This is a genomic window from Kitasatospora sp. NPDC001225, from assembly GCF_053597855.1.
In genome coordinates, this window is sequence record NZ_JBSFJC010000030.1 from 1 (window position 1) to 54,571 (window position 54,571).

General features: G+C 73.1%; 56 protein-coding genes (1 of these 56 cut by a window edge). 22 read left to right on the forward strand and 34 right to left on the reverse strand.

From position 1 onward, the window contains the following. The 3 genes from ACWDCZ_RS13030 to ACWDCZ_RS13040 all read right to left on the reverse strand — a co-directional run. A partial coding sequence (locus ACWDCZ_RS13030; protein ID WP_449815984.1) for an NADH-quinone oxidoreductase subunit C occupies positions 1-614 on the reverse strand: 614 nt, incomplete at its 3' end. Then, complete coding sequence (locus ACWDCZ_RS13035; protein WP_449815985.1) at positions 611-1,303, reverse strand: NADH-quinone oxidoreductase subunit B; 693 nt, start codon at positions 1,301-1,303, stop codon at positions 611-613. The genes ACWDCZ_RS13030 and ACWDCZ_RS13035, both read right to left, overlap by 4 nt. Then, positions 1,294-1,710, reverse strand: a complete 417-nt coding sequence (locus ACWDCZ_RS13040; RefSeq protein ID WP_049657666.1) for an NADH-quinone oxidoreductase subunit A — start codon at positions 1,708-1,710, stop codon at positions 1,294-1,296. Before ACWDCZ_RS13040 ends, ACWDCZ_RS13035 begins: the two co-directional genes overlap by 10 nt. Before the next feature lie 341 nt (positions 1,711-2,051). Between ACWDCZ_RS13040 and ACWDCZ_RS13045 the strand changes: the two genes are divergently transcribed. Then, a complete protein-coding gene (locus ACWDCZ_RS13045; protein WP_449815996.1) occupies positions 2,052-3,221 on the forward strand; it encodes a sensor histidine kinase in 1,170 nt (389 codons plus the stop codon). A 135-nt stretch (positions 3,222-3,356) separates the two neighbouring features. On the opposite strand, the gene ACWDCZ_RS13050 is transcribed toward ACWDCZ_RS13045, so the two are convergent. After that, positions 3,357-4,472 (reverse strand): S1C family serine protease, encoded by a 1,116-nt coding sequence (locus ACWDCZ_RS13050; RefSeq protein ID WP_449815997.1) that lies wholly within the window; start codon positions 4,470-4,472, stop codon positions 3,357-3,359. A 204-nt stretch (positions 4,473-4,676) separates the two neighbouring features. On the opposite strand from ACWDCZ_RS13050, the gene galE reads away from it, so the two are divergent. Next, positions 4,677-5,663, forward strand: a complete 987-nt coding sequence (galE, locus tag ACWDCZ_RS13055) for a UDP-glucose 4-epimerase GalE (protein ID WP_074003997.1) — start codon at positions 4,677-4,679, stop codon at positions 5,661-5,663. A gap of 37 nt (positions 5,664-5,700) precedes the next feature. On the opposite strand, the gene ACWDCZ_RS13060 is transcribed toward galE, so the two are convergent. After that, positions 5,701-8,073, reverse strand: coding sequence for an outer membrane protein assembly factor BamB family protein (locus tag ACWDCZ_RS13060; protein ID WP_449815986.1), 2,373 nt, complete (start codon positions 8,071-8,073; stop codon positions 5,701-5,703). Between the two features lie 449 nt (positions 8,074-8,522). On the opposite strand from ACWDCZ_RS13060, the gene ACWDCZ_RS13065 reads away from it, so the two are divergent. After that, positions 8,523-9,170 carry a TetR family transcriptional regulator gene (locus tag ACWDCZ_RS13065; protein ID WP_049651546.1) on the forward strand — a complete coding sequence of 216 codons (648 nt, stop codon included), beginning with the start codon at positions 8,523-8,525 and terminating at the stop codon, positions 9,168-9,170. 248 nt (positions 9,171-9,418) lie between these two features. Here ACWDCZ_RS13065 and ACWDCZ_RS13070 read toward each other — a convergent pair whose 3' ends face one another. The 6 genes from ACWDCZ_RS13070 to ACWDCZ_RS13095 all read right to left on the reverse strand — a co-directional run bounded on the left by ACWDCZ_RS13070 (position 9,419) and on the right by ACWDCZ_RS13095 (position 15,267). Beyond that, a complete protein-coding gene (locus ACWDCZ_RS13070) occupies positions 9,419-10,366 on the reverse strand; it encodes a beta-ketoacyl-ACP synthase III (protein WP_049651545.1) in 948 nt (315 codons plus the stop codon). 135 nt (positions 10,367-10,501) lie between these two features. Beyond that, entirely contained in the window at positions 10,502-11,716 is a 1,215-nt protein-coding gene (locus ACWDCZ_RS13075; protein ID WP_338016324.1) for a L,D-transpeptidase family protein, read from the reverse strand. Between the two features lie 116 nt (positions 11,717-11,832). After that, positions 11,833-12,996, reverse strand: a complete 1,164-nt coding sequence (gene mqnE, locus ACWDCZ_RS13080; protein ID WP_049651548.1) for an aminofutalosine synthase MqnE — start codon at positions 12,994-12,996, stop codon at positions 11,833-11,835. Positions 12,997-13,048: 52 nt separating this feature from the next. Next, positions 13,049-14,011, reverse strand: coding sequence for a threonine ammonia-lyase (locus tag ACWDCZ_RS13085; RefSeq protein WP_049651544.1), 963 nt, complete (start codon positions 14,009-14,011; stop codon positions 13,049-13,051). Positions 14,012-14,014: 3 nt separating this feature from the next. Continuing rightward, a complete protein-coding gene (locus ACWDCZ_RS13090; RefSeq protein WP_049651543.1) occupies positions 14,015-14,473 on the reverse strand; it encodes an Lrp/AsnC family transcriptional regulator in 459 nt (152 codons plus the stop codon). A gap of 119 nt (positions 14,474-14,592) precedes the next feature. Beyond that, complete coding sequence (locus ACWDCZ_RS13095; RefSeq protein WP_049651542.1) at positions 14,593-15,267, reverse strand: UbiX family flavin prenyltransferase; 675 nt, start codon at positions 15,265-15,267, stop codon at positions 14,593-14,595. Between the two features lie 89 nt (positions 15,268-15,356). On the opposite strand from ACWDCZ_RS13095, the gene ACWDCZ_RS13100 reads away from it, so the two are divergent. Both ACWDCZ_RS13100 and ACWDCZ_RS13105 read left to right on the forward strand, forming a co-directional pair. Next, positions 15,357-16,109, forward strand: coding sequence for a cyclase family protein (locus ACWDCZ_RS13100; protein WP_388044904.1), 753 nt, complete (start codon positions 15,357-15,359; stop codon positions 16,107-16,109). A 71-nt stretch (positions 16,110-16,180) separates the two neighbouring features. Beyond that, on the forward strand, positions 16,181-16,897 hold the full coding sequence (locus ACWDCZ_RS13105; protein ID WP_449815987.1) for an MOSC domain-containing protein: 717 nt from the start codon (positions 16,181-16,183) through the stop codon (positions 16,895-16,897). A gap of 105 nt (positions 16,898-17,002) precedes the next feature. Here the strand turns inward: ACWDCZ_RS13105 and ACWDCZ_RS13110 are convergent, their stop codons facing one another. Beyond that, on the reverse strand, positions 17,003-17,809 hold the full coding sequence (locus tag ACWDCZ_RS13110) for a TetR/AcrR family transcriptional regulator (protein WP_049651539.1): 807 nt from the start codon (positions 17,807-17,809) through the stop codon (positions 17,003-17,005). Positions 17,810-17,910: 101 nt separating this feature from the next. On the opposite strand from ACWDCZ_RS13110, the gene ACWDCZ_RS13115 reads away from it, so the two are divergent. The 4 genes from ACWDCZ_RS13115 to ACWDCZ_RS13130 all read left to right on the forward strand — a co-directional run bounded on the left by ACWDCZ_RS13115 (position 17,911) and on the right by ACWDCZ_RS13130 (position 21,621). Next, on the forward strand, positions 17,911-19,134 hold the full coding sequence (locus tag ACWDCZ_RS13115) for an FAD-dependent oxidoreductase (RefSeq protein WP_387967167.1): 1,224 nt from the start codon (positions 17,911-17,913) through the stop codon (positions 19,132-19,134). A gap of 79 nt (positions 19,135-19,213) precedes the next feature. Further along, entirely contained in the window at positions 19,214-19,969 is a 756-nt protein-coding gene (locus ACWDCZ_RS13120) for an alpha/beta fold hydrolase (RefSeq protein ID WP_449815988.1), read from the forward strand. Positions 19,970-20,007: 38 nt separating this feature from the next. After that, positions 20,008-20,646: a hypothetical protein gene (locus ACWDCZ_RS13125; protein WP_074004004.1), complete on the forward strand. Its 639-nt coding sequence runs from the start codon at positions 20,008-20,010 to the stop codon at positions 20,644-20,646. A gap of 180 nt (positions 20,647-20,826) precedes the next feature. After that, entirely contained in the window at positions 20,827-21,621 is a 795-nt protein-coding gene (locus ACWDCZ_RS13130; RefSeq protein ID WP_449815989.1) for a hypothetical protein, read from the forward strand. Positions 21,622-21,696: 75 nt separating this feature from the next. Here the strand turns inward: ACWDCZ_RS13130 and mqnP are convergent, their stop codons facing one another. Beyond that, complete coding sequence (gene mqnP / locus ACWDCZ_RS13135) at positions 21,697-22,593, reverse strand: menaquinone biosynthesis prenyltransferase MqnP (RefSeq protein ID WP_369808292.1); 897 nt, start codon at positions 22,591-22,593, stop codon at positions 21,697-21,699. Beyond that, complete coding sequence (locus tag ACWDCZ_RS13140) at positions 22,590-24,047, reverse strand: menaquinone biosynthesis decarboxylase (RefSeq protein WP_049651533.1); 1,458 nt, start codon at positions 24,045-24,047, stop codon at positions 22,590-22,592. The genes mqnP and ACWDCZ_RS13140 overlap by 4 nt, the downstream gene beginning before the upstream one ends. Positions 24,048-24,139: 92 nt before the next feature. On the opposite strand from ACWDCZ_RS13140, the gene ACWDCZ_RS13145 reads away from it, so the two are divergent. The 4 genes from ACWDCZ_RS13145 (at position 24,140) to ACWDCZ_RS13160 (ending at position 27,796) form a co-directional block, all read left to right on the forward strand. After that, positions 24,140-24,562 carry a PLD nuclease N-terminal domain-containing protein gene (locus ACWDCZ_RS13145; protein WP_375876948.1) on the forward strand — a complete coding sequence of 141 codons (423 nt, stop codon included), beginning with the start codon at positions 24,140-24,142 and terminating at the stop codon, positions 24,560-24,562. Between the two features lie 452 nt (positions 24,563-25,014). Further along, positions 25,015-26,616 (forward strand): acyl-CoA carboxylase subunit beta, encoded by a 1,602-nt coding sequence (locus ACWDCZ_RS13150; protein ID WP_049651531.1) that lies wholly within the window; start codon positions 25,015-25,017, stop codon positions 26,614-26,616. Positions 26,617-26,711: 95 nt separating this feature from the next. Next, the gene (locus tag ACWDCZ_RS13155; protein ID WP_049651530.1) at positions 26,712-26,921 is read left to right on the forward strand and encodes an acyl-CoA carboxylase epsilon subunit; all 210 of its coding nucleotides are present in this window, start codon (positions 26,712-26,714) and stop codon (positions 26,919-26,921) included. Between the two features lie 263 nt (positions 26,922-27,184). Further along, entirely contained in the window at positions 27,185-27,796 is a 612-nt protein-coding gene (locus ACWDCZ_RS13160; RefSeq protein WP_049661418.1) for a ScbR family autoregulator-binding transcription factor, read from the forward strand. Between the two features lie 34 nt (positions 27,797-27,830). Here the strand turns inward: ACWDCZ_RS13160 and ACWDCZ_RS13165 are convergent, their stop codons facing one another. Then, positions 27,831-28,469, reverse strand: coding sequence for a ScbR family autoregulator-binding transcription factor (locus tag ACWDCZ_RS13165; protein WP_181970610.1), 639 nt, complete (start codon positions 28,467-28,469; stop codon positions 27,831-27,833). Positions 28,470-28,817: 348 nt separating this feature from the next. Here ACWDCZ_RS13165 and ACWDCZ_RS13170 point away from each other — a divergent pair, with 348 nt between their 5' ends. Beyond that, the gene (locus tag ACWDCZ_RS13170; protein ID WP_449815990.1) at positions 28,818-29,999 is read left to right on the forward strand and encodes a ScbA/BarX family gamma-butyrolactone biosynthesis protein; all 1,182 of its coding nucleotides are present in this window, start codon (positions 28,818-28,820) and stop codon (positions 29,997-29,999) included. A gap of 16 nt (positions 30,000-30,015) precedes the next feature. Here the strand turns inward: ACWDCZ_RS13170 and ACWDCZ_RS13175 are convergent, their stop codons facing one another. The 7 genes from ACWDCZ_RS13175 to hemL form a co-directional block, all read right to left on the reverse strand. Continuing rightward, the gene (locus ACWDCZ_RS13175) at positions 30,016-30,402 is read right to left on the reverse strand and encodes a hypothetical protein (protein ID WP_143204614.1); all 387 of its coding nucleotides are present in this window, start codon (positions 30,400-30,402) and stop codon (positions 30,016-30,018) included. A gap of 142 nt (positions 30,403-30,544) precedes the next feature. Then, positions 30,545-31,675 carry a c-type cytochrome biogenesis protein CcsB gene (ccsB, locus tag ACWDCZ_RS13180; protein ID WP_049650493.1) on the reverse strand — a complete coding sequence of 377 codons (1,131 nt, stop codon included), beginning with the start codon at positions 31,673-31,675 and terminating at the stop codon, positions 30,545-30,547. Between the two features lie 3 nt (positions 31,676-31,678). Next, complete coding sequence (locus tag ACWDCZ_RS13185) at positions 31,679-33,520, reverse strand: cytochrome c biogenesis protein ResB (RefSeq protein WP_074004011.1); 1,842 nt, start codon at positions 33,518-33,520, stop codon at positions 31,679-31,681. Positions 33,521-33,522: 2 nt separating this feature from the next. Next, on the reverse strand, positions 33,523-34,296 hold the full coding sequence (locus tag ACWDCZ_RS13190) for a cytochrome c biogenesis CcdA family protein (protein WP_234348286.1): 774 nt from the start codon (positions 34,294-34,296) through the stop codon (positions 33,523-33,525). Next, positions 34,293-34,910 (reverse strand): TlpA family protein disulfide reductase, encoded by a 618-nt coding sequence (locus tag ACWDCZ_RS13195; protein ID WP_049650491.1) that lies wholly within the window; start codon positions 34,908-34,910, stop codon positions 34,293-34,295. Before ACWDCZ_RS13195 ends, ACWDCZ_RS13190 begins: the two co-directional genes overlap by 4 nt. A 143-nt stretch (positions 34,911-35,053) precedes the next feature. After that, the gene (locus tag ACWDCZ_RS13200; RefSeq protein WP_049650499.1) at positions 35,054-35,704 is read right to left on the reverse strand and encodes a histidine phosphatase family protein; all 651 of its coding nucleotides are present in this window, start codon (positions 35,702-35,704) and stop codon (positions 35,054-35,056) included. A gap of 74 nt (positions 35,705-35,778) precedes the next feature. Continuing rightward, complete coding sequence (gene hemL, locus ACWDCZ_RS13205) at positions 35,779-37,107, reverse strand: glutamate-1-semialdehyde 2,1-aminomutase (protein ID WP_375876951.1); 1,329 nt, start codon at positions 37,105-37,107, stop codon at positions 35,779-35,781. A 439-nt stretch (positions 37,108-37,546) separates the two neighbouring features. Here hemL and ACWDCZ_RS13210 point away from each other — a divergent pair, with 439 nt between their 5' ends. Then, positions 37,547-38,029, forward strand: coding sequence for a hypothetical protein (locus ACWDCZ_RS13210; RefSeq protein WP_074004012.1), 483 nt, complete (start codon positions 37,547-37,549; stop codon positions 38,027-38,029). A 166-nt stretch (positions 38,030-38,195) separates the two neighbouring features. Here ACWDCZ_RS13210 and ACWDCZ_RS13215 read toward each other — a convergent pair whose 3' ends face one another. The 4 genes from ACWDCZ_RS13215 to ACWDCZ_RS13230 form a co-directional block, all read right to left on the reverse strand. Further along, on the reverse strand, positions 38,196-38,687 hold the full coding sequence (locus ACWDCZ_RS13215; RefSeq protein WP_049650488.1) for a MarR family winged helix-turn-helix transcriptional regulator: 492 nt from the start codon (positions 38,685-38,687) through the stop codon (positions 38,196-38,198). Positions 38,688-38,750: 63 nt separating this feature from the next. After that, positions 38,751-40,031: a glycosyltransferase family 39 protein gene (locus ACWDCZ_RS13220; RefSeq protein ID WP_049650487.1), complete on the reverse strand. Its 1,281-nt coding sequence runs from the start codon at positions 40,029-40,031 to the stop codon at positions 38,751-38,753. Between the two features lie 227 nt (positions 40,032-40,258). Then, positions 40,259-41,932: an RICIN domain-containing protein gene (locus ACWDCZ_RS13225; RefSeq protein ID WP_449815991.1), complete on the reverse strand. Its 1,674-nt coding sequence runs from the start codon at positions 41,930-41,932 to the stop codon at positions 40,259-40,261. A 243-nt stretch (positions 41,933-42,175) separates the two neighbouring features. Beyond that, on the reverse strand, positions 42,176-42,415 hold the full coding sequence (locus ACWDCZ_RS13230; protein ID WP_049650486.1) for a chaplin: 240 nt from the start codon (positions 42,413-42,415) through the stop codon (positions 42,176-42,178). 571 nt (positions 42,416-42,986) lie between these two features. On the opposite strand from ACWDCZ_RS13230, the gene ACWDCZ_RS13235 reads away from it, so the two are divergent. The 3 genes from ACWDCZ_RS13235 to ACWDCZ_RS13245 all read left to right on the forward strand — a co-directional run bounded on the left by ACWDCZ_RS13235 (position 42,987) and on the right by ACWDCZ_RS13245 (position 44,099). After that, complete coding sequence (locus ACWDCZ_RS13235; protein WP_049650485.1) at positions 42,987-43,229, forward strand: chaplin; 243 nt, start codon at positions 42,987-42,989, stop codon at positions 43,227-43,229. 110 nt (positions 43,230-43,339) lie between these two features. Continuing rightward, complete coding sequence (locus tag ACWDCZ_RS13240) at positions 43,340-43,609, forward strand: chaplin (protein WP_049650484.1); 270 nt, start codon at positions 43,340-43,342, stop codon at positions 43,607-43,609. A 112-nt stretch (positions 43,610-43,721) separates the two neighbouring features. Continuing rightward, a complete protein-coding gene (locus ACWDCZ_RS13245) occupies positions 43,722-44,099 on the forward strand; it encodes a hypothetical protein (RefSeq protein WP_147409124.1) in 378 nt (125 codons plus the stop codon). An 82-nt stretch (positions 44,100-44,181) separates the two neighbouring features. Here ACWDCZ_RS13245 and ACWDCZ_RS13250 read toward each other — a convergent pair whose 3' ends face one another. Continuing rightward, a complete protein-coding gene (locus ACWDCZ_RS13250; protein ID WP_049650482.1) occupies positions 44,182-44,847 on the reverse strand; it encodes a hypothetical protein in 666 nt (221 codons plus the stop codon). A gap of 298 nt (positions 44,848-45,145) precedes the next feature. On the opposite strand from ACWDCZ_RS13250, the gene ACWDCZ_RS13255 reads away from it, so the two are divergent. The 3 genes from ACWDCZ_RS13255 (at position 45,146) to ACWDCZ_RS13265 (ending at position 46,380) form a co-directional block, all read left to right on the forward strand. After that, positions 45,146-45,490: a hypothetical protein gene (locus ACWDCZ_RS13255; protein WP_049650481.1), complete on the forward strand. Its 345-nt coding sequence runs from the start codon at positions 45,146-45,148 to the stop codon at positions 45,488-45,490. 84 nt (positions 45,491-45,574) lie between these two features. Beyond that, positions 45,575-45,919, forward strand: a complete 345-nt coding sequence (locus tag ACWDCZ_RS13260) for a rodlet layer protein (protein ID WP_074004017.1) — start codon at positions 45,575-45,577, stop codon at positions 45,917-45,919. A gap of 191 nt (positions 45,920-46,110) precedes the next feature. Then, complete coding sequence (locus ACWDCZ_RS13265) at positions 46,111-46,380, forward strand: hypothetical protein (protein ID WP_049650479.1); 270 nt, start codon at positions 46,111-46,113, stop codon at positions 46,378-46,380. A gap of 87 nt (positions 46,381-46,467) precedes the next feature. Here ACWDCZ_RS13265 and hemB read toward each other — a convergent pair whose 3' ends face one another. The 7 genes from hemB to ACWDCZ_RS13300 form a co-directional block, all read right to left on the reverse strand. After that, positions 46,468-47,448, reverse strand: coding sequence for a porphobilinogen synthase (gene hemB / locus ACWDCZ_RS13270; RefSeq protein ID WP_117488311.1), 981 nt, complete (start codon positions 47,446-47,448; stop codon positions 46,468-46,470). A 74-nt stretch (positions 47,449-47,522) separates the two neighbouring features. Then, the gene (locus tag ACWDCZ_RS13275) at positions 47,523-49,175 is read right to left on the reverse strand and encodes a bifunctional uroporphyrinogen-III C-methyltransferase/uroporphyrinogen-III synthase (protein ID WP_049650477.1); all 1,653 of its coding nucleotides are present in this window, start codon (positions 49,173-49,175) and stop codon (positions 47,523-47,525) included. Further along, entirely contained in the window at positions 49,172-50,179 is a 1,008-nt protein-coding gene (gene hemC / locus ACWDCZ_RS13280) for a hydroxymethylbilane synthase (protein WP_049650476.1), read from the reverse strand. The genes ACWDCZ_RS13275 and hemC overlap by 4 nt, the downstream gene beginning before the upstream one ends. Positions 50,180-50,220: 41 nt before the next feature. Further along, a complete protein-coding gene (locus ACWDCZ_RS13285) occupies positions 50,221-51,561 on the reverse strand; it encodes a glutamyl-tRNA reductase (RefSeq protein WP_375877607.1) in 1,341 nt (446 codons plus the stop codon). Positions 51,562-51,586: 25 nt separating this feature from the next. Next, positions 51,587-52,483: a redox-sensing transcriptional repressor Rex gene (locus tag ACWDCZ_RS13290; RefSeq protein WP_049650497.1), complete on the reverse strand. Its 897-nt coding sequence runs from the start codon at positions 52,481-52,483 to the stop codon at positions 51,587-51,589. 107 nt (positions 52,484-52,590) lie between these two features. Further along, entirely contained in the window at positions 52,591-53,346 is a 756-nt protein-coding gene (locus tag ACWDCZ_RS13295; RefSeq protein ID WP_380777102.1) for a 3'-5' exonuclease, read from the reverse strand. A gap of 205 nt (positions 53,347-53,551) precedes the next feature. Next, entirely contained in the window at positions 53,552-53,845 is a 294-nt protein-coding gene (locus ACWDCZ_RS13300) for a glutaredoxin family protein (RefSeq protein WP_049650473.1), read from the reverse strand. A gap of 102 nt (positions 53,846-53,947) precedes the next feature. Here ACWDCZ_RS13300 and ACWDCZ_RS13305 point away from each other — a divergent pair, with 102 nt between their 5' ends. Beyond that, positions 53,948-54,571 carry the 5' portion of an HAD family hydrolase gene (locus ACWDCZ_RS13305; RefSeq protein ID WP_449815992.1) on the forward strand. Its footprint extends 408 nt past the window's final position, so the window shows 624 of its 1,032 coding nt (coding positions 1-624); it begins with the start codon at positions 53,948-53,950; the stop codon falls past the right edge of the window.

The window sequence follows — 54,571 nt, forward strand, 5'->3', positions numbered from 1 at the left end:
GCCCCCGCCGCCCGCGCACCGCGCGCGGGCCGCTCGGCGACCGGCGGCAGGGTGCCCTTGAGCGGCCCCCACTCGTTCGGGTCCGGCACACCGGCTGGCTGCATCTTGCGCCGGGCCGGCCCGCCGCCGTGGTCGGACTCGCCGGGCTCCTTGGCGCCCGGCCAGTCCTTGGCGACCCGGGCGGCGAGCACGAACTCCTTGCGCAGCGGGTTCCCCTCGAAGCCGTCCGGCAGCAGCAGGGTGGCCAGGTGGGGGTGCCCGGGGAAGTCGATGCCGAACATCTCGTGGGTCTCGCGCTCGTGCCAGGCGGCACCGGCGTACACCGGGACGGCGGTCGGCAGCGCGGCCCGGTCGCGCGGCACCCGGGTGCGCAGCGCGAGGTGCCGGACGCCGGGCGCCTCGACGGCGGCCAGGTGGGCGACCACGGAGAAGCCCTCGGCGAGCTCGTCGACGGCGCTCAGCCAGTCGAAGAAGCCCAGGCCCAGGACGTCCCGGGCGTTGGTGAGCGCCTCGGTCCAGTGCTCGGCGGGGACGTCGACGGTGACCAGCCCGTACGCCTCGGCGCCGGTCGCCCACTCCCCGACCGACGCCGCGTACTGCTCGGCGGATGTCACGAGACCCCTCCCTCGGTCGAAGCGCCGGCCGCGGAACCGGCCGCGGTCCCGGGTGCGGAAGCCCCCGAAGGCCCGGCCACCAGCGGCCGGCGCAGCGCCGCCGCGGGCGCGGGCACGGTGTAGCGGTCCGGCAGGGACTCGGCGGCGATCTTCTCCTGGAGCTTGAGGATGCCCTGGAGCAGCGCCTCCGGCCGCGGCGGGCAGCCGGGCACGTAGACGTCCACCGGGATAATCTGGTCCACGCCCTTGGTGACCGAGTAGGAGTCCCAGTAGGGGCCGCCGGAGTTGGAGCAGGCGCCGAAGGAGATGACGTACTTCGGCTCGGGCATCTGCTCGTAGAGCCGCTTGACGGCGGGCGCCATCTTGTCGGTGACCGTCCCGGAGACGATCATCAGATCAGCCTGACGGGGTCCGGGCGCGAACGGGATGACACCCATCCGGATGAAGTCGTGTTTGGCCATCGAGGCGGCGATGAACTCGATCGCGCAGCAGGCCAGCCCGAAGTTGAAGCACCAGAGGCTGTAGCGGCGCCCCCAGTTGAGCACCACCTTGACCGGGTCCGGCGCGAGCCGGGCCAGCGGGCCGAGGCCGCGGCGCTCGACGGCGCCGGGGCGCGCGGGGTCCGGCAGGCCGAGCGGGACGGGACCGCCCTGTGCGCCGCCGTGCGAGTGGGAGTGCGTCACGTCCATTCCAGAACGCCCTTCTTCCAGGCGTAGAGCAGCCCGACCGCGAGGAAGCCGATGAACAGGAACATCTCGATCAGCGTCCCGGCGCCGTACCCGGCGGTGGCGAAGACGGTCGCCCAGGGGAACAGGTAGATCGCGTCCACCGCGAAGATCACGTACAGGAAGGCGTACACGTAGTAGCGGATCTGGGTGTGCGCCCAGTCCTCGCCCACCGGGTCCACCCCGCACTCGTAGGCGAGGAGTTTCTCGGGCGAGTACACCACGGGCCGCAGCAGCCGGTTGGCGGTGAACGCCACGGCGACGAAGAGCACCCCGACGACGGCCATCAGGCCCATCGCGGCGTACGCGTCGAAGTAGCCGCTGCCGACCGCCGGGTCGGCCGCGACGGCAGCCGCGTGCTTCCCCTCCATGCCTTCGCCTCCACCTCGGCCGTGAACCCGCCCTCAAGACAGTTCTACGACGTTTGCTCTCACCGGCCCAACCATGGCCAAAGCGTGAGTCTAAGGGGACCGCTCCGCTCCGCCCGAACCCTGCCCGCTCCGCAAGACGGCCGGTGGACACCCGGGCGGGCGTCCGGTGACCGGGCGCGGGGGTGGGGTTAACCCCCGGCCGGGAAGATGTATCACCCCCATGGCCCCCACCGCTCCCGGTTCGGGAAGCTTGGTCCAGCCGCACGACGAAGTAGGGACGGTAGATCCGCATGAAGCCGCTGCACCGCGCCGTGGACGCCATCAAGGAGCAGGACGCCCGGATGGAGCGCCCACCGCTGTACGGCACGAGGATGTGGCACCAGGTCGGCCAGTTGCTGCTGAACCTGCCGCTCGGCATCTTCGGCTTCGTGCTGGCCATGACCGCGCTGTCGGTCGGCCTGGGCCTGTCGGTCACCGTGCTCGGCCTGCCGATGCTGGCCGGCGGCCTGGCCGTCTCGCGCTCCCTGGGCACGCTGGGCCGGCGGCGGGCGCGCGCCGCGTACGGCTCCGCGATCGACGAGCCGGAGCCGGTGAAGCCGCGCCGCCCGGGGGTGGTCGGCTACACCATCGCCCAGCTCACCGACCTGCTGAACTGGCGCTCGGCGCTCTACAACGTGCTGATGCTGCCCTGGGGCGTGCTCAGCTTCGCCCTGACCCTGGTCTCGGTGATCGTGCTCTGGCCGGTGCTGCCCTGGGTGATCCGCGGGCTGGCCTCGGTCGACCGCATCCTGATCGAGTCGCTGCTCTTCCCGGGCGCCCTGGCCGAGCGGGTGCGCGAGCTGGAGGACGACCGCGGCACCGTGGTCGACACCGCCGCCGCCGACCTGCGCCGGATCGAGCGCGACCTGCACGACGGCGCCCAGGCCCGGCTGGTCGCGCTGGCGATGGACCTCGGCATGGCCAAGGAGCGGCTGCGCGAGGTGGAGTCCGAGGACGACATGGCGGCCGCCACGAAGATGGTCGACAACGCCCACGGCGAGGTGAAGCTGGCCCTCCAGGAGCTGCGCGACCTGGCCCGCGGCATCCACCCGGCGGTGCTCACCGACCGAGGCCTGGACGCCGCGCTGTCCTCGGTCGCCGCCCGCTGCACCGTCCCCGGCGGCGTCCGGGTGAGCGTCGACCTGAGCGGCCCGGACGGGCAGCCCGAGCGCCCGGACTCGGCGGTCGAGGGCATCGCCTACTTCACCGTCAGCGAGCTGCTGACCAACGTCTCCAAGCACGCCGGCGCCCGCTCCGCCACGGTCGAGGTCTGGCGCTCGGACAACCAGCTGATGGTGCTGGTCCAGGACGACGGCAAGGGCGGCGCGGCCCCGTACCCGGGCAGCGGCCTGGCCGGGCTGGCCGAGCGGATCCGCGCGGTGGACGGGGTCTTCCTGGTGGACAGCCCCGACGGCGGCCCGACCACCGTCACCGTCGAGCTGCCCTGGCGCACCCGCACCGCCCGCCGCTGACCACGGGAACAGCACGGCACAGTAGGGCGCCGGGACCTCGTCGAGGCGAAGACGAGGTCCCGGCGCCGTTCCGGTACGGCACCCGGCCCGCTGAACCCTTGCGCGGCGTGCGGCCCGGCGTCCCCGTACCGGGGCTCAGGGGGAGGAGGTCTGGGCGCCTTCCAGTTCGCCGAGGGTGACGTCGGCGGTCTTGCTGCCGCCGTCCCGGGTGTAGGTGACGGTGACCTTGCTGCCCGGGGTGAGCGAGGCGAGCGCGGTGGTGAGCGCGTTCAGCGAGTCGACCTGGGTGTCGCCGATCCTGGTGATGACGTCGCCGGCCCGGAGCCCCGCCGAGGCCGCCGCCCCGCCCGGGGTGACCGCCACGATGACCGCGCCGGCCGGCTGGAACTGCTGGTTGAAGCTGGTCCGGGCGGTGATGCCGAGCGCGGCCCGGCCGGAGTTGGTGACCTTGCCCTGCTTGATCAGCTGGTCGGCGATGTTGGTGATGGTGCTCGCCGGGATGGCGAAGCCGATGCCGGGGGCGGCCGCGCCGTTGCTCTGCGGCTCGGTCGCGGCGAGCGTGTTGATGCCGATCACCTTGCTGTCCAGGTTCACCAGCGCGCCGCCGCTGTTGCCCGGGTTGATCGCCGCCGAGGTCTGCACCATGTTGCCGATGGTGGCGCCCGGCGAGCCGGGGCCCTGGGGTTCGGAGACGGTCCGCCCGGTGGCCGAGACGATGCCCTGGGTGACGCTGCTGGAGAGCCCCAGCGGGCTGCCCATGGCGAGGGTGATCTGGCCGAGCTGGACCTTGCCCGAGTCGCCGAAGCTGGCCGGCCGGAGACCGCTCGGCGGGTTGTTCAGCCGGATCACCGCGAGGTCGGAGTCGGGGTAGCTGGCGACCAGGCCGGCGTCCAGCGTCGTGGTGCTGTTGGCGAGGGTCACCGTGAAGGTCTTCGCGGAGCCGACCACGTGGGCGTTGGTGACGATGTCGCCCTTGTCGTCGTAGACGATCCCGGAGCCGAGGCTGTCGCCGGTGGTGATCTGCACCACGGAGGGCAGCACGTTGGCGATCACCGCCTGGTAGGCGTCCTGCAGCTGGGTCCCGCCGTTCGACTGGCCGGACGCCGCGGAGGCCTGGGTGGAGCCGGGGGACGAGGGCGAGCCGGTGGCGGCGACGGTGGCGGAGGAGGACGTGCCGCTGCTGCAGCCGGCCAGCGCCAGCGCGGCCGCCAGGGCGACCACGGCCGCGGCCGGCAGCCGCCCGCCGGGCAGGGGGCTGGTGTGTTCCTTGCGACGGTGCACCTGGCTGCCTCCGATTCGTCACCACGCCGGGGGGCGCGGGCATGAGCGCACGGAAATCCTTGTCAGCTTTTCACCGTTTTGTCCGCTTTGTGGCCCCGACTCGCCCGAACGTGGCGGTCGGATCCGAACGCGGGTGCGCCGGAGATCCCCGAGGCGCGCCCCTAGGATCGGCACATGACTTGGTTGATCACCGGCGGTGCCGGATACATCGGCGGACACGTCGTCCGACAGCTGCTCGACGCCGGGGAGCGCGTCGCCGTCCTGGACGACCTCAGCACCGGCGACGCCTCCCGGCTGCCGGCCGGCGTCCCCCTGATCGAGGGCTCCACCCTGGACCGCGCCGCCCTGGACGCCGCGATCCGCGAGCACGGCGTCGAGGGCATCCTGCACTTCGCCGCCAAGAAGCAGGTCGGCGAGTCCGTCGAGCAGCCGTTCCTGTACTACCGCGAGAACATGATCGGCCTCCAGACCGTCCTGGAGGCCGCCGCCGAGGGCGGGGTGAAGCGCTTCCTCTTCTCCTCCTCCGCCGCGGTCTACGGCATGCCGGACGTCGACCTGGTCACCGAGTCCACGCCCTGCGCCCCGATGAGCCCGTACGGCGAGACCAAGCTGGCCGGCGAGTGGCTGGTCGCCGCGGCCGGCAAGGCCCACGGCATGTCCACCGTGGCCCTGCGCTACTTCAACGTGGCCGGCGCCGCCTCCCCCGAGCTCTCCGACGCCGGGGTGTTCAACCTGATCCCGATGGTCTTCGAGCGGCTCACCGCCGGCGAGGCCCCGCGGGTCTTCGGCGACGACTACCAGACCCCGGACGGCACCTGCGTCCGCGACTTCATCCACGTCTCCGACATCGCCTCGGCGCACGTGGCGGCCGCCAAGCGGATGGCCGCCGACCCGGCCGGCGCGACCTCCCTGGTGCTGAACATCGGCCGCGGCGAGGGCGTCAGCGTCAAGGAGATGCTGGCGGTGATCGGCAAGGTCACCGGCTACGACACCGCCGCCGAGGTGACCCCGCGCCGCCCCGGCGACCCGGCCCGGGTGGTGGCCTCCGCCGACCTGATCCACCGCGAGCTGGGCTGGACCGCCCGCCACGACGTGACCGAGATGGTCTCCTCCGCGTGGGACGGCTGGTGCAGCCGCCACCCCGGGGCCCGCAGGGCCTGATCCGACGGCGCCCGTCCGGCGGTGTCCGCCCCGCGGTTCAGCGGGCGGGCACCGCCGTGCCGTAGAAGGCGTCCAGCGCGTACACGCAGCGGTCCTTGGAGCCGACGAAGACCCGGCCGCCGACCGCCACCGGCGAGCCGGTGAGCTCGCCCTTGGTGCCGAGCTCCCAGCGCAGCTGACCGCTGGCCAGGTCCAGGGTGTGCAGCGAGTGGTCCCGGCTGCCCAGGTGCACCAGGCCGTCGGCCACCGCCGGGGAGCCGACGATCTCGCCGCGGGCGGTGTAGCGCCAGCGCTCCCGGCCGGTGGCCGCCTCGAAGGCGTACAGCACCTCGCCGTTGCCGACCAGCACCATGCCGTCCGAGACCACCACCGGGTCGGCCCCCTGGCGGCGGCCGGTGACCCCGCGCCAGCGGTCCCGGCCGGTGGCCGCGTCCAGCGCGTAGACGGTGCCCAGGTAGTCGGCCACGTAGACCGCGTCGGCGTCCAGGGCGGGCGGGGTGAACAGCACCACCGGGGCGTCGAAGCGCCAGCGCTCGGCCCCGCTGGCCGCGTCCAGCGCGTACACCCGGGTGCCGGCCGACACGTACAGCACGCCGCCGCGCTCGACCGGGTGCGAGGGCACCTCCTCGCCGACCGGGAAGGACCAGCGCAGGCCCGTGCCGCGCGGGTCGACGCAGCGCAGCCGCCCGCCGCCGTAGTAGTAGGCGGCGCCGCCCACCAGGACCGGGCCGGACTGCGGGTTCTCGAAGTCCTGCTGGGCGTCGTCGGCGCGCCACAGCTCGGCGCCGTTGGCGGCCGAGCGGAGCTGGACGCCGCCGCCCCTGATGCCGCAGCAGAGCACGCCGTCGGCGGCGGAGAGCGAGTAGACCCAGCCGTCCAGCGAGGTGCGCCAGCGCTCGGTGCCGTCCGCGGCGTCCACGGTGTACAGGTGCGGGCCGTCCGCGGCGTGCACCCGGCCGGCGTCCACCGCGAGCGCCCAGGCCACGTCCCGGGTCTTGTAGCGGCGCTCGCCGGAGGCGATGTCCAGCGCGTGCACCTCGAAGCTGGAGACGAACAGCGTCCCGTCGGCGACCACCGGGGTGCCCCAGACGTCGTTGGACATCCGGAACCGCCAGGGGCGCCAGCGGGCGACCGGCGGGGGCGGCGGGACGGGGGCCCGGCGGACCCAGTCGGTCGTGGCCGGGGCGGTGCTCGGGCCGGGCTGCTCGTGCTCGGCCCGCGGCCCCGGGCCTATCCGGACGGAGGCGCCGGAGAGCTGCACCTCGACGGCGCCGCCGGTGGGCGCCCGGTGCCGGTTCGGGGAGGCGATCTTCGCGGTCGGGATCTCGGCGTCCGAGCCCGGGGCGCGCTGCGGCAGGCTGTGCACCGGCCCGGCCGGCGGCTGGGCGTGCCGCCCGCCCGGGTTGGTGCGCGGGTCGGCCGGGCCGGGGTGCTGCGGCGGGACGTGCGCGGGCGGCGCCTGGGGGTGCGGGGGCGGCTGGGCCGGCTCGGCGGGCGGGCGCGGCGGCTGGGCGGCCGGGCGCCGGCCCCGCTTGCGCTCGATCAGCTCCAGCGCGTGGGCGGGCAGCCAGTCCCCGGCCTCGCCGGTGGCGTCGTCCCGGGAGAAGAGGTGCGGGGCGAGCTCGGTCTGGATCTGCGCCGGGGTGGGCCGGCGCTCGGGGGCCTGCTGCATGCAGCGGCGGACCAGGTCCATCAGCTCGGGCGGCATGCCGGTCAGGTCCGGCTCCTCGCGCAGCAGCTGGAACACCGTCTCGACCGGGTTGGTGCCCCGGTAGGGCGGGTGCCCGGTGGCGCAGAAGACCATCAGCGAGCCGAGCGAGAAGACGTCGCTGGCGCCCCGGACGGTGCGGCTGTCCCGGGCCTGCTCGGGGGACATGTAGGCGGGGGTGCCGACCGCGACGTTGGTCATGGTGAGCCGGGTGCTGGAGACCCCGGCCGCGATCCCGAAGTCGATCACCTTCGGGCCGTCCTCGACCACCAGGACGTTGGAGGGCTTGAGGTCGCGGTGGATCAGCCCGGCCGCGTGGATGGACTCCAGGGCCTCGGCGATGCCGGCGACCAGCCAGCGGGTGGCCTCCACCGGCAGCGGGCCGCACTCCTCGACCAGGTCCTCCAGCGAGGGCGCCGGGATGTAGGCGGTGGCCAGCCAGGGCACCCGGGCGTCCGCGTCGGCGTCCACCACCGCCGCCGTGTAGAAGCCGCCGACCGTCTTGGCCGCCGCGATCTCCCGGGCGAAGCGGACCCGGAACAGCTCGTCCTCGGCCAGCTCACCCCGCACGGTCTTGATGGCCACCCGCCGCCCGGCCGCGGAACGCGCCAGGTAGACCAGCCCCATCCCACCCGCGCCGAGCCGCCCCAGCACCTCGAAGGGCCCGATCCGCCTCGGATCGTGCGCCGTCAGCTGGTCCACTCCGCTGCCACCTCCCCGTTGTCCGCACCCGCCGCGTGGTGCCGGACCCGATTCTCCAATGCCGTCCCGCGCATATCCAACCTCCCCCACCCCCTGAAACACGTCGTCCCGGCCCGGAGGACGCCCCGGACAGGCCTCTGACCAGCGAGGACGGAACGACCGGATCCTGACGCCCGCTCCGGGGGCGGCTTGCGCCCGGGGCTCCGGACCGTCCACTTCCGGACGGCACCGCACTCTTCGGTCATCGTCACGCTCTGTCACCCGACCACCCCTCAGCGGACTCGCCGTCACGCTGTGAGATCGCAAGCACACGGGGGGGCTTCAAACAGGGGCTTCGAACCCCGGTGAATATCCGTCCGAAGTGGTTCATGCCGCTATACCAACCCCCGTGCGGAGTAATAGTCGCATCACCGAATCGCGCCAAGATCGTGCCACGGTAAGCTGACGGCATGACAGGACAAGTTCGCACCGTCGACGGTCGCGTCGCCGGGCGACGCGGACAGGAGACGCGGCAGAAGCTGCTCGACTGCCTCCGCGAGATGCTCAGCACGTCGCCCTATCGGGACGTCAAGGTCATCGACGTCGCCCGTATGGCGGGTACCTCCCCCGCGACCTTCTACCAGTACTTCCCGGATGTCGAGGGCGCTGTCCTCGAAATCGCCGAGGAAATGGCCAAGGACGCCGACCAGCTCAAAGAGCTGGTGGCCGGAAAGTCCTGGGCAGGGAAGTCCGGACCGACCACTTCGGAAGAACTGGTCGACGGATTCCTCGCCTTCTGGCGCAAGAACGACGCCATTCTCCGAGTGGTCACGCTCGGTGCCGCCGAAGGGGACAAGCGGTTCTTCAAGATCCGCATGACGGTCCTCAACGCGGTCGCCAAGCCGCTCGCGGAGGCCGTCAGGGAACTCCAGGCGAAGGGTCAGGCCGACAAGTCGCTCGACCCGAACGCCGTGGCCGGGGCCCTGGTCTCGCTGCTCGCCTCGGCGGCCGAGCACCAGAAGGCCTTCACCTCCTGGGGCGTCAAGGTCAAGGACCTCAAGCCCAACCTCGCTCCCCTGGTGTACCTGGGCGTCACCGGCAAGAAGGCGCCCAAGTAGGACCGTCCACCGACCCACCATCCGCTCCGCGCGCAGCCCCGGCCTCCTGTCCGGGGAACGACGGACGGCGGCCGTGTCCTCGGGGGAGGTCCGCCGACGTACCGCAAGCGCGCCAGACATGCCGCTGGGCGGGCACCCGTGACAGGGTGCCCGCCCAGCGGCGTTGTTCGGGTCCGGACGGCCTCGCGGCGCCCTCGGGCGGCCTTGTGGCGGCCCTCAGGCGGCCTCGTGGCGCCGCCGGGTCGGGGTCAGGGGCAGCGCACGACCTGGCCGGCGTAGGCCAGCCCGCCGCCGAAGCCGAAGAGCAGGACCGGGTCGCCGGGCGAGAGCTCGCCGCGCTCGACCAGCTTGGAGAAGGCCAGCGGGATGGAGGCGGCCGAGGTGTTGCCGGAGTGGACCACGTCCCGGGCCACCACCGCGTCCTCGCCGAGGCCCAGCTTGCCCGCGATCGCGTCGATGATCCGCAGGTTGGCCTGGTGCGGGACGAAGCCCTTCAGCTCGGACGGGGCGATCCCGGCCCGCTCGCAGGCCTGGCGGGCCAGCGGGGCGAGCTGGGTGGTGGCCCAGCGGAAGACCGACTGGCCCTGCTGGCTGATCACCGGGTCCCAGCCGGTGATCACCACGGCGTCGCCCCGCTCGGGCTCGGAGCCCCAGACCACCGGCCCGATGCCGGGCTCGGCGCCCTCCTCCTGGGCCTCGACCACCGCGGCGCCCGCTCCGTCGCCGAAGATCACGCAGGTGGAGCGGTCGGTCCAGTCGAGCGTGTCGGACATCCGCTCGGCGCCGATCACCAGGGCGCGGCGGGCCGAGCCGGCCCGGATCGCGTGGTCGGCGGTGGCCAGGGCGTACGAGAAGCCGGAGCAGACCGTGTTGATGTCGTACGCGGCCGGCGAGCGCACGCCCAGCCGGGCGGCCACGGCGGCGGCGGTGTTGGGGCTGCGCTCGATCGCGGTGCAGGTGGCGACCACGACGAGGTCGATCTCGTCCGCCGTCCGGCCGCTGTTGGCGAGCGCCTTCTGCGCGGCCTCGGTGGCGAGGTCGACCAGGGTCTCGTCCTCGGCGATGTGCCGGCTGCGGATGCCGACACGGGTGCGGATCCACTCGTCGTCGGTGTCGACGAGCCCCGCCAGGTCGTCGTTGGTGAGGACCTTGGGGGGCTGGTAGTGGCCGAGTGCCACAATGCGCGAACCGCTCATACTGCCATGGAACCGGGTTACCCGCTGGTCAGCATGGTATGACCGGCGACAGGATCCGCCCCCTCGATCTGTAGGAGGTGGACAAGGGGCCTTGGGGCGCCCGGGTTCCGTGCCCGGCTTCCGCGGACTCCGGGGTCAGAGTGCCAGCGTGGAGGCGTCGCCCATCACGACGACGGGGTGGGCGGCCGGGTCCAGGGTGCGGATCAGCTGGGCCATCTTGTCCTCGGGGATCGACACGCAGCCGTGGGTCGGGCCGTCGTGGTCCACGTGGAGCCAGATGCCGCCGCCCTTCTTGGAGCCCATCGGGCGGCGCGGGTCGAGCGGGGAGTTGCCGGGGACCCGGTTGTAGTTGATCGCGACCACGTAGTCGAAGGAGCCGGCCAGCTGGTCCCCGAAGAAGCCCGTGCCGGAGACCACGAAGCTCGGGTCCTTGTCGTACGGGAGCTTGCTGCCCGGGTCGGCCTTGCGGCCGCCCGCGTCGGTGAGGCTGAAGACGCCGATCGGGCTGCGCAGGTCGCCCTCGTTGTGGTCGGTGGTCCAGCCGCTCTTGCCGTTGTGGCCCTGCCAGGTCTCGCCGGCCAGCCAGCGGCCCTCGGGGGTGCGGGTCCAGAGGGTGACGGCGTTCTTGTCGGTGTTCTTGTCCTGGCCGGAGGCGACCAGCACCTGGGCGGTCTCGGCGGGGATCTGCGCGGTGAACTTCGCGCCGAGGCCGGGTATCGCGGCGACCGAGCCGTCCGTACGGGTCTGGCTGCGGTCGGCGGCGGGGGCCGCGGCCTGCCGGTCGGAGGCGGCCTGGGCGGCCGCGGGGGCCGGGGCGGGGTGGTCGGGCTTGCTGACGCCCTCCGGGCCGGGGCCGTCGGCGGCGGCGATGCCGGGCTTGGCGCCGTCCTGGCCGACGGCGTACCAGCCGGCGGTGGCGGCGACCAGCAGCGCGGTGCCGGCCATCACGGCCTTGCCGTGACGTTTCTGCTTGGCCTTGCGCCGGCGTCCCCGCGCGGCCGTCCGGGAACCCGCCACGGGTGCGGCGGGAGCGGCGGCGAGCACGACGGGCCCGGGCTCGAAGGGGACGGTCTCGGGCGCGGGCACCGGCTGGTACACCGACGCCGCCTCGTAGCCGCCCTCCGGCTCACCCTGGTAGGCCTGGAACGGCTGGTCGTACGCCTCGGAGTAGCCGTCAGGAGTCTGCTGGTACGGCTGGTACACGCCCTGGCCGTACTCCTGCGGAACGGGCTGCCGGTACGCCTCGTGCTCGGGGTACGGCTGCTCGTACGACTGCTGCGGCACCCCGTACACCGGCTCCCGCATCGGCTCGTACGACGGGTACTCGGTGGCGCGATGAGAACCGGACATGCTGTCGATCCTGCCAAACGCCGTACCCGTTGGTAAACCCGGGTCAGGTGCGGAGGCCGTGAAGACAACCGCCGCCCGGGCCGACGAGCGGTCCGGGCGGCGGGGATCTTCGCAGGTCAGAGGCGCATCGCCTGCGGGGTCTCGCGACGCTCCAGGTCGGGGCCGTCGTACTCGCGGATGACCTCGTAGCGGGTGTTGCGCTCCACCGGGCGGAAGCCGGCGTCGCGGATCAGCCCGAGCAGGTCGTCGCGGCCGAGCTTGTTCGGGGTGCCGAAGTTGTCCGCGTCGTGGGTGATCTTGTACTCGACCACCGAGCCGTCCATGTCGTCCGCGCCGTGGCTGAGCGCCAGCTGGGCGGTGGTGACGCCGTGCATCACCCAGAAGACCTTGACGTGCGGGACGTTGTCGAAGAGCAGCCGGGAGACCGCGAAGGTCTTCAGCGCCTCGGCGCCGGTGGCCATCTCCGTGCGGGCCATCAGCTTGTTGCGCACGACGCCGTCCTTGGAGTCGTGGAAGTCGTGCTGGTAGCGCAGCGGGATGAAGACCTGGAAGCCGCCGGTCTCGTCCTGGAGCTCGCGCAGCCGCAGCACGTGGTCCACCCGGTGGCGGGGCTCCTCGATGTGGCCGTACAGCATGGTGGCGGGCGTCTTGAGGCCCTTGCCGTGCGCGAGGCGGTGGATCCGCGACCAGTCCTCCCAGTGGGTGTCGTGGTCGACGATGTGCTGGCGGACCTCCCAGTCGAAGATCTCCGCGCCGCCGCCGGTCAGCGACTCCAGGCCGGCGTCGATCAGCTCGTCCAGGATCTCGTCGGCGGGCAGGCCGCTGATCTTCTCGAACCAGTGGATCTCGGTGGCGGTGAAGGCCTTCAGCGAGACGTTCGGCAGCGCCGCCTTCAGCTCCCGCAGCGAGCGCGGGTAGTAGCGCCACGGCAGCGTCGGGTGCAGCCCGTTGACGATGTGCAGCTCGGTGAGGGAGTCGACCTCCATCGCCTTGGCGAGGCGGACGGCCTCCTCGATGCGCATCGTGTACGCGTCCTTCTCGCCCGGCTTGCGCTGGAACGAGCAGTACGCGCAGGACGCGCTGCACACGTTGGTCATGTTGAGGTGACGGTTGACGTTGAAGTGGACGACGTCGCCGTTCTTCCGCGTCCGCACGTGGTGGGCCAGCCCGCCCAGCCAGGCCAGGTCGTCGCTCTCGTAGAGCGCGATCCCGTCCTCGCGGGTCAGCCGCTCACCCGCGTAGACCTTCGCCTCCAGCTCGCGCTTGAGCCCTGCGTCCATGCGGTGACCCGCCTCCTCCGACATTCGATTCCTTGCCGGAATGAGCGTACGCCTATGCCGAGAGCAGCTCGGCGAGCAGTGTCGGGTCGATGTTGCCTCCGCTGACCACGGCCGCCACCGACTGGCCCCCGGTCTCGGCGGCGCGGTGGAAGTAGGCGGCCGGGGCGACCGCCCCGGAGGGCTCGGCGACGAGCCGGCCGCGGCGGGCCAGCACGGCCACGGTGGCGCGGATCTCGTCCTCGGTGACGGTGACGATGTCGTCCACGTAGGCGGCGACGTGCTCGAACGGCAGCACGCCGAGCGACGGGGTGCGCAGCCCGTCCGCGATGGTCCGGTAGGTGTCGGCGACCGGCCACTCGACCCGGCGGCCGGCGCGCAGGCTGGCCCGGGCGTCGGCGGCCAACTCGGGCTCCACGCCGATCACCCGGATGCCGGGGCGGGTGAGCTTGAGCGCGGCCGCCGTCCCGCCGATCAGGCCGCCGCCGCTGACCGGCACCAGGACGGTGTCCAGGTCGGCCGGGGCGTCCTCGGCGATCTCCAGGCCGACCGTGCCCTGGCCCGCGATGATGAACGGGTCGTCGTACGGGGGCACCCAGACGTAGCCGTGCTTCCCGGCCAGCTCGGCGGGCAGGGTGTCCCGCTCCTCCGGCGCCACCAGGATCACCTCGGCGCCGAACGAGCGGGTGGCCTCGACCTTCACCGCGGGCGAGGTGTCCGGCATCACGATCACGGCCTTGATGCCGAGCTCCCGGGCCGCGTACGCCACCGCCTGCGCGTGGTTGCCGCTGGACTGGGCCACCACGCCCCGGGCGCGCTCGTCCTCGGTGAGCGCGGCCAGCCGGTTGTAGGCGCCGCGGGTCTTGAAGGCCCCGGTCGGCTGGAGGTTCTCGGGCTTCAGCCAGAGCCGCCGCTCCCCCTCGGCCGCCCAGGGGGCGGGAACCAGCGGGGTACGCACGGCGACCCCCGCGATCCGCTGCCGAGCCGCGCGCAGCTCCTCCAGTCCGACCAGTGCCATACGTCACTCTCCTACAGGAGGAAGTTCACTCACCCGGTTTTCCCACTTGGTGGAGAGTACGACGGTGGTGCGGGTCCGGGCCACGCCCTTCGTGCCCGAGATCCGCTTGACCACCGATTCCAGGCCGGCCACGTCGGCCACCCTGACCTTCAGCATGTAGGAGTCGTCACCGGCGATGAACCAGCAGTCCTCGACCTCGTTGAGGTCCTTCAGCCGGTGCGCGACGTCCTCGTGGTCCGCGGCGTCGGTGAGCTGAAGGCCGATCAGGGCCGTGACACCGAAGCCGAGCGAGGCCGGGTTGACCGTCGCCCGGTAGCCGGTGATCACCCCGGCCTGCTCCAGGCGGTTGATCCGGTCCGTGACGCTCGGGCCGGAGAGCCCGACCAGCCGGCCCAACTCGGCGTAGGACGCACGGCCGTTCTCCCGGAGCGCCTGGATGAGCTGTCTGTCCACCGTGTCCATATACCGTCCGCGTCCTTCCGAACCTCACCAGACCCACAGATCATTATCCGGATTCAAAGGCGCCGTGCGCCGAACGACCCGGATATCGCAGAGAAGATACTCTCCCGCCCCGGGTCTCCTTACTCCCCCTCAGCCGGTGCGCCCTCGCCGGCGGCCGTCTTGCGGGCGGCCGCCCCCAACTCCCCTTCCCAGCGCAGGTACAGGGAATGCGGCACGTCGACGGCGTCCAGCACCCGTCCGGCCACGAAATCCACGAGTTCGCGCACGGTGGAGCCGCCGGCGTAGAAACCGGGCGAAGCGGGCAGGACGACCGCCCCCTGCGCGTCGAGCTCCACCAGGTGCTTCAACGTCACCCCGTTGAGTGGCGTCTCGCGCACGCAGACGACGAGTGGACGGCGCTCCTTGAGGGTGACGCTGGCGACGCGCTGCAGCAGGTCCTTGCTCAGGCCGAGCGCGATCCCGGCCACCGCGCCGGTGGTCGCGGGCACCACGAGCATGCCCTTGGCCGGGTAGGAGCCGCTGGACGGGCCGGCCGCGAAGTCCCCGGCCGGCCAGTAGCGGACATCGTCCAGGCCCTCGTCGCTCCCGAGCCAGGCGGCGAGGTCGGTGCGCCAGTGGGCGTCCCGGAAGGAGATGCCGGTCTCGTCCAGGATGGTGAGCCGGGCGGCGCGGCTGACGACCAGGTCCACCGCCTCGCCGGCGGCCAGCAGCGCGCGGATCACCGAGGCCGCGTACGGCGTCCCCGACGCACCCGAGACCCCGACCACCCACGGCTGACGCTTCGCAGTTCCCATGGGGCAATTCTGTCCCGGCTCCACCCGTGGTTCCGGACCGGGCCGACCGGGAGGGGTCCGGGAGCGCCCGCCCCTGGGAGGATGGGCGCATGGCAGCGACCCTCGTCGACCTCACCCATCAGGTGACCACCGCGATGCCGGTCTACCCCGGCGATCCGGCCGTCCTGCTGGAGCCCGCGCTCACCACGGCCACCGCCGGGGTGAACGTGCTGGCCCTGCACCTCGGCTCGCAGTCCGGGACGCACGTGGACGCGCCGTACCACGTGGACGTCACCTGGCCGACCCTGGACGGGCTGCCGCTGGAGCGGTTCACCGGCCCCGCCGTGGTCGCCGACCTGCGCGGGCTGGAGCCCCGGTCGGCCGTCACCCCCGGGCTGCTGGCGGCCGCGCTGGAGCGGGTCGCGGACTCCGGCGAGGGCACCGTCCTGCTGCTGGCCACCGGCTGGGCCCGGCACTGGGGCACCGACGCCTACCTCGCCCACCCCGCCCTGACCCCGGCCGCCGCCGAGGCGATCGTCGCCGCCGGGGTGCGGACGGTCGGGGTGGACGCGCTCAGCGTCGACCCGACCCCCGACCCGGGCCCGGGCGACCCGGCGGTGGCCGCCCTGCTCGCCGACCTCACCGACGAGCACGACCACGGCACCGCCGACGAGCCCACGCTCGCCGCGCACCGGGTGCTGCTGGGGGCGCCCGGCGGCGGGGTGATCGCCGAGAACCTGACCGACCTGCGGCCGCTGCTGGCGGCCCAGGAGGCCGGCCTGCCGGTGGAGGTCTCGCTGTTCCCGCTGCGGCTGGTCGCGGCGGACGGCGCACCGGTACGGGCGGTGGCCCGGCTGGGCTGAGCCGGACTCTCCGTCCGGGCCGGGGACTTGGTCTAGACCATCCCCCGTCAACGCCAGTACGCTTTCCGGCCATGGCTGAGATCATCGGAGTGATCGAGCGACTCTGGCGCTACCCCGTGAAGTCCACCGGCGGCGAGCGGCTCGACTCCGTCGAGGTGGACGAGCGCGGCCTGGCCGGCGACCGCCTCTACGCCGTCCGCGACGCCGCGGGGAAGCTCGGCTCGGGCAAGAACACCCGCCGCTTCCGCCGGATGGACGGCCTGCTCCGCCTCTCCGCCCGGCTCGGCCACCGGATCGACGGCCCCGAACTGTTCGATCCGCTCGGCCGCCCGGTCGACCGGCCGAACTCCTTCCTGCGCGCCTACCTCCAGCGCGAGGACGTCGAACTCGCCCGCGAGGACGCCGTCTCGCACTTCGACCGGCTGCCGGTCAGCGTGCTCAGCACCGCCACCCTGGACTGGGTCCGCGAGGCCGTCCCCTTCACCGTGGTCGACGAGCGGCGGTTCCGCCCCAACATCGTGCTGCGCACCCCGCCCGGCACCCCGCCGTTCGTCGAGGACGCCTGGCTCGGCCGCCAGGCCTCCGGCGAGACCCCCGGCAGCGCCCGGCTCTCCTTCGTCGCCTCCAGCGAGCGCTGCGCGATGACCGGCGCCCCGCAGCCCGGACTGCCGCACGCCCCCGAGATCCTCAAGGCCGTCGTGCACGCCCACGACGGCCGGCTCGACGCCCTCGCCGAGGTCGCCGCCCCGGGCCGCCTGCGGGTCGGCGACCGGCTGCTCCTCGGCTGACCACGGCCCCCGCGTCCGTCACCGCCCTTGCCCGAAGGGCGACTTGACCCTCGCGAACCGGCAGTCGAGGACGAGGCACCGCGGGGTGCCGGTCACGGGTCCTCCTCAGGGGGTGTCGCCGACGCTCCCGGATTCCGCCGCGGGGAGGGCGACCGCGCGCAGGTAGGCCTGGGCGAAGAGCTCCACGGTCTCGTCCGTCGACGGCAGCCCGTCCCCCAGGGCGGGTTCCAGCACCGGCCGCATCAGCGCGTGGTTGAGCAGCGGGCCGATCATCAGCTGGGTCAGCACCGGGGTGGGCAGCGGTCTCAGCCGGCCGGCCCGCACGTGCGGGCGCAGCAGCCGGTCCAGGCCGGCGAGCGCCTGCGGCAGGGTGGCGGCCATCACCCGGGCGGCGGGGCCGTCCGGGCGGCCGAGCAGGTCGGCGAAGACCGCCGGGACGATCCGCGGCTCGTGGACGAAGGCCGCGGCGAAGGTGGCGTGGAGCGCCCGGACGGTCTCCTCCAGGGTCTCCGGCGGGTCGGCGGCGAGGGCCTCCAGGTCGGGCAGCGCGGAGTGCCGCTCGAACACGGCGGCGAGCAGGCCGTCCCGCCCCTCGAAGACGGTGTGCAGGCTGGGCAGCGAGCAGTCGGCCCGGTCGGCCACGGCGTCCAGGGTGACCCCGGCCAGGCCGCGCTCGGCCACCAGCAGCGCCGCCGCCGCGATCGCGCGCTCGCGCACCGGCGGCCGTCCGCCCGGGTCGACGCCCGCCTCCCGGACGGCCTCGTCCAACACCGCCCGGGAGCCGCCGAGCCTGCGCAGCAGCGTGCTGCGGGAGATGCCGGCCGTCGCGGCGATCGCCGTGAGCGGGACGTCCGCGACGTCCTGGCCCCGTTCCTTCGCCGCCGTGAGGGCGGCCGTCACCAGCTCCTTCATGTGAAGCATCGTACTACTTGACACCTGGGACGGTTCCAGAGATTCTGTATATGCAGGTTCCACACGGACAGTGATCGATCGAGCACTGAAAGGGGAGAGCCATGAGCGTCGTGATCTCCGGGGGCGGGCCGGCCGGAATGATGCTGGGCCTGATGCTGGCGCGCGCCGGTGTCGAGGTGACCGTGCTGGAGAAGCACGGGGACTTCCTGCGCGACTTCCGCGGCGACACCGTCCACGCCTCCACCGTGCGGCTGATGGACGAACTCGGCCTCGGCCGGAAGTTCGCCGCGCTGCCGCAGAGCCGCCTCGGCAACCTGGTGGTGCAGCCCCCCGGCTCCGCCCCCGTCGCGCTGAGCGCCTACGAGCGGCTGCGGCCCCCGTACAACTACATCGCCATGATCCCGCAGTGGGACCTCCTGAACTTCCTGGTCGCGGAGGCCCGGCAGGAGCCGACCTTCACCCTGCGGATGAACACCGAGGCGACCGGACTGCTCCGGGACGGCGGCCGGGTCACCGGAGTCCGGTACCGCACCCGGGACGGCGAGGAGGGCGAGCTGCGCGCCGACCTCACCGTCGCCGCCGACGGCCGGCACTCCACCCTGCGCCGGGCGGCCGGCCTGGCCGCCCAGGAGTTCCCGGTGCCCTTCGACACCTGGTGGTTCCGGCTGCCCCGGCACCCCCACGAGCAGGCCCAGCCGCCCAGCCTCGTCCCCGGGTTCGGGGCCGGCGACATGGTGCTGAGCTTCGCCCGGACCGACTACTTCCAGATCGCCTACTTCCGCGCCAAGGGCGCCGACCCGCAGCTGCGCGCCGAGGGGATCGAGCGGTTCCGCGAGCGGATCGCCCGGCTGCTACCCCAGTACGCGGACCGGGTCGACCAGTTGGCGAGCCTCGACGACCTGCACCTGCTCGACGTCCGGCTCAACCGGCTGGACCGCTGGTACACCGACGGGCTGCTGCTGATCGGCGACGCCGCCCACGCGATGTCCCCGGCCGGCGGGGTGGGCATCAACCTCGCCATCCAGGACGCCGTCGCGGCCGCCACCCTGCTCGCCGAACCGCTGCGCCGCGGCCGTCCGACCGTGGCGGCCCTGGCCCGGGTCCAGCACCGCCGGCTGCGGCCGACGGTGATCATGCAGCGGATGCAGCGGGTCCTGCACAGCGTGCTGTTCGAGCCGGTCCTCACCGGCGAGCGGGCCGGCCCGCCCGCCCGGCTGGTGGCCCTCGCCCGGCACGTCCCCGGCTTCCCGGTACTGCTCTCCCGCCTGATCGCCTTCGGCCCGCTCCCCGAGCACGCACCGGCCTTCGCCCGGCGCGACGCCTGAGCCCCGGCGGGCGGCATCCGCCCCGGATCCCCGCGAACCGTCCGTTCGGACGGGCGGATCGCGGGGAACGACCGTTGGCATGACGATCCCTCACCGCCTGATCGGCACCGGCGACCACCACGTCCTGGTCCTGCACGACTGGTTCGGCACCAGCGCGGGCTGGGGCCCGTTCCTCGACTACCTCGACGGCAAGGCCTTCGGCTACGCCTTCCTCGACTACCGCGGCTACGGGCTGCGCAAGGGCGTCACCGGCGCGTACACGCTCGCCGAGATCGCCTCCGACGCGCTCGCCCTGGCCGACCAGCTCGGCTGGGACCGCTTCTCGCTGGTCGGCCACTCCATGGGCGGCAAGGCGGCCCAGCAGGTGCTCGCCGAGGCGCCGCTGCGGGTGCGCAAGCTGGTCGGCCTGGCGCCGGTGCCGGCCGGGGAGTACCCGATGGACGCGGCGGCCGAGGCCCTGTTCTACGGCGCGGCCGAGGACCGGGAGAAGCGCTTCGCGATCCTCGACCTGGTCACCGGGCAGCGGGCCGGCCGGGTCTGGCTCGACCGCATGGTCGACCAGTCCCTGCGGCAGTCCACCCCCGAGGCCTTCGGCCGCTACGTCCACGACTGGACGACGGCCGACCTGCGGCGCCGGATCGACGGCAACCCGGTGCCGGTCAAGGTGATCGTCGGCGAGCACGACCTCGCCCTCACCGCCGAGGTGATGCGCGGCACCTTCCTCGCCCACTACCCCAACGCCGAGCTGGAGGAACTCGCCGGCAGCGGGCACTACCCGATGTACGAGGCCCCGGTGGCCCTGGCGACGGCGCTGGAGGGCTTCCTGCACAACTGAGGCCGGCCCGGCCGGGGCCTCCGTATGATCCGACGATCATGACTGATCACGAGCTCTGGCACCGACTGGACCGCATCCGCCACGAACGCGGGCTCCTCACCCCCGGCGAGCTGGTGCTGCTCGCCGACCGGGGCGTGGCCGTCCTCGACCCGTTCTCCGTACTGGTCGCGCGGCGGGTGACGCTGTCGGCGGAGACCGTCCTGTACCCGGGCGCGACCGTCGAGTGCGACGCGGACAGCGACTGCGCGATCGGCCCGGGCACCGTCCTGTACGGCGGCGCCCGGATCGTCGCGACCGGCGGCGGGCGGATCACCGTCGGACGCCGCGCGCGGATCGGCGAGGGCGGCGCCGTGGTCAGGGCCGGGGCGGGCGAGGCCATCGAGCTCGGGGACGAGGTCAGGATCGCCAACGGCGCCGAGCTGACGGGCCGTTGCCGACTCGGCACCGGCGCCCAGGTCCTCGGCCCGATCTCCGCCCGCGCGGTCGAGCTCGCCGCCGGCCGCCCGTACACCCACCCCGACCCGGACGGTCGCGGCGGCGTCCTCAAGGGCCACGGCCGGGCCCGGGGCACCCGGGTCGGCGTCGGCGAGGTCGTCAACGGCAACGGCGACTTCGCCGCCGCCCCGGTCGAACGCCAGCGGACCTACCACCCGGACGCCCCCCACCTGGGCGACTGACCCCGCGGCACCTCCGGACCCGTACCCCGCACCGCGGGGCCGAGGAGGGCGGCGGCCGCCCAGAGCGCGAAGCATCAGGGGGCGTGCGGGAGTTGGCGCGCGCCGCGGGGTAGACGCTGGCGCATGGACCCGAGACCCGTGCGCATTGGGCGTCTCATCCTTCTCGCTTACGTTCGATGCATGACAGATGAGCGAGTTGACGACACGTCGCCGGTGCTGGTGATCGGCGTCTCCGGAGCGGTCGGGCGGCACGTCGGGCTGCAGCTCGCGGCGGCCGGCGTGCGGGTGCGGACGCTGCCCCAGCGGGAGCTGCGCGACCCGGCATCGCTGGAGGCCGCGGTGCAGGGCGCCGGCGCGGTGCTGCTGGGGTGGCCGTTCCCGACGGCGGACGGGGCCACGGAGGCCGTCGGCGTGCTGGCCCGGGAGGTCGGGCGGGTGGTGTTCCTGTCCTCGGCCGTCCCCGGCCGGCCGGAGGGCGGGATCGAGGCGCTGCTCGCCGGCAGCGGGGTGCGGCACACGGTGCTGCGGGCGCACGGCTTCGCCGCCGCGTTGCAGTGGGCGGAGGAGATCAGGGCCGGGGGCACGGTGCGGGGCTACGGCGGCGCGGCCGGGCTGAACCCGGTGGACGAGCGGGACGTCGCGGCGGTGGCCGTCCGGGCCCTGGTGGAGGACGGCCACGACGGCGCCCGGTACGTCCTCACCGGCCCGGAGTCGCCGACCCAGGCGGAGCAGGTGGAGATCATCGGCGCGGCCACAGGGCGCCCGGCCACCTGGCAGGAGGTCTCCCGCGAGACCGCCCGCCACCGGTTGTCCGCCGCCGGCCGCCCGTCGGCCGCCGTCGACGGCGCCCTGGACCTCGTCCACGCCCGCCTCACCGCCCCCGAGCCGGCCACCAGCACCGTCCAGGACGTCACCGGCCACCCGGCTCGCAGCTTCCACGCCTGGGCGAGGGACCACGCGGCCCTGTTCCGCTGAGCCGGTCCACGAGCGGCGGGCGGGCCCGGACGAGGCGGGAGGAGCGCCCCGTGAGCCCGCCGGCGGACGCGCGGATCAGATCCCGAGCCCCCGGACGACCAGGTCCACCAGCGCGAAGAAGAACAGCGAGATCCCCACGAAGCTGTTGGTCTGGAAGAACGCCCGGTTGAGCTTCGACAGGTCGTTCGGCCGCACGATGGTGTGCTCGTACACGAAGGCCCCCGCGACGACCACGAGGCCGATCCAGAACGCCGCTCCGGCGTCCGTCAGGAGCGCGAACCAGCCCAGCAGGAGCGTCGTCAGGACGTGGCACACCCGCGCGCCCCGAATGGCCGCCGGCACGCCGTACCGCGCGGGCACCGAACGGACCCCGTGCTCGCGGTCGGACTCGACGTCCTGGCAGGCGTAGACGAGGTCGAAGCCGCCGATCCAGATGCCGACGGCCACGCCCAGCACGACCGCCTCCCACGACCAGCTGCCCGTGACCGCGAGCCAGGCGCCGACCGGCCCCATCGCCTGGGCGATGCCCAGGATCGCCTGCGGGAAGTTCGTGAACCGCTTGCCGTACGGGTAGACCACCATCGGCACCACGGCGACCGGCGCGAGCGCCAGGCAGAGCGGGTTGAGCATCGCGGCCGCGCCGAGGAAGACCACCAGCGCGACGGCCGAGCCGACGTACGCGGTCTTCAACGACACCGCGCCGGTGACCAGTTCACGCGTGGCCGTGCGCGGGTTGCGGGCGTCGATCTCCCGGTCGATGATCCGGTTCGCCGCCATGGCGAAGGTGCGCAGCCCCACCATGCACACGGTGACGACGAACAGCTCGCCCCAGTGCACCCGCTTGTCCGCGAGGAACATGGCCGTCAGCGCGGCGATGTACGCGAACGGGAGCGCGAAGACCGAGTGCTCGATCATCACCAGGCGGAGGAACGCCCTGGTGCGTCCCGGTGTCTCGACAGCGGCCGTGCTCACAGTCCGTATTCCTTCCAGCGACGCGACACCAGTTCGGCGGTGGCCGGGTCGGAGGACACCATCTCCGGCCAGCCACCGTCCCGGGTGTACCCCTCCTCCGGCAGCTTGCGGGTCGCGTCGATGCCCGCCTTGCCGCCCCAGAACTGCTGGTACGAGGCGTGGTCCAGGTGGTCCACCGGGCCTTCGACCACGGTCAGGTCCCGGCTGTAGTCGACGTTGCCGAAGGCCCGCCAGGCGACCTCCTGGTAGTCGTGCACGTCGCAGTCGGCGTCCACCACGATGATCAGCTTGGTCAGCGACATCATGTGCGCGCCCCAGATCGCGTGCATCGTCTTCTGGGCGTGCTTGGGGTACTTCTTGTCGATCGAGACGATCACGCAGTTGTGGAAGCCGCCGGCCTCGGGCAGGTCGTAGTCGACGATGTCCGGGATGATGATCTTCAGCAGCGGCAGGAAGAACCGCTCGGTGAACTTGCCCAGCGGGCCGTCCTCCGTCGGCGGGCGGCCGACCACGATGGACTGGAGGATCGGGCGGCGGCGCATCGTCACGCAGTCGATCTTCAGCGCCGGGAACGGCTCCTGCGGGGTGTAGAAGCCGGTGTGGTCGCCGAACGGGCCCTCGGGCAGCATCTCGCCGGGCTCCAGCCAGCCCTCCAGGACCACCTCGGCGTCGGCCGGGACCTGGAGCGGCACCGTCTTGCAGTCGACCATCCGGACCCGCTCCCCGGCGACGAAGCCGGCGAAGAGGTACTCGTCGATGTCCCCGGGCAGCGGCGCGGTGGCCGCGTAGGTGACGGCCGGGGGGCAGCCGAAGGCGATCGCGACCGGGAGGCGCTCACCGCGCTTGGCCGCCACCGCGGCGTGGTTGCGGCTGTCCTTGTGGATCTGCCAGTGCATGCCGATGGTGCGGCGGTCGTGCCGCTGGAGCCGGTAGAGGCCCAGGTTGCGGATGCCGCTGTCCGGGTCCTTGGTGTGGGTCAGGCCCAGGTTGAAGAAGGAGCCGCCGTCCTGCGGCCAGGTGAAGAGCGCGGGCAGGTCGTCCAGGTCGACGTCGTCGCCGGTGAGCACGACCTCCTGCACCGGGGCGTCACCCGGCTTCACGTGCCGGGGCGGGACGTGCGCCATCGAGGCGAGCTTGCCGAAGGCGTCCCGGAAGCCGGTGAAGCCCTGCGGCAGCTCGGGCTTGAGCAGGCCGGCGATCTTCTCGGAGATGTCGTCCGGGCCCTTGAGGCCGAGCGCCTTGGCCAGCCGCCGCTCGGTGCCGAAGACGTTCATCGCCAGGGGCATCGACGAGCCCTTGACGTTCTCGAAGAGCAGCGCCGGGCCCTTGGCCTTCTGCACCCGGTCGACGATCTCGCCGATCTCCAGGTGCGGGTCCACCTCCGCCTTGATGCGCTTGAGGTCGCCCTCACGGTCGAGGGCCCGGAGAAACGAGCGGAGATCGTCGTATGCCATGCCTGTCAGTATCCGCCACCCGATAGCCTGGCCGGGTCAAGGGCCCCTGGAAGGCGCCCGCCACCATCGCCGCCCGGGGGGAGATCCCAGCCGTGCCGAGGATTCTTCTGACCATCATCCTTCCGCTCGCGCTCTGGGTCTGGGCGTTCGTGGACTGCCTGACCACGCCCGAGGACGAGGTGAAGCACCTGCCCAAGGTGGTCTGGGTGCTGATCGTGCTGCTCTTCCCGCCGCTGGGCCCGATCGCCTGGCTGATCGCCGGCAAGCAGCGCGGCTTCCTGCGGGCCGCGTCCGCCGGGGCCCACCCGGGGTACCCGGCCGACGACCGGGCGGGCCGTCCCGCCGCGCGCGGCGGGCGCCCGCTGGCGCCGGACGACGACCCCGAGTTCCTCGCCTCGTTGAAGAAGGACGACAAAGACCACGAGTCCATGCTCAAGCAGTGGGAGGCCGATCTGCGCCGTCGCGAGCGGGAGCTGCGCGACCGCGACGAGCCCGAGGACGGCAGGAAGAGCTGATCGGAGCGGGTCCGCCCGCTCGCCCGGACAGCCCACCCCCACCGTGCGGGGTGGGCTGCGGCATTTTTGGTGCTTCCCTACGACTGCGCAACCCCTAACCCGGACGGCGACCCCCTGCCCGCCGGGCTTGAGCGGACCTTGAGCGGAGCCCAAGAGGACCGGCCTACAGTACTGGGAGACGGCCCTGACCTGCGCTTTCCTTCATGCTCAGATCATCGGACCATCATCTGTCCGACAACCCCCGGTATCCGAATGAACACCGAGCGCTCAGTCAACGATCCGACCGCTTCTGTCCAGGCCTGACAGCTAAACGAACTCGACCTTGTACGGAATCGACGCCGAAACCAGCGCACGGCCCCTCGTACAGTCATAAGTGAAGAAAGTGATTCGCAGCCGGGGGCACAGCAGACGTTGGCTGTCGGACAGTTCCCTCACCCTTGGAGTGGTTCGAGATGACGGTTGTGCATGAGGCGCCGGTCGACGGCGAGGTCCCCGAGGTCCCGGCCGACGCCCGCGGGCGGGTCGCCGAGCTGCACGAGCTGCGCGAGAAGGTCCGCCGCGGCCCCAGCGACAAGGCCACCGAGGCCCAGCACGCCAAGGGCAAGCTGACCGCGCGCGAGCGCATCGAGCTGCTGCTGGACGAGGGCTCCTTCCAGGAGGTCGAGCCGTTTCGCCGGCACCGCGCCCAGGGCTTCGGCCTGGAGGCCAAGAAGCCGCACACCGACGGCGTGATCGTCGGCTGGGGCACCGTCCACGGGCGCACCGTCTTCACGTACGCGCACGACTTCCGGATCTTCGGCGGCGCGCTGGGCGAGGCCCACGCCCAGAAGATCCACAAGATCATGGACATGGCCATCGCGGCCGGTGCCCCGCTGGTCTCGCTGAACGACGGCGCCGGCGCCCGCATCCAGGAGGGCGTCACCGCCCTGGCCGGCTACGGCGGCATCTTCCAGCGCAACACCAAGGCGTCCGGCGTCATCCCGCAGATCTCGGTGATGCTCGGCCCGTGCGCCGGCGGCGCCGCGTACTCCCCCGCGCTGACCGACTTCGTCTTCATGGTCCGCGAGACCTCGCAGATGTTCATCACCGGCCCGGACGTGGTCCAGGCGGTCACCGGCGAGAAGATCAGCCAGAACGGCCTCGGCGGCGCCGACGTGCACGCCGGCGTCTCCGGCGTCTCGCACTTCGTCTACGACGACGAGCAGTCCTGCATCGAGGAGGTCCGCTACCTCCTGTCGCTGCTGCCGCAGAACAACCGCGAGATGCCGCCGTCCGTGGTGACCGAGGACCCGGTCCAGCGCCGCAACGACAGCCTGCTGGACCTGGTGCCCGCCGACGGCAACCGCCCGTACGACATGCGCAAGGTGATCGAGGAGATCGTCGACCACGGCGAGTACCTGGAGGTCCACGAGCGCTGGGCCACCAACGTGCTCTGCGTGCTCGCCCGGATCGACGGCCACGTCGTCGGCATCATCGCCAACCAGCCGCAGTCGCTGGCCGGCGTGCTGGACATCAACGCGAGCGAGAAGGCCGCCCGCTTCGTCCAGATGTGCGACGCCTTCAACATCCCGCTGGTCACCCTGCTCGACGTCCCCGGCTTCCTGCCCGGCGTCGACCAGGAGCACGGCGGCATCATCCGCCACGGCGCCAAGCTGCTGTACGCGTACTGCAACGCCACCGTGCCGCGCATCTCGCTGATCCTGCGCAAGGCCTACGGCGGCGCGTACATCGTGATGGACTCCCGCTCGATCGGCGCCGACCTGTCGTACGCCTGGCCGACCAACGAGATCGCCGTGATGGGCGCCGAGGGCGCGGCCAACGTCATCTTCCGGCGCGAGATCAACGCCGCCGAGGACCCGGACGCCATGCGCGCCCAGAAGATCAAGGAATACAAGAACGAGCTGATGCACCCGTACTACGCGGCCGAGCGCGGCCTCGTGGACGACGTCATCGACCCGGCCGAGACCCGCCAGGTGATCGCTTCCGCCCTGGCCATGCTCCGCACCAAGCACGCCGACCTGCCCAGCCGCAAGCACGGCAACCCGCCGATGTAGTGGCGCGCACCGCCGCGACAGCCCGCACCGCAGCAGCAGCCCGCACCGACGCGCCACCACCTCAGACCGCAGCCACCCGGGGGAGAAACCAGGACATGACCGCTTCCGCCGAACCCCTCGTCCGCATCGTCCGCGGCAGCCTCACCGACGAGGAACTCGCCGCCCTGACCGCCGTCCTCGCCGCGCGCGCCGCCGTCGCGCAGCAGGCCGCCGCCGCCGCGCCGATCGAGCCGATCGCCAACTGGCAGCGCCTGGAGCGCCGCCCGGCGTACTACTCGCCGTTCAGCTGGCAGCAGGCGGCCTGACGGCCCACGGCCCGTGCCGACGGCCGGTCACCCCGCTCGGGTGACCGGCCGTCCGGCGTTGCCCGGGCCGCCTCGGGCTTCGTCCGGGGCCGCGTCGGCGCTGGTCCGGGGCCGCGTCGGCGGTGCTCCCGCCCGGTCGGCCGGGGCCGGAGGGGCCCGCGGCGGGCTCGGTAGGATGCCTACTGGACGGTATGCGTCCGCCGCCCCGTCCGCCCCCATAGGATCGGCCGCTGCCGAGACCAGAACTTTCCAGGGAGGCTGCGATGGCCAGGCAGGCCCGCGCGCTGGCGACCCGCCAGACGGTACTCGTCGCGGCGGCCGAGGTGTTCGACGAGCGGGGCTACGCCGCCGCCACGATGTCCGAGATCCTGGACCGCGCCGGCGTCACCAAGGGCGCGCTGTACTTCCACTTCCGCTCCAAGGAGGAGCTGGCGCTCGCCGTCATCGAGGGACAGGGCGTCTTCATCTCCGGCTGGACACCGGCCTCGGACAGCCCGGTGCAGAACCTGATCGACCTCGGGTACGCCTTCGCCCGCGCGCTCCAGACCGACCCGCTGGTGCGCGGCAGCATCCGGCTGACGATCGAGCACGGCAGCTTCACCCAGCCGCAGCTCGCGGCCTACCAGGGCTGGATGGACACCGTCCGCGTCCTGCTGGAGCACGCCCGGGAGGCCGGCGACCTCCACCCGGGGGTCGACCTGACCGCGGCCGCCGGGGTGATCACCGGGGCCGTCACCGGCATCCAGCTGAGCTCCCAGGTGCTGGCCGACCGGCAGGACCTGATCCAGCGGCTGTCCGACCTCTGGACGCTGCTGCTGCCCGGCCTGGTCCAGCCGCACGCGCTCGCCCGGCTGAGCGTCGCCGAGCGCGCCTGAGCCCCGACTCCGGGAGCCCCGGGGCCGGGGCCGGTCAGACCCGGTAGCCCGCCCGGTGCTCCGCCGTCACCAGGGCCGGCAGCGCGGCCGTCCAGAGCCGGCTCACCGCCTCAGGACCGGGCCGGCCGGTCTCCTCGCCCGCGAGCAGCACCTGGCCGGCCGCCACCGCGGTGAGCAGTTCGGCGGCGGCCCGCCGGTCCACCCCGGGGCGCAGCTCGCCGGCCTCGGCGGCGCGGTCCAGCAGTCGGTGGACGACGGCGGTGAGGCTGCGCCAGGCGACGTCGGAGGCCACGGGCGGGCCGTCCGGCCCCTCCTGGGCGCCGTCCCGGCGCGGGCCCTGGCGGCCGAGCCGGACGCCGGCCCGCACCACCACGTCCTCGCGCAGCATCCGGGCCAGCTCGTGCGAGAAGTCGATCAGCCCCTGGAGGGCCGGGCCGTCGGCCCGCAGCGCGCGCAGCGCGGCCGAGCCGACCTCCCGCCCGGAGGCGCGGCGCACCCCGTCGGCGAGGGCCTGCTTGGACACGAAGTGGAAGTAGAGGGCCCCCTTGCTCACCCCGGCCCGGCGGCTGATGTCGACCAGGCTGGCGGCCTCGAAGCCCACCCGCGCGAAGGTCTCCGCGGCGGCGAGCAGTACGGCCCGCCGGGTCCGCCCAGCCCGCTCCTGCTTGACCACTGGCCCCCTCCGGACTCGACCGGGCGCGATCCCCGCCCCACCCGGCTGCTGTCGGCGCGGCCCCTGCGGGGGCGGCGCTCGCATGCGGACGGCACCCTCCGAAACCGCATGGTTGGTATCTAATCTAGCGCTTGCTTCGCCCCCGCCGTCCAGCGGGGACGGCCCCCCACCGATGGTCCGAGGCCTCCCGAACGGGCATTCCCGCAGCCCAGGGGGCAGGTAGCGTGGCCGGGCCGGAGCGTTCGGCCTGGGCACCCCAGCCGCCGAACACAAACCGGGTGGTATGTATGTTTTGCTCGGACGGCCGTGGCGGCCGCTCCGACCGACACCCTGAAGCGGGGGCCCGTCATGCCATCGATCGTAGAGCCGGACCCGCACGATCCGTACGCCCACCCCGGCCCGGGCAGCGCCGGCGGCTTCGGGTTCGACGACGGCCCCGCCACCGGCCACGACTTCCACCACGGTCCCGCCACCGGCTACGACTTCCACGACCGGACCGTCTCCCGGCACCTGGTGCACCGCGCCTCGGTGTCCGAGGTGTTCCTCACCGGCTGGCAGGCCACCGGCCCGTACGACTTCCTGCTCGGCGCCCAGTGGCCCCGGCTGCACGGCTTCTACCGGCTGCCCGGGGACCGCTACCACGACCCGGTGCTGCTGGCCGAAACGATCCGGCAGACCGGGCTGCTGATCGGCCACGCCGGGTTCGGGGTGCCGCGCGGCCACCACTTCATGATGGAGGACCTCTCCTACGCGCTCGACGGGACCGGCCTGCCGGGCCTCGCCGTCACCGCCGGCCCCGCCTCGCTGATGCTGGCCGTCGGCTGCGAGGACGTCCGGATGCGGCACGGCGAGCTCGCCTCGCTCCGGGTCTGCGTCGACGTCACCCGGGACGGCCGGCCGATCGGCCGCGGCAGCGGACGGCTGCGGGTGGTCTCCCCCGCCTCGTACGCCCGGCTGCGCGGCCCCGCGCGGCGCACCCTCCCGCCGCGCCCGCCGGCGCCCGCCGCGCCCGAGCTGGTCGGCCGCGCGCAGCCCGCGGACGTGGTGCTCAGCCCGACCCTGGCGCCGGACACCTGGCTGCTGCGCGCCGACGCCACCCACCCGGTGCTGTTCGACCACGAGCTGGACCACGTGCCCGGGATGCTGGTGCTGGAGGCCGCCCGGCAGGCCGCCCAGCGGCTGCGCCACCCCGAGCCGGTGGTCCCGGTCGAGCTGGTGACCTCCTTCGACCACTACATCGAGCTGGACCGGCCCTGCTTCGTCCGGGCCGCCCCCGAACCGGCCCCCGGGCCGGCCGAGGGGCCGGCCGCGGCGGACGGGCGGCTCGCGGTACGGGTCGAGCTGCTCCAGGACGGCCGGACGGCGGCCGAGTGCCTGCTGCTCACCGTGCCGGTGGACGGACCGGCCGAGGGCCCGGGGGTGCCGGTCCGGCGGGACGCCTACGACGGCCGCCCCGCCGTCCCGGGCCCCGCCGTACCCGGCCCTCCCCTGCCGGGCCTCGGGGGCGCCCGGCTGCCGCTGGCGAGTTAGGGACGCCCCGGGCCCGTCAGGCGGCCACCAGGGCGGCCGGCCGGCCCGCGTGCATCACGCTGAGGTTGGTCGCCAGCCGGACCGGGTCCTGGGACAGCCAGAGCCGCAGCGCCGCGCCCAGGGCCGCGCTGGCCGACTCGACCCGGACGTCGGTGATCTGCGCGATCCGGGCCGCGCCCGGCACCAGCAGATCGGCCAGCGGGGTCGGCAGCCACACCGTCAGGGCGCACGGCGCGGGCACGGCCAGCGCCCCCAGCAACCGGTAGGCGTCCCCCGGCGCGCTGAGCGTCGGGATGATGTCCAGCAGCGCGTCGGACACCACCTCCGACACGTCGCTCCGGTGTCCCTGGGCGAGCCTGCGGAGCAGCGTGCGCTCGGCGGCGGTGATTCGGACGGTCAGCATGACCTCGTCGCACTCCATTGCGCGATTTCCTCCTCAGTTCCCTCTCGCACCGGCCGGCGGCCGGCGCGCACTACCCCGTTTCACACATCGGCCCGGCTACCTGTGGGAGAGAGCCGGGCCGGTGGGTGATCGTGTGCCCCGGTCAGATCCCCGCGTAGGAGTGCTTTCCGGTGACGAAGATGTTCACCCCGTAGTAGTTGAAGAGCCAGCAGGCGAACGCCGCCAGCGCCAGGTAGGCGGCCTTGCGGCCCTTCCAGCCGGCCGTCGCACGGGCGTGCAGGTAGCAGGCGTAGGCGACCCAGGTGATGAACGACCAGGTCTCCTTCGGGTCCCACTCCCAGTACTTGCCCCAGGCCGCCTCGGCCCAGATCGCGCCCGCGATGATGGTGAACGTCCACAGCGGGAAGACCAGGGCGTTGATCCGGTAGGACAGCTTGTCGAAGGTGGACGCGGCGGGCAGCCGGCGCCAGATCGAGGCCGAGGTGCCCAGCGGGCCGGTGGTGAGGCCGGCCGCCGTCCGCTTCTCGAAGGACTCCTTGCCGAGGTACAGCAGCGTGGCGATGAACGCCGCGTAGAAGGCGCCGCCGCAGAAGATCGCGGTGGAGACGTGGATCGCCAGCCACGGCGAGTGCAGCGCCGGGACGAGCTGCTCGGAGTCGGTGTACAGCACCGTGGTGGCGATGCCCAGGGTCAGCAGCACCGCGAGCACGACCGGCAGGCCGAGCCAGCGGACCTTCTTCTTCGCGGCCAGCAGCACCAGGTACGCGGCCGTCATCGCGAAGGCGAAGGCGCAGGAGAACTCGTACATGTTGCCCCACGGCCAGCGGGAGACCGAGAGGCCGCGGGTGATGATGCCGCCGCCGTGCAGCGCCAGCGCCAGCACGGTGAGCGAGACGGCGATCCGGCCGGCCAGGTCGGCCCGCACGCTGGTGCCGGCCGCGCCCGGGCCGTCCTCCTCCTCGGCGCCGCGCCCGGTGGTGACCACCGTCGCGCCCTCGCCCGCGATCGCGGTGCGGGTGAGCGTCGTGGTGCCGCCGCCGGCCCCGGCCACCGTGACGGTGACCTTCTTCGCGGCCTTCTTGTCCGCCGCGGCGACGGTCTCGCCCAGGCTGCCCGCCTGTTCGGTCGAGCGGACGGCGACGGCGCCCTTGCTGCCGAAGGTCCACTCGATCATGTGGGCGAACATGGCGAGGGTGTAGACCACCATCGCCGAATAGATCAGCTTGTTGGAGAGGTCGGCCAGCTGTGGGTCGACCGCCGAGGCGAGATGCACCGTCTACTCCTTGGAGTTCTGGTCGGCAGGGACTGCGGGTTCCGGGGAGGCCGCCGGGACTGTGGGGGTCCCGGTCTCCTCGGGTACGTCCGTTTCGGTGTCGGCGTCCTCGTCCGCGGAGGCCGGAGTGCCGTCCTCGTCCGCGGAGGCCGGGGTGCCGTCCTCACCTTCGGGGGCCGGGGCGTCGTCCTCCTCGTCCTCGGAGGCGGGAGCGTCGTCCTGGAGGTCGACCGCGAGCTCCGCCAGCTCCTCGGCGATCTTCGCCGACTCGCTGCGGGCCAGGCCGGCCAGCTCCACCTGGGTGCCGCCGCCCGGCAGGGCGACCGCCCGCACCCAGATCCGGCGGCGCTGGATGAACAGCGAGCCGATCAGGCCGAGGATCGCGAGCACGCCGCCGCTCAGGGCGATCGCGTTGCCCGGACGGTGCGAGATGTTGAAGCTGGCCCACTGCTTGTAGCCCTCGAAGGTCACCGAGCCGTAGCCGTCGGGCAGGTCCCAGGCCTGGCCGGGCTTGAGCCGGGCCTTGGCCGGCTGGCCGTCCTGGGTGAGCTGGGTGAGCTTGCGGGTGTTGAGCTGGTAGACGTTCTGCGGCAGGCCGGAGTCGGTGCCGAGGTCGCCGGCGAAGGCGTTCAGCACGAGTTCGGGCTCGGCGTCACCGGGGAACAGCGAGACCGGGCCGGTGCCCTCGAAGCTCAGCGGGGCGGTCGGCAGGAAGAAGCCGGAGAAGCCCATCTGGGTCTTGTTGCCGTCGGGGCCCACGCCGTAGTCGGAGACCTTCACGACACCGGTGGAGGTCAGGTTGCCGTCCTGCGGCAGGAACGGGACGGCGCCGCGGTAGACGACCTCGCCCTTGCCGTTCTTGACGCTGACGAACGGGGCGTAGCCGTGGCCGATCAGGTAGACCTTGCTGCCGCCGATCTCCAGCGGGTGGTTGACCTCGATCGTCGACTTCTTCAGCTTCGACTGGTCGCTGCCCTCGTAGTACTCGACGTTCGCGGTGAACTGCCGGGCGGCGCCGATCTGGTCGCCCTTGGTCTGGAACTTCGAGGTGAAGCTGTCCAGCTTCAGGTAGAAGGGGTCGAGGTCCTGGTTGCCGTAGAACCGGGTGCCGTTGAAGTCGTCGAGCTGGGTGATGGTGTTGGAGTAGCCCTCGCCCTGGACCATCAGCTTGCCGCCGGTGCCCGAGGCCAGGCTGGCCCAGGCGAAGCCGCCGAGCAGCGCGAACAGCGACAGGTGGAACAGCAGGTTGCCGACCTCGCGCAGGTAGCCCTTCTCGGCCGCCACCGCGCCGCCGGACAGGTGGGCGCGGAAGCCCCGCTTGCGCAGCAGCCGGTGCGCGGCGGCGTTCACCGCGTCGGCGTCCGCCTCGGTGCGCCAGGCCGCGTGGACCGGCATCCGGGTCAGGTTGCGCGGCGCGGCCGGCGGCTGGGAGCGCAGCACGCCGACGAACTGCCAGGTGCGCGGGACGATGCAGCCGGCCAGCGACACGAACAGCAGGATGTAGATCGCGGAGAACCAGACCGAGCTGTAGACGTCGAACAGCTGGAGCTTCTCGTAGATCGGCGCGACCGTGGCGTGCTGCGCCTTCCAGGCCTCGACCTTCAGCTGGCCCTGGCCGTTCTGGTACTGCGGGATCAGCGAGCCGGGGATGGCGGCCAGCGACAGCAGGAAGAGCAGGATCAGGGCGACCCGCATCGAGGTCAGCTGGCGCCACATCCAGCGCGCCCAGCCGAACGCCCCTATGCCGGTCGGTCCGTCGGACTCGACCGGCGCGGTGCTGAGCCGCTCGGCGGCGACGTCGTCCGGCGCCGGGGGCTGCTCGGTCTCGGTCGTGGTGTTGCTCACGGTCAGATTCCGATCTGGAAGTCGGCGGTCCAGGACTGCAGCTGGCTCAGCATCGAGTCCCAGATCCCGGTGACGAGCAGCAGACCGACCGCGACGAGCATGCCGCCGCCGATCCTCATGACGAGCGGGTAGTGCCGCTTGACCCAGCCGAAGGCGCCCAGCGCCCGGCGGAAGGCCAGCGCGGCCACGATGAACGGTACGCCGAGGCCCAGGCAGTAGAAGGTCATCAGCAGGGCGCCGCGCGCGGCGTCGGCCTGGTTCAGGGCGAGGTTCTGGACGGTCGCCAGGGTCGGGCCGATGCAGGGGGTCCAGCCGACGCCGAAGACCACGCCCAGCAGCGGCGCGCCGAGCAGGCCGACCGACGGCCGGCGGTGGGAGCGCACCTCGCGCATGCTCAGACCGGGGACGAGGCCCATGAAGGCGAGGCCCATCACGATCGTCACCGCCCCGAGCACGATCGAGATGACCCGCTTGTGCTCCTGGAGGGTGTCGCCGAACTGCCCGAACAGCGCCCCGCCCGAGACGAACACGGCGGTGAAGCCGAGGATGAACAGCGTCGCCCCGAGCAGCATCCGGCCGCGCCGCGCGCCGCGCGCGTCCGCGAGGTCGGCGGCGGAGAAGCCGGTCACGTACGACAGGTAGCCGGGGACGAGCGGCAGCACGCAGGGCGAGAAGAACGACACCAGTCCGGCCGCCAGCGCGATCGGCGCGGCGACCAGCAGCGCTCCGCTCTGGAGGGTCCCGGTGTTGTCGGCGAGTTGTTGCGGCAGGCTCACTGCTTCTGCTCCGCGACCACCGGCTGGAGGATCGACTCCAGCGCGTCCTCGGTGGTGCCGCCGACGGCGCGGGCGGCCAGCTTGCCGTCCCGGTCGACGATCAGGGTGGTCGGGATGGACTGCGGGTTGAGGCTGCCCTTGGGGAACTTGAGCAGCTGGGTGCCGGCCGGGTCGAAGAGGCTCGGGTAGGTGACGCCCTGCTCCTGCTCGAAGCGGACGGCGTTCTGCTTCTCGGTGTCCCGGGTGTTGATGCCGAGGAACTGGACGCCCTGGTCCTTGTACTTCTCCGAGACGTTCTGGAGGCTCTTGGCCTCGGCCCGGCACGGGCCGCACCAGGAGCCCCAGACGTTCAGCACGACGACCTTGCCCCGGTAGTCGGAGAGCTTGGCCGGGGTGCCCTCCAGGGTGTCCCCGGAGATGTCCGGCGCGTCCCCGCGCTTCCCGGCGTCCGCCTTCGACAGGTTGGTGCCCTTGACCGTGACGAAGCCGACCTGGCCCTCGCCGCCGCCCGACGAGCCCGAGGAGGAACAGCCGGTGAGGGCGAGCGCAGCGGCGGCGACGGTGGCGGCGGCTGCTGCGGCGACACGGGGACGGGGGCGCGTCATGGCAGACATGTGAAAAGTTTCGCATGGAGTTCCGGGCCGGTTCGCCGGGGTCCTCCCTTGCGCGTCGCACCCCTTCTGACCTGCGACGAAATCGGGTCACCCGGCAGTCGCCGGGTGACCCGAAGTCATACTTACACGCCGCTTACGGGAGGCTAGGCGCCGAAGCTCTTGCCCACCGGCTTGTCGCCCTTGCGGCCCTTGCCCACCAGGTGCGCGGGCAGCAGGTCGCGGGCCGGCTCGCGGTAGCCGACCGAGACGATCCGGTCGCCCTCGAAGGTGAAGCTGGTCAGCGAGGCCAGCGAGCACTGCCGGTTGCGCGGGTCGTGCCAGAGCCGGCGGCGCTCGGCGAAGGAGCGGAGGATCCAGATCGGAAGCTGGTGGCTGACGCAGACCGCCTCGTGCCCGCGCGCGGCGTCCCGGGCCGCGCCGATCGCGCCCATCATCCGCACCGCCTGGTCGAGGTAGGGCTCGCCCCAGGACGGCTTGAACGGGTTGGTGAGGTACTTCCAGTAGCCCGGGTTCCGCAGCGAACCGTCGCCGACCCCGAAGGTCTTGCCCTCGAAGACGTTCTCCGCCTCGATCAGCCGCGCGTCCACCGCGATGTCCAGGCCGTGCGCCTCGGCGATCGGCGCGGCGGTCTCCTGGGCCCGCTCCAGCGGGGAGGCCACCACATGGGTGACGTCCCGGTCGGCCAGGTCCTCGGCGACCCGCTCGGCCATCTTCCGGCCCAGCTCGGACAGGTGGTAGTCCGGCAGGCGCCCGTACAGGACGCCCTCCGGGTTGTGCACCTCGCCGTGCCGCATCACGTGGACGACGGTGATCTCTTTCGCGCTCACTTCTCGACTACTCCTGGGAATCGGGGTACGGGCCGCGGCGGTCAGGCCGTGGCGGCGGCAGCGGCGCGCGCGGCGGCCGGCAGGGCGGCGGCGATCCGCTCGATCGCCCGCTCGTCGTGGGCCGCCGAGACGAACCAGGACTCGAAGGCGGACGGCGGCAGGTAGACGCCCTCGGCCAGCATCGCGTGGAAGAAGGCGGTGAAACGGTACGCCTCCTGGGTCCTGGCCTCGTCGTAGTCGGTGACCGGGGCCTCGGTGAAGAACACCGAGAACATGTTCCCGGCGGTCTGCAGCCGGTGCGCCACGCCCTCCTTGGCGAGCGCGTCGGCGACCAGGCCGGAGACCTCGGCGGCGACCTTGTCCACCGTCGCGTACGCCTCGTCGGTGCAGCCGCGCAGCTGGGCCAGGCCCGCCGCGGTGGCGACCGGGTTCCCGGACAGGGTGCCCGCCTGGTAGACCGGGCCGGCCGGGGCCAGGTGCGCCATCACGTCGGCGCGGCCGCCGAAGGCCGCGGCCGGGAAGCCGCCGCCCATGACCTTGCCGAAGGTCAGCAGGTCCGGCGCCCAGCCCTCGTGCGCCGCCTCCAGGCCGTACCAGCCGGCCTTGGAGACGCGGAAGCCGGTCATCACCTCGTCGGAGATGAACAGCGCGCCGTTCTCCCGGCAGAGCCGGGCCAGGCCGCCGTTGAAGCCGGGCAGCGGCGGGACGACGCCCATGTTGCCGGGCGAGGCCTCGGTGATCACGCAGGCGATCTCGCCCGGGTGGGCGGCGAACGCCTGCTCGACGGCGGCCAGGTCGTTGTACGGCAGCACGATGGTGTCGCCGGCCTGGGCGCCGGTGACGCCCGGGGTGTCCGGCAGGCCGAAGGTGGCCACGCCGGAACCGGCGGCGGCCAGCAGCGCGTCCACGTGACCGTGGTAGCAGCCGGCGAACTTCACCACCTTCGCGCGGCCGGTGAAGCCGCGGGCCAGCCGGATCGCGGACATGGTGGCCTCGGTGCCGGAGGAGACCAGGCGGACCTGCTCGACCGGGGCGACCCGGGCGACGATCTCCTCGGCCAGCTCGACCTCGCCCTCGCCGGGGGTGCCGAAGGAGGTGCCGCGGGAGACGGCCCGCTGGACGGCGTCGATCACCGCGGGGTGCGCGTGGCCGAGGATCATCGGACCCCACGAGCACACCAGGTCGACGTACTCGCGGCCGTCGGCGTCGGTGAGGTAGGGACCGGTGCCGGACACCATGAAGCGCGGCGTGCCGCCGACCGCGCGGAAGGCGCGCACCGGGGAGTTGACGCCGCCGGGCGTCACCACGGAGGCGCGGTCGAACAGCGACTGGGACTGGGGGGCTTCGTAGGGGTAGCTCACAAAAGACATGGTCTCAAATCGTGTCCTCACGCTCTGCATGTCCGACCCGATCATCTGGAACGATGATCCGGGCACCGTTGTCTGTACGGTTGTCCGTACAGCAGGGGCCGCTGACTTCACCGGACCGGGGACCAGTCAGACTGTGTACACAGAGTGCGCAGGACCTCCGGTCTGTGTGCAGGGGTGTGGAGAGGACTGCCGCGTACCGCGAATGGGTACGGCGGCGCATGACGGGTAAGGAGCACGTCCGGTGGGCGCCGGACGTGCGGGGGTCTGTCGATTCCGGCGAATTCCGGTGAGGATGGTCCGAGTGTCCGAGGCGCAGGACGGTTACGACGAGGCCGCGGGGGGCTCCCGCAGGCCCGCCGAGACCGCACGCGGGGGTACGGGAGCGGGTACGGGTCGTGGTCGTCGCGGCGGTGAGAGGCGGGGTGAGGGACGCGTGGGGGTGACCTACAAGTACTTCGGAGCCCCGGACCGCGCGACGGCCGCCAGAGTCCCCACCGCCCTCGGGCCGGGCGGACTCGGCCTGGAGGCCGGCGAGCTCGGCGCACTGGGCCGCCTCGGCGACCTGATGGAGACCAGCGGCTCCCCCACCGGCCACCTCTCCACCAAGATCAAACCGGAGACGATGAGCGCCATGGTGCTCACCGGCATCCAGGGCGTCCCGCTGCACCAGGTGCCGCCGCTGGAACTGGTGGTGCTGCACCCCGACTACGCCGTCGTCCAGCTCCCCCACAACGTCGTCGAGCCGCTGCGCAAGGCCGACGAGACCGAGCTCGGCGCCGCCGCCTTCATCTGGTCCACCGTGCCGGACCGGCGCGGGCCGCGGGACGCGTTCGTGATCTACAGCATGCTGCACGAGTGGCAGGACTTCGCCAACCGGCTGCACGAGGCCGGGCACCAGCTGTACTGCCTGGTCTGGCCGTAGCACCCCGGGGTCCGGTCCGCCGTTCGAACGCGGGCCGGATCCAGGCTGACCCTTCGAACACCGGTCGTATTCAAGCGAGTTGACGGACGGTCAGTTCTCGCACCCGGTCGACCACGGGACAGTGGCGGCGAGCCCGCGGAAGCGGTCCGGGGCGGGCGGCCGGCGACTATCCCCGGGAGCGGCGGGCGCGGCGGACGGTGCGTTCGACCTCGACGGGCTCCGCGAGGTGGCCGTCCACCAGGTGGGTCAGGGCCGAGAGGAACACCTCGCGCTCGGGCTGCGGCAGCGACTCCAGCAGCTCGCGGTGCACCCGGTCGGCGATCGCGCTGCCCCGCACCACGGCCCGCTCGCCCGCCTCGGTGACCGAGACGATCCGGGCCCGCCGGTCGGTCGCGGACGGGCGGCGCTCGGCCAGGCCCGCCTTCTCCAGCTCGTCGACGGTGACCACCATGGTCGTCTTGTCCAGGTCCGCCAGCTCGGCCAGCTGGATCTGGGTGCGCTCGCCCGCCCGCGCGTGGAACAGCACGCAGTAGGCGCGCGGGGTGATCCCGAGCTCGGTGAAGGCGGCCGCCATCCGGGTGGCCAGCACGTGGCTCGCGTGGTCCATCAGCCCGGAGATGTCGCGGATCTGGCGCACGGGCGGCGGGGTCGTCGTCATACGTCCGAGGTTAGCAACGGCCCGTCTGCTGCCGGATGATCCCGTTGCCAACCAACGCCGGGTCTACGGGATGCCCAACTCGAACAGCGCATAGCCCGCGTACCAGCCCGCCGCGAGGACCGGCATGGCCAGCAGCCCGGCCAGCGAGGAGGTCCGCAGCTTGCGCAGCGCCACCGCCAGGCCGATGCAGAGCGGGAAGGCGGGCAGCAGGTAGCGCGAGATGTTGCCGAAGATCTGGTTGCTGCTCAGCGCGGTGATGATGGTGAGCGCGGTGTAGACCCACAGCACCAGCGGCGGCCGGGTGCGCCAGAGCAGCACCAGCAAGCCGGGCAGGGCGATCAGCAGGGCGATCGCGATCAGGTCCGGGACGGGGTTGGACTGCCAGAAGTCCCAGTGGCCGGTGATCACGTCCATGATCGTGCGCAGGGTGGAGGCGCCGCCGTCGAAGTAGCGGTTCCAGGCGCCCTGCTGGAGCTTGAAGTAGCCGCCCCAGTCGCCCATCTTCCAGCCGACCCAGGCGACGTAGCCGATCAGGCCCCACGGGGTGATCAGCATCGCGGTCAGCGGGCGGGCCACCCCGTCGGTGCGGCGGACCAGCGCGACCAGCGCGGCGATCGAGACGGCGGCGATCAGCGCGGCGGCGGTCGGCCGGTTGAGGCCCGCCACCAGCGCCAGCAGGCCGGCCGCCACCCAGCGGCGGGTCATCACGCAGTAGCAGGCCCAGGCGGACAGCGCGACGAACAGCGAGTCCGAGTAGACCGCCCACTCCACGCCGGAGCCCGGGAACAGGCCCCAGAGCACCGCGGCGATCACGCCCGCCCGGAAGCCGCCCAGCCGCTCGGCGACGGCGAAGATCCCGGCCGCGGCGACCAGCGAGGCGATCACCGAGACGACGATCCCGGAGCCGTACGGGCCGAGCCCGGTGACGGCGCCGACCAGCCGCATCAGCCAGGGGTAGAGCGGGAAGAAGGCGGCCGAGTTCTCGTAGTAGGTGGCCAGCGGGAAGCCGTGCAGCGGGATCAGCTGCGGGTTGTACCCGTTCTCGGCGATCCGCTGGTACCAGATGCCGTCCCAGGTGCCCAGCACATCCCAGGCGTGGGCGCCGCCGCCGCGGCCCGGCTGCTTCTTCAGGTAGTCGCCGGTGTGCGAGAGCAGCAGCAGGAAGACGGTCAGGCCGATGGCCTTGACCACCGCGTACGCGCCCAGCGCGGGCGCGAAGCGGTCCACCAGTGCCCCGAACCGTCCGGACGCCGGGCCCGTCCGTTCCTCGGGGGCCTCCGCGGGCGCCGCCCCGGGCGCTCCGGGCTGGGTGCTGGACGACTCGGTGCTCGATGCCGTGCTCATCTGGTCTGGGTACTCCCCGCCCCGCTCGTGGTCCGCGCGGCTCCGGCGCAACGATTTTCCCGTGAGCCTACGGCACGACCCCGAACCGACGGCCCCTGGCGCCCTCCGGACCGGCGCGCAGCACCACGCCACCCGTGCCGAGCACCACACCGGCCCGGTCGTGCACGCGGCCGCCGCCGCCCGGGTGGGGGCGGCGGCGGCCGGGGCCTCAGGACGTGCGGGGCGGATCAGCCGTGGACGTAGACGATGCCGAGCTTGGTGAGCTGCCAGAGCTGGTCGGCGGCGCCGGTGTCGGCGGCGAGTTCGACGTACGGGTTGCCCTTGGCGTCGAGGGTGGCGCCGGCGGCCAGGACCTTGCCCTGGTCCTGGGAGTCGGCGATCTTGTAGCGGCCGTTGCCAGCCGGCTTGAACACCCAGTGCTGGTTGCCGCCGCCGGTGCAGCCCCACTGCTGGATCCGGGTGCCGGGGGCGGTGGAGGCGGCGTTGGCGTCCAGGCACATGTTCCGGTTGCCGCTGAAGTCGAGCTCGTAGCTGCCGCCGGCCTTGGCCTCCAGGACGAAGGACTGGTTGAGCCCGCCGGTGGCCGGATAGGTGATCGCGGCCCGGCCGTTGGTCGAGTCGCCGTAGCTGCCGCCGCCGGTCAGGTCGAGCGCGTTGCCGCTGGCCGCGTTGGTCAGCTGGTACCAGGCGCCGTCCTCGGGGACGTCGCCGAACGGCTGTCCGGGCGTGAGCGGCTGGATCGAGGTGGTGTTCTGCTGGTTGAGGGTGCAGTACGCCTGCGCCAGCTCCGGCCGGGCGTAGAACTGGCCGAGGCAGACGCCCTCGCCGCGGTAGCCGGCCACCCGCAGGTGGTACGACTGGCGGACCATGTTCATGCACAGCCCGGGGATGCCGATCTGCGAGTCGCAGCCGTTGCGCACCCACTCGGAGAGGTTGATGACGTCCCCGTTGGTGTACTCGTACGGGGAGCTCGTCCACTCCGCGCAGACCTCGTGGCCGAAGGCGACCCGCCGCTGGTCGAGGTACCGGACGCCGGGCACCTGCTCGGCCGCGCCGCGCAGCGCGTCGCTGAGCGTCGGCACCACCCAGTTGTGGCCCCAGGCGAGGTCCTCGGGAAAGGCCGGGCAGCCGTCGGCGACCTTGCCGAGGTAGTCGTTGCGCCGGATGTCCGGGGTGATCGGGTTGAAGTACGACTGGTAGACCAGCTGGTACGAGGAGTCGGCGTAGCCGGCCCGGCGCATGGTCTGACGGATGTTCTGGAGCGCCGCGACCACCTTGGGCTGGACGCCCTTGGCGCGCCGGCGGATCTCGTCGCTGCCGATGGTGTCCCGGCAGCCCTGGTCCTTGGGGATCGGGAAGTACTGCGCGAGGCAGTGCATCATGATGCCGCTGAAGTCGAAGTCGTCGTTGGCGCCGATCGTGACGACGACCATCTTGACGTCGTACTTCGCCGCCGTGTCGGCCAGCTTGACGTCCTGCTTGGGCTCGCCGAAGTCGCCGCTGCCGGGGCCGGTGACCTTCGCCAGCTCCGGGTCGCTGACCAGGTCGCCGGTCTGGGCGCCGGAACAGGCGAGGTCGATCGGGGTGACCCCGGGGATGTCGGTGACGAAGATCTCCGACTTGGGGTGGCGGTGGCAGTAGTTGGTGGGGCTGTCCGTCTCCGGGAAGTAGCCGTCGTTGGTGTCGGTGCCGGCGCCCTCCCCGGAGATGGCGCTGTCGCCGAGGGCGACGACCGCGGCCGGTCGGGTGGCCGCGGGCGCGGCCGGGGCGGGGTCGGCCAGGGCGGCGGGGGCGCCGGCCAGGCCGAGGGCGGCGAGGAGGGTTCCGGTGGCGAGCAGTGCGGCGCACCGGGAGGACCCGGTGCGTGTCCGCCGCGCCGCCGACCGTGGGGACCTGGTCACACGCGTCTCCTTGCGGGGGTGGGGGGCCGCCCGGGCGGGGCGCCGAGCGGCGCGGAGCAAGAGAGGAGCAGGAAAGGTGAGCAGGTCTCGCATTCTAGGTACTGACAAGTAACGCAACAAGGCTTGTGACACCACCGGGAACTGACGGGGCGTCGCCGCCCCGGCACGACGAAGAGCCGCCGCCCCACGCCCCAGGAGGGAAGCGCGGAACGGCGGCTCGCACCGGCCGAACCGGGTGCGGGCTCAGCCCACGTTGGCGCACTTGTTGCCGAAGGCCGGGTTCAGCAGGCCGATGATGTCGATGGTGTTGCCGCAGACGTTGACCGGAACGTGCACCGGGACCTGGATCTGGTTGCCCGAGATGACACCGGGGGAACCGGCGGCAACGCCCTGGGCGCCGGAGCTGGCCATCGCGGTACCGGCGCCGGTGGCAACGATGCCCACCACGGCCGCGCCGACAGCGGCGGTCTTCTTGATGCTCATACGAGCCTCCTGACTGTTCGACAGATATGCACGGGGAGTGCGACATCTAGAACGAGACCCCACCGGACCGGTTGCGACGCTCCCCGCACTGTCACCCATCCGGCGCAACGGCGCCGCGGACCGGGCATTCGGGTGATCGGAGGGTCCGACCGTTTCCCCGCCCGCGGTGCCTCGTTCTCCCTGACGGAACCCGGTCTCCACCGGCCCCTACGCACGAATCGAGTACCGCCCATGCGCAAGCACGCCCACGCCGTCGTCGGCATCGCGGCCACCGGCGGCTCGGTCGGCGCGGCGGGCCTCCCCTACCCGGCGTCCGGCAATCCGTGCCGGAACGCCTGACCGGAATTCCAACCGTCGCGCCTTTGTCCGAAGCCTTTCCCGGCCGTGCGGGAATCGCTTCGCGGGGCACCGCGACACGGCCGCCGCGGCCACGCCCGAGCCATGGGCGGAACACGCCGGTGTGCGCCGCCCGAGTGACAATCACGGAAATCCCTACAGCCTTCGGGTGAGTATTCGTGCTCGCCCGACTCCCGACATTTCCCTTCCGTCGGGCAGAAATCGGAGGAATGACATGCGCAACTTCAAGAAGGCCGCCGTCCTGTCGCTGGCCGCCAGCGGCCTGGTGCTCGGCGCCGCCGGCGGTGCGGTCGCCAGCTCCGGTGCCGAGGGCGTCGCCGCCGGTTCCCCCGGTGTGCTCTCCGGCAACCAGATCCAGATCCCGATCCACATCCCGATCAACCTGTGCGGCAACAGCATCGACATCATCGGCCTGCTGAACCCGGCCTTCGGCAACCAGTGCGCCAACGTCGGCTGAACCCGCGGTCGCCACGTCGGCGACAGCTGATTCACCGAGCCCGTGCCGTGCCCCGCAGCGCCGGGGCGCGGCACGCTCCACCCGTGTGTGATCGAGGAGATCAACCCCCCATGCAGAACATGAAGAAGGCCGCCGTCCTCTCCGCCGCCGCAGCCGGCCTGGTGCTGGGCGCGGCGGGCTCCGCCGCCGCCAGCGCCGGCGCCGAGGGCGTGGCCGCCAACTCCCCCGGTGTCGTCTCGGGCAACCAGATCCAGATCCCGGTGCACGTGCCGATCAACCTGTGCGGCAACAGCATCAACGTCATCGGCCTGCTGAACCCGGCCTTCGGCAACGCCTGCGCCAACGTCGAGGCCGTCCCGCAGCCCGCGGACGACTGCTGATCCCGATCGGCACGCGTACCGGCCGTCCTGCCCCCCGACCAGTCGGCCGGGGGGCAGTTCGGCGTCTCCGGACAACCGTCCGGTACCTCCGATCCACCGAAGGGTGATCACGATGGTTTCGAAGAAGAGCGCGGCCGGCCTGGCCGCCGCCGTGGGTGCCGCGGTGCTGCTCGGCGCCGGTTCGGCGCAGGCCGCCACCGCCCCGGGCGAGGCCCCGGCCGGCCCGGCCAAGCTGACCAAGACCGACCTCGGCCAGGCGCTGGGCGGGACGACCACCGGCCTCGGCTACGGCGTCGCGCCGATCAAGAGCCTGCGGCTGGACCCGTGGGCGAACTCCTCGGCCGACTTCCTCAACAACGGCGCGGCCCTCCAGCCGGACCAGGGCCTGCCCGCGATCGGCACCGGGACGCTCACCGGCCCGCTGAGCGCCGGCGGCGGCGTCAAGGACCTCCCGCTGGTCGGCGGGCTGACCGGCGTCCTGCCGGGCTGAGCGCCCCACCGGGCGCGCGAGAGCCCGGCATCCCGCCGCGCGGCCGGGGTGCCGGGCTCTCGTACCGGATGGGATCCCGGGGTCAGAGCTGGGTCAGGTCGGTCAGGCCGGTCTGCCCCACCACGGTGGTGGCGGTCGTGGTGGTGGTCCCGGCCAGGGCGCCCGCCGTGTCGGTGAGGGAGAGCCGGCTGTCGTCGCCGCCGAGGCTGGCCTTGGCCCCGGGGATCACCTGCACCGCGCCGGAGACCAGCCGCGGGTCGATCTCGTCCACCTTCAGCCGGCCGTCGGCGAGCTGGCCGGCGCCGTCCCGGGCGAGCGAGAGCGGCTGCCCGAGGGTGAGCCCGGGGGTCTTGGCGTGCAGCGGGGCGGCCGGGGCGTCCAGCAGCACCTTGCCGAGGTCGGCGCCCTGGTCGACCAGCGGGAGCGGCAGCTCGGCCTTGGCGCTCGGACCAACCTTGCCGGTGGTCAGCTGGGGGACGATCTGCTCCGGGAGCAGCGCCCCGTCGGAGCTGGTGGTCCGGCCGGGCGCCGGCGGCATGAGCAGCGAGGTCGGGATGCCGGCCGTGAGGCGGCTGCCCAGTGGGGCGAGCGGGATGTCCGCGGGGACCTGCTGGGTGGCCAGCGAGTCCTCCAGGGCGCCCACCTGGTCGGGGCCGATCGGGGCGGCGGCAGAGGCCGCCCCCTGGGAGGCGAGCACACCGGCACCGACCGCCAGCAGCATCACGCCGGCCCGCTTGGAGAACTTCATGCTTTTCACCGTTCTGCTGTCCGTACTGGGGATCACTGGGAGCGGCTGCGGGGGCGCAGCCGGAAAGCGTTCTGCTCAACGAGTGACCGGGAGCTCGGATTGCGGCCGTTAACCGGTTCGGCTTAATAATCCGACCGGATTCCGTTGACCGTCGCGCCTCCGGGACTCTTTTCCAGAATCCCCGTAACCTTCCGTGCCGTCATTCTTTGATCTGAACGTCAGTGACTGCCGACCGGGTCTGAGCGTTCTCAGCGCCGTACGCAAGGAATCCAAAGAGCATTTCAGAGAGGGATCTCCCATGATCCAGAAGTCCTTCGCCGCCGCCGGCCTGGCCGTCGCCGCGCTGGCCGGTGCCGCCGGCCCGGCCTCGGCCATCGGTGACGCGGACGGCGCCGCCGCCTCGATCGAGGGCAACGGCGGCACCAACTTCACGGGCACGGTCGGGAACAACAGCCCGAACTTCCACTTCCTGGACAACCCGAACATCTGCCTGCCGGAGATCCACAACATCGCCGTCGGCGTGCTCGGTGTGGCAGTCCCGGTCGAGGTCCCGATCGCCAACAACGGCGGTCGGCAGTACTGCACCGTCGGCCAGGGCACCCAGAGCCAGGGCGACGGCGGCGTGTCCCACCTGATCGGCTGATCGGTCGCCGCCCTGATCTCCCTGCACCACCCGCTGTTCCACCTTCGAATCGCCCCCCGATTCACCCCGAGAGGAAAACCAGAAATGATCAAGAAGTCCCTCGCCGCCGCCGGCCTGGCCGCCGCCGCCCTCGCGATGTCCGCCGGCTCGGCCTCCGCCATCGTCGACTCGGACGGCGCCGCCACCTCCGTCCAGGGCAACGGCGGCACCAACCACACCGGCACCGCCGGCAACGGCAGCCCGAACAGCCACGTTCTGGACAACCCGAACATCTGCCTGCCGGAGGTCCACAACATCGCGGTCGCCGTCATCGGCATCGCGGTTCCGGTCGAGGTCCCGGTCCTGAACAACCAGCCGAAGCAGATCTGCAACGTCGGCCAGAACACCCAGTCCACGGGCGACGCGGGTGTCTCGCACCTGATCGGCTGATCACGGGGCACGGCACGGTCGGAGGGCCCGGGGAGGAACACCTCCCCGGGCCCTCCGGGCTGTGCGGACGAAGTGTCCGGCCGACCGCCGCAGCGCGGTCCGGCCGGGTGAGCGGCGGGCCGGTCCGGACCGCCGGATGTGAACACGTGTCAGAGCGCCCGTGGGGGCGCTCCCAGAGAGAGGGCAGTTCCATGAAGAGCAAGCTGGCCAAGGCCGCCCTGACCGCCGCCGCCGCACTGGCGCTCGCCGGTGCCGCCACCCCGGCCTTCGCCCACGTGGGCTTCGTCGGCGGCGGCGAGCTCGTCGCCTCCGCCGACCAGCCGTTCCTGGCCGGCGGGGGCTTCGGCCTCGCCCACGCCGGGGACACCGCCGCCGGCGGCTTCGGTGGCGGCGCCGCCACCTCGACCGACCTGGTCGGCGGCGGCGCGGGCTTCGGGCACGCCGGCGACGTGGGCTTCTGAGGCCTGCCGGACACGGCCTAGCGGGAACCGGGAAGGCCGGGCCGCTCCCCCACGGGAGCGGCCCGGCCTTCCGCCGTACGGGGTCCGCTACTTGAGCAGCGCGGCGGCTTCGAGCGCCCAGTAGGTGAGGATCTGCTCGGCGCCCGCGCGGCGGATCGAGGTGAGCGTCTCCATGATCATCCGCTCCCGGTCGATCCAGCCGTTCGCGGCGGCCGCCTCGACCATCGCGTACTCGCCGGACACCTGGTACGCGGAGACCGGCACCGGGGAGGCGTCGGCGACCTGGCGCAGGATGTCCAGGTAGGCCATGGCCGGCTTGACCATCACCATGTCGGCGCCCTCGGCGAGGTCCTGCTCCAGCTCGCGCAGCGCCTCGCGGGCGTTGGCCGGGTCCTGCTGGTACGACTTGCGGTCGCCCTTGAGCGAGGAGCCGACGGCCTCGCGGAACGGGCCGTAGAAGGCCGAGGCGTACTTGGCGGTGTAGGCGAGGATGCCCACGTCCTGGTGCCCGGCCTCGTCCAGCGCCCGCCGGACCACGGCGATCTGGCCGTCCATCATGCCGGACGGGCCGACCAGGTGGACGCCGGCGTCGGCCTGCACCCGGGCCATCTCGGCGTAGCGCTCCAGGGTGGCGTCGTTGTCGACGCTGCCGTCGGCGGCCAGCACGCCGCAGTGGCCGTGGTCGGTGTACTCGTCCAGGCAGAGGTCCGACATGACCACCAGGGAGTCGCCGACCTCGGAGACCACGTCCCGGATCGCCTGCTGGAGGATGCCGTCCGGGTTGGTGCCCTCGCTGCCGACGGCGTCCTGCACCTCCGGGACGCCGAACAGCATGAGGCCGCCCAGGCCCGCCTCGGCCGCCTCCACCGCGGCCTTGCGCAGGGTGTCCCGGGTGTGCTGGACCACGCCCGGCATCGACGTCACCGGGACGGGCTCGCTGACGCCCTCGCGGACGAACAGCGGCAGGATCAGCTCCGCCGGGTGCAGCCGGGTCTCGGCCACCAGCCGGCGCATCGCCGGGCTCTGGCGCAGCCGGCGGGGGCGAACGTACGGGAATTCAGCGGACACGGCTTCTCTCTCCGAACGGTTGTGCAGTGCCGGGGGCGACGAACGGCCGCCCCCGGCAGCATAGTTAAGAATCCTCAGCGGGCCTTGCGACGCGAGCCGGGGCGGCGCTCGCTGGGCCGGTAGACCGGCTCACCGGCGGCCGTCGCGGTGTCCCGGCGCTTGGCACCGAAGTCCGCCAGCGCCTGGGCCAGCGCGGCCGCCGACGGCGCCGGGGCCATCACGTCGACCCGCAGGCCGTGCTCCTCGGCGGTCTTGGCGGTCGCCGGGCCGATGCAGGCGATGACCGTGACGTTGTGCGGCTTGCCCGCGATGCCGACCAGGTTCCGGACGGTCGAGGACGAGGTGAACAGCACCGCGTCGAAGCCGCCGCCCTTGATCGCCTCACGGGTCTCGGCCGGCGGCGGCGAGGCGCGCACCGTCCGGTACGCCGTCACGTCGTCGACCTCCCAGCCCAGCTCGACCAGGCCGGCCACCAGGGTCTCGGTGGCGATGTCGGCGCGCGGCAGCAGCACCCGGTCGATCGGGTCGAAGACCGGGTCGTACGGCGGCCAGTCCTCCAGCAGCCCGGCCGCGGACTGCTCGCCGGAGGGCACCAGGTCCGGCTTCACGCCGAAGTCCACCAGGGCCTGCGCGGTGGTCTCGCCGACCGCCGCGACCTTGATCCCGGCGAACGCGCGGGCGTCCAGGCCGTACTCCTCGAACTTCTCCCGGACGGCGCGCACCGCGTTCACCGAGGTGAAGGCGATCCACTCGTAGCGGCCGGTGACCAGGCCCTTGATGGCCCGCTCCATCTGCTGCGGGGTGCGCGGCGGCTCGACCGCGATGGTCGGCACCTCCTGCGGCACCGCGCCGTACGAGCGCAGCTGCTCGGACAGGCCGGTGGCCTGCTCCTTGGTGCGCGGCACGAGGACGTTCCAGCCGAACAGCGGCTTGGTCTCGAACCACGAGTGCGAGGCCCGGTGGGCCACCTGCTCGCCCACCACGGCTATCACCGAGGTGGCCGGGTCGACCGGGGCGGAGACCGGCGAGGGCAGCACCCGGGCGGCCTTCAGGTCCGCCGCGATGCCGGACAGCGAGGAGGTGAAGGTCCGCTGGCGGGTGGTGGTGCCGGAGAGCGTGGCGCTCAGCGCCGACTCCGGCTTGCGGCCGCCCGCGACCAGCGCGGCGGCGGTGGCGGGCAGCTGGCCCAGGGTGGTGCGGACCACCAGGGTGGTCTCCGGCGCGCCCAGGTCGACCGGGCTGCCGGCCAGCAGCGCGGCGCCGTCCACGAAGCGCACGTCGGTGCCGGAACCGGCGCGCAGCGGGACACCCGCGTACGCCGGGACGCCGACCGACTGGGCGACGCCCGGGATCACCTCGAACGGGATCCCGTCGCCCGCGCAGCTGAGCATCTCCTCGGCGGCGCAGCCGTCCAGGCCGGGGTCGCCGTCGACGGTGCGCACCACGTGCTTGCCGGAGCGGACGGCCTCGGCGACCACCTTGGCCAGGTCGAAGTCGGCGCCCTCGGCGGCGGGGGCGTGCACCTGCACGCCGGCCGGACAGTGGCTGCGCACGGCGGCGGCGGTCAGCGGGTCGGCGACCAGCACGTCGGCGGTGGACAGCACCTCGACCGCGCGCAGGGTCAGCAGCCCCGGGTCCCCGGGGCCCGCGCCCAGGAAGGTGCACCGTCCGGTGGCGGGCTGTCCCGCCGGGAACAGGGCGTCGGTGGCGGCGGTGGTGGGGCTCATCGGGCTCGCTCCCCCATCAGGGCGGCCGCGCCCGCGGCGAGCAGCCGGTCAGCCAGCGTGCGGCCGAGGGCCGCCGCCCGCTGCTCGGCGGTCTCGTCGAGGACGATCGGACCGTTGGCGGACATCTTCAGCAGGGCGGTTCCGTCGGGGTCGCCGACCACGCCGTCCAGCCGCAGCTCGTTCTCCCGGCCCCAGGTGGCCAGCGCGGCCACCGGCGCCGAGCAGCCGGCCTCCAGGGTGGCCAGCAGGGCGCGCTCGGCGGCCACGGCAACCCGGGTGGGGGCGTGGTCCAGCGCGGCGAGCGCGGCGGTCAGCTCCTCGTCGGCGGTGGTGCACTCGATCGCGAGCGCACCCTGGCCGGGGGCCGGGATCATCACCTCGGTGTCGAGGTGCTGGGATATCTCGGCGCTGCGGCCGAGCCGGTTCAGGCCGGCCGTGGCCAGCACCACCGCGTCCAGCTCGCCGCTGGTCACGAAGCCGATCCGGGTGTCCACGTTGCCGCGGATCGCGACGGTCTCCAGCTGGGCGCCGCGGGCCCTGGCCCAGGCGTTCAGCTGCGCCATCCGGCGCGGCGAACCGGTGCCGATCCGGGCCGGGCGGCCGGCGCCGGCGAGCTTCTCGACCAGCTCCTCCAGGGCCAGGCCCTCGGCGGCGACCAGGGCGTCCCGGACGTCCTCGCGCTCGGGGACGGCGGCCAGCGCCAGGCCCTCGGGGGCGGCGGTGGGCAGGTCCTTGAGCGAGTGCACGGCGAAGTCGATCCGGCCCTCCAGCAGCGCGTCGCGCAGCGCGGAGACGAACACGCCGGTGCCGCCGATCTGGGCCAGCGACTCCCGGGAGGTGTCGCCGTACGTGGTGATCTCGACCAGCTCGACGGGGCGCCCGGTGACCCTGGTCACCTCGCGGGCCACCATGCCCGACTGCGCCATGGCGAGGGCGCTGCGCCGGGTGCCGAGCCGCAGGGCCGCGGTGGCCGAGGGCTGCTCCGTGATCGGTTGACCATTCATGAGGTGATCGTCCCGGTGGTACTCGTGGGATGGCTGACGGTTCATCTGGTGCCCCCGGCCGAGGGCTGGGGCGCGCCGCCGACGGGCGTGCCCGACACGGCGTGCACGGCCGCCGGGTCGAGGTCGAACAGTTCCCGCAGCGCCTCCGCGTAGGAGGCGCCGCCGGGCTCGGCGGCCAGCTGCTTCACCCGGACGGTCGGGGCGTGCAGCAGCTTGTCGACGACGCGGCGGACGGTCTGGGTGATCTCCGCGCGCGAGCGCTCGTCCAGGTCGGGCAGCCGGGAGTCCAGCCGGCCGAGCTCGGCGGCGACCACGTCGGAGGCCATCGAGCGCAGCGCGACCACGGTCGGCGCGATCCGGGCGGCCCGCTGGGCGGCGCCGAAGGCCGTCACCTCGTCGGAGACGATCCGGGTCACCTGGTCGACGTCGCCGGCGCCAGGGCTGGCGGCGTGCGCGTGGGAGAGGCTCTCCAGGTCCACCAGCAGGGCGCCGGGCAGCTCGTGCACGGCGTGGTCGACGTCGCGCGGCATGGCCAGGTCCAGCAGGGCGAGCGGCTCGGGGGACCTGCGGGAGGCGACGGCGGCGGCCACGTCCTCGGCCCGGACCACCACACCGGCCGCGCCGGTGCAGGAGATCACCAGGTCCACGTCGGCGAGCGCCTCCGGCACCTTGGCGAGGTCCAGCACCCGGGCCACGTCCGGGCCGAGGATCTCGACCAGCCGCTCGGCCCGGGCCGGGGTCCGGTTGGCGATCAGCAGGTCGGTCACGCCGGAGCGGACCAGGGTGGCGGCGGCCAGCGAGCTCATCGAGCCGGCCCCGACCACCAGCGCGCGCTTGCCGGCGATCTCGCCCGCGCCCGCCGCGACCTGCTCCAGGCCGAAGGTGACCAGCGACTGGCCGGCCTTGTCGATGCCGGTCTCGCTGTGCGCCCGCTTGCCGACCCGCAGCGCCTGCTGGAACAGCTCGTTCAGGCCGCGCCCGGCGGTGTGCTCCTCCTGGGCCTTGGCCAGCGCGTCGCGCAGCTGGCCGAGGATCTGGCCCTCGCCGACGACCATCGAGTCCAGGCCGCAGGCCACCGAGAAGAGGTGGTGGACGGCGCGGTCCTCGTAGTGGACGTACAGGTGGGAGGTCAGCTCCTCCAGGTCCACCCCGCTGTGGTGGGCCAGCAGCAGCGACAGCTCGGCGACGCCGGCGTGGAACTTGTCCACGTCCGCGTACAGCTCGATCCGGTTGCAGGTGTTCAGCAGCGCGGCCTCGCCGACCGTCGCGGTGGCGGCCGCGTCGTGCAGCAGCCGGGTCGGCACGTCACCGGTCAGCGCGGCGCGCTCCAGTACCCCGACCGGGGCCGTGCGATGGCTCAGCCCTACGACGAGAAGGCTCATGCCCGCCCCCCACAGCTCTCGGTGTTCATGCGGGCATCACCGCGGAGAGATCCCCGTCGCCGCCCTTGGCGGACTTTCCCTTGGCCTGCTCGGCCTGGTCCTTGGCCGCCGGCTCGGCGGCGCCCCGGCCCTTGCCGCTGCCGCCGGCCGCGCGGCGCAGCTTGGCGGCGGCCGCCCGGACCGGACCGGGGGCGCGGTCCAGCACCGACTCGGCGCGGTCGTCCGGCTCCTCGCCGGCCTTCCGCTGCTCGTGGAAGGCCAGGATCTGGAGCTCGATGGAGAGGTCCACCTTGCGCACGTCCACGCCGTCCGGGACGGACAGCACGGTCGGGGCGAAGTTCAGGATGCTGGTGACGCCGGCCTCCACCAGCCGGTCGCACACCTGCTGGGCGGCGCCGGGCGGGGTGGTGATCACGCCGATGGAGACGTGCTGGCTCTCGACGATCGACTCCAGCTCGTCCATGTGCCGCACCGGCAGTCCGGCCGCGGTGGAACCGACCACGTGGGGATCGGCGTCCAACAGGGCGGCCACCCGGAAGCCGCGGGAGGCGAACCCGCCGTAGTTGGCGAGCGCGTGGCCGAGGTTCCCGATGCCGACGATGACGACCGGCCAGTCCTGGGTCAGGCCGAGCTCGCGCGAGATCTGGTAGACGAGGTACTCGACGTCGTAGCCGACGCCGCGGGTGCCGTAGGAGCCGAGGTAGGAGAAGTCCTTGCGCAGCTTGGCCGAGTTCACGCCGGCGGCGGCGGCCAGCTCCTCGGAGGAGACGGTCGGCACCGAGCGCTCGGAGAGCGCGGTGAGGGCCCGCAGATACAGGGGCAGGCGGGCGACCGTCGCCTCCGGGATGCCCCGGGCACGCGAGGGTCGGCGCGCGGCGCCCTGGTCGGGCGTCTGCGAACTGCTCTGTGGTGATCGGCCGATTGCCACGGTGCTCCTGTGGGTGAAGCTGGGCTTAGGCAGCCAGGCTATGTGTTTGTGAACGTGTGCACAAAGATGGTGTCCGTTTTGTCCCCGCACAGTGATGCGCATCACGCCATCGAACGCATAGCACCGGCCTGGGTCAGCACGACCTCCGGGGCCTGGGAATCGGGCAGCCACGGGCCGTACGACGCCTCCCGGCGCAGCAGCGGGACGGCGGCGCCGGACGGGCGGGAACGGGCCCGGCCGAGCCGGGGCCAGGGCAGCCGGGCGGCCTCCCGCAGCGGGCCGGTCCAGTCGTCCGGCGGACAGGACGGGGCATCCAGGCAGTACCGCAGCAGCTCGGCGGTCACCCGGGCATCGCCCAGCGCGGTGTGCGCCGGGTACCAGCCGAGGTCCGCCGCCTCCACGCAGGCCGCCAGGCCGTGGCTCCGGGCCTCCGGCAGGTGGGCGCGGGCCAGCCGCATCGTGCACAGCAGCGGGACGGGCGGCAGCGGCACCCCGATCCGGGCGAACTCGCGATCCAGGAACGCGTGGTCGCAGCTGACGTGGTGACCGACCAGCACCCGGCCGGCCAGCAGCTCCAACAGCCACGGGGCGATCTCGCGGAAGCGCGGGGCGCCCTCGACGTCGCACTGGCGTATCCGGTGCACATGGGTCGGGCCGACCGGGCCCAGCGGGTCCAGCAGGGTGGCGAACTCCCCCTCGGCGCGGAGCCGCTCGTCGAGCAGCACCACCGCGACCTCGACCACCCGGTGCCGCCACGGGCTGCGGCCGGTCGCCTCCACGTCCACCACGGCGAAGCCCCGGGGGGCCGTCCGGAACTCCGGGGCTCCGGGGGCCCCAGGGACAGGACCGGGAAGCATGGCGCACTCCTCGTGTGCTCAGCCCCCCACGGGCGCAAACGCGTTCGATCGTAAGCCGACCAACCCGCCCCGTCCCAAGCCGGAACGGAGTGTCTTTGGCAACGATTCGGCGAACCGCCCCCGCCGATCGGCGGGGGGCCGGTGCGCGGACGAACGCGCGGTCAGACCCCGCTCAGCCGCCGCCCGGCCGCGCCCGGCCGCACACTCAGCCGCCGAGGGCGGTGCGCAGCCGGCGCTCGTCGACCCGCCAGAAGTCGTGCTGGCGACCGTCGATCAGGGTGACCGGAATCTGCTCCCAGTAACGGCGGTACAGCTCCTCGTCCCGGGTGATGTCCCGCTCCTCGAAGGACGCGCCCAACTCCCCCGTCACCCGGAGGATCACCTCGCGGGCCTCGTCGCACAGGTGGCAGCCGGGCTTGCCGACCAGGGTCACGGTCCGGCCCGCGGGCTCGGGGCTCTTACGTCGCAGCAGTGGGCTCACCACCCCATTCTCCGCCATGGCGCCCACCCGCCCCCGGGGCCCGCGCCCGGTGGAGCTGTTCACCCCGCGGGCACGGCTGCGTCACGGCCGCCGGGCGCCCGGCTGGCTATCCTCGATGACATGGCCGTGCTCAGAAGGCTCACCCAGGCAAGGCGTTCCAGCAGCGAGCGGAGCGCCCTGGCCGGCGAAGCCGCGGCCGAGGCGGCCGAGGCCGCGCTGCGGGCCGAGCCGGCACCCGACGCCGGGCCCCGGGACACCGCCGGACCAGGGGGCAGCACCGGCCCCGGGGACGCCGCCGGGCCGGACGCACCGGCCGCGGCCAAGCCCGGACGGACCCCCAAGGCCCCCGCCGAGAACCACACCCCGGACCCGGACGACCCCCGCGCCGCCGCCTTCTTCGACTGCGACAACACCATCCTGCGCGGCGCCGCGATCTTCTACCTCGGCGTCGGCCTCTACCGCCGCGGCTTCCTCACCCGCCGCGACATCGCCCGCTTCGCCTGGCAGCAGGCCTGGTTCCGGCTGCACGGCACCGAGGACCCGGACCACATCTCGGACGCCAAGCAGTCCGCCCTCGGCATCGTGGCCGGCAAGCCCACCGCCGACCTGGAGGCGATCTGCGAGGAGATCTTCGAGGAGGTCGTGGCGGACAAGATCTGGCCGGGCACCCGCGCCCTGGTCCAGATGCACCTGGACGCCGGCCAACGGGTCTGGCTGGTCACCGCCGCCCCGCTGGAGGTGGCC

Coding starts and splice junctions, on each gene's coding strand:
- ACWDCZ_RS13035 (WP_449815985.1), bottom strand. CDS start 1,303: ATGGACGTGACGCACTCCCACTCGCACGGCGGCGCACAGGGCGGTCCC.
- ACWDCZ_RS13040 (WP_049657666.1), bottom strand. CDS start 1,710: ATGGAGGGGAAGCACGCGGCTGCCGTCGCGGCCGACCCGGCGGTCGGC.
- ACWDCZ_RS13045 (WP_449815996.1), top strand. CDS start 2,052: ATGGAGCGCCCACCGCTGTACGGCACGAGGATGTGGCACCAGGTCGGC.
- galE (WP_074003997.1), top strand. CDS start 4,677: ATGACTTGGTTGATCACCGGCGGTGCCGGATACATCGGCGGACACGTC.
- ACWDCZ_RS13065 (WP_049651546.1), top strand. CDS start 8,523: ATGACAGGACAAGTTCGCACCGTCGACGGTCGCGTCGCCGGGCGACGC.
- ACWDCZ_RS13070 (WP_049651545.1), bottom strand. CDS start 10,366: ATGAGCGGTTCGCGCATTGTGGCACTCGGCCACTACCAGCCCCCCAAG.
- ACWDCZ_RS13075 (WP_338016324.1), bottom strand. CDS start 11,716: ATGTCCGGTTCTCATCGCGCCACCGAGTACCCGTCGTACGAGCCGATG.
- mqnE (WP_049651548.1), bottom strand. CDS start 12,996: ATGGACGCAGGGCTCAAGCGCGAGCTGGAGGCGAAGGTCTACGCGGGT.
- ACWDCZ_RS13085 (WP_049651544.1), bottom strand. CDS start 14,011: ATGGCACTGGTCGGACTGGAGGAGCTGCGCGCGGCTCGGCAGCGGATC.
- ACWDCZ_RS13090 (WP_049651543.1), bottom strand. CDS start 14,473: ATGGACACGGTGGACAGACAGCTCATCCAGGCGCTCCGGGAGAACGGC.
- ACWDCZ_RS13095 (WP_049651542.1), bottom strand. CDS start 15,267: ATGGGAACTGCGAAGCGTCAGCCGTGGGTGGTCGGGGTCTCGGGTGCG.
- ACWDCZ_RS13100 (WP_388044904.1), top strand. CDS start 15,357: ATGGCAGCGACCCTCGTCGACCTCACCCATCAGGTGACCACCGCGATG.
- ACWDCZ_RS13105 (WP_449815987.1), top strand. CDS start 16,181: ATGGCTGAGATCATCGGAGTGATCGAGCGACTCTGGCGCTACCCCGTG.
- ACWDCZ_RS13110 (WP_049651539.1), bottom strand. CDS start 17,809: ATGAAGGAGCTGGTGACGGCCGCCCTCACGGCGGCGAAGGAACGGGGC.
- ACWDCZ_RS13115 (WP_387967167.1), top strand. CDS start 17,911: ATGAGCGTCGTGATCTCCGGGGGCGGGCCGGCCGGAATGATGCTGGGC.
- ACWDCZ_RS13120 (WP_449815988.1), top strand. CDS start 19,214: ATGACGATCCCTCACCGCCTGATCGGCACCGGCGACCACCACGTCCTG.
- ACWDCZ_RS13125 (WP_074004004.1), top strand. CDS start 20,008: ATGACTGATCACGAGCTCTGGCACCGACTGGACCGCATCCGCCACGAA.
- ACWDCZ_RS13130 (WP_449815989.1), top strand. CDS start 20,827: ATGACAGATGAGCGAGTTGACGACACGTCGCCGGTGCTGGTGATCGGC.
- ACWDCZ_RS13140 (WP_049651533.1), bottom strand. CDS start 24,047: ATGGCATACGACGATCTCCGCTCGTTTCTCCGGGCCCTCGACCGTGAG.
- ACWDCZ_RS13150 (WP_049651531.1), top strand. CDS start 25,015: ATGACGGTTGTGCATGAGGCGCCGGTCGACGGCGAGGTCCCCGAGGTC.
- ACWDCZ_RS13155 (WP_049651530.1), top strand. CDS start 26,712: ATGACCGCTTCCGCCGAACCCCTCGTCCGCATCGTCCGCGGCAGCCTC.
- ACWDCZ_RS13160 (WP_049661418.1), top strand. CDS start 27,185: ATGGCCAGGCAGGCCCGCGCGCTGGCGACCCGCCAGACGGTACTCGTC.
- ACWDCZ_RS13170 (WP_449815990.1), top strand. CDS start 28,818: ATGCCATCGATCGTAGAGCCGGACCCGCACGATCCGTACGCCCACCCC.
- ACWDCZ_RS13175 (WP_143204614.1), bottom strand. CDS start 30,402: ATGCTGACCGTCCGAATCACCGCCGCCGAGCGCACGCTGCTCCGCAGG.
- ACWDCZ_RS13195 (WP_049650491.1), bottom strand. CDS start 34,910: ATGTCTGCCATGACGCGCCCCCGTCCCCGTGTCGCCGCAGCAGCCGCC.
- ACWDCZ_RS13200 (WP_049650499.1), bottom strand. CDS start 35,704: ATGCGGCACGGCGAGGTGCACAACCCGGAGGGCGTCCTGTACGGGCGC.
- hemL (WP_375876951.1), bottom strand. CDS start 37,107: ATGTCTTTTGTGAGCTACCCCTACGAAGCCCCCCAGTCCCAGTCGCTG.
- ACWDCZ_RS13215 (WP_049650488.1), bottom strand. CDS start 38,687: ATGACGACGACCCCGCCGCCCGTGCGCCAGATCCGCGACATCTCCGGG.
- ACWDCZ_RS13220 (WP_049650487.1), bottom strand. CDS start 40,031: ATGAGCACGGCATCGAGCACCGAGTCGTCCAGCACCCAGCCCGGAGCG.
- ACWDCZ_RS13230 (WP_049650486.1), bottom strand. CDS start 42,415: ATGAGCATCAAGAAGACCGCCGCTGTCGGCGCGGCCGTGGTGGGCATC.
- ACWDCZ_RS13235 (WP_049650485.1), top strand. CDS start 42,987: ATGCGCAACTTCAAGAAGGCCGCCGTCCTGTCGCTGGCCGCCAGCGGC.
- ACWDCZ_RS13240 (WP_049650484.1), top strand. CDS start 43,340: ATGCAGAACATGAAGAAGGCCGCCGTCCTCTCCGCCGCCGCAGCCGGC.
- ACWDCZ_RS13245 (WP_147409124.1), top strand. CDS start 43,722: ATGGTTTCGAAGAAGAGCGCGGCCGGCCTGGCCGCCGCCGTGGGTGCC.
- ACWDCZ_RS13250 (WP_049650482.1), bottom strand. CDS start 44,847: ATGAAGTTCTCCAAGCGGGCCGGCGTGATGCTGCTGGCGGTCGGTGCC.
- ACWDCZ_RS13255 (WP_049650481.1), top strand. CDS start 45,146: ATGATCCAGAAGTCCTTCGCCGCCGCCGGCCTGGCCGTCGCCGCGCTG.
- ACWDCZ_RS13260 (WP_074004017.1), top strand. CDS start 45,575: ATGATCAAGAAGTCCCTCGCCGCCGCCGGCCTGGCCGCCGCCGCCCTC.
- ACWDCZ_RS13265 (WP_049650479.1), top strand. CDS start 46,111: ATGAAGAGCAAGCTGGCCAAGGCCGCCCTGACCGCCGCCGCCGCACTG.
- ACWDCZ_RS13275 (WP_049650477.1), bottom strand. CDS start 49,175: ATGAGCCCCACCACCGCCGCCACCGACGCCCTGTTCCCGGCGGGACAG.
- hemC (WP_049650476.1), bottom strand. CDS start 50,179: ATGAATGGTCAACCGATCACGGAGCAGCCCTCGGCCACCGCGGCCCTG.
- ACWDCZ_RS13285 (WP_375877607.1), bottom strand. CDS start 51,561: ATGAGCCTTCTCGTCGTAGGGCTGAGCCATCGCACGGCCCCGGTCGGG.
- ACWDCZ_RS13295 (WP_380777102.1), bottom strand. CDS start 53,346: ATGCTTCCCGGTCCTGTCCCTGGGGCCCCCGGAGCCCCGGAGTTCCGG.
- ACWDCZ_RS13300 (WP_049650473.1), bottom strand. CDS start 53,845: ATGGCGGAGAATGGGGTGGTGAGCCCACTGCTGCGACGTAAGAGCCCC.